Annotated in this window: 30 protein-coding genes and 1 pseudogene; 27 read left to right on the top strand and 4 right to left on the bottom strand. The window is 68.4% G+C overall.

The window, feature by feature from the left end; translation table 11 throughout:
• From RM50_RS19305 to RM50_RS19235, 16 genes and pseudogenes are all read left to right on the top strand, one after another.
• Positions 1–5,022 (top strand): Ig-like domain-containing protein (locus RM50_RS19305; RefSeq protein WP_052260397.1); only part of this gene is annotated, 5,022 nt, incomplete at its 5' end.
• 66 nt (positions 5,023–5,088) lie between these two features.
• Positions 5,089–6,060, top strand: a complete 972-nt coding sequence (locus RM50_RS19300; RefSeq protein ID WP_043456019.1) for an AAA family ATPase — start codon at positions 5,089–5,091, stop codon at positions 6,058–6,060.
• A gap of 58 nt (positions 6,061–6,118) precedes the next feature.
• Positions 6,119–7,474: a DUF58 domain-containing protein gene (locus RM50_RS19295; RefSeq protein WP_043456018.1), complete on the top strand. Its 1,356-nt coding sequence runs from the start codon at positions 6,119–6,121 to the stop codon at positions 7,472–7,474.
• The gene (locus RM50_RS19290; protein WP_052260395.1) at positions 7,471–10,080 is read left to right on the top strand and encodes a transglutaminase-like domain-containing protein; all 2,610 of its coding nucleotides are present in this window, start codon (positions 7,471–7,473) and stop codon (positions 10,078–10,080) included. The genes RM50_RS19295 and RM50_RS19290 overlap by 4 nt, the downstream gene beginning before the upstream one ends.
• Positions 10,080–10,157, top strand: a pseudogene (locus RM50_RS21300) (zinc-ribbon domain-containing protein); the annotation flags it as partial. The gene RM50_RS19290 and the pseudogene RM50_RS21300, both read left to right, overlap by 1 nt.
• 279 nt (positions 10,158–10,436) lie before the next feature.
• Positions 10,437–11,708 (top strand): RDD family protein, encoded by a 1,272-nt coding sequence (locus tag RM50_RS19285; RefSeq protein WP_043456016.1) that lies wholly within the window; start codon positions 10,437–10,439, stop codon positions 11,706–11,708.
• Positions 11,705–12,640, top strand: coding sequence for a PP2C family protein-serine/threonine phosphatase (locus tag RM50_RS19280; RefSeq protein ID WP_043456015.1), 936 nt, complete (start codon positions 11,705–11,707; stop codon positions 12,638–12,640). Before RM50_RS19285 ends, RM50_RS19280 begins: the two co-directional genes overlap by 4 nt.
• Positions 12,627–15,008: an FHA domain-containing protein gene (locus RM50_RS20990; RefSeq protein ID WP_043456013.1), complete on the top strand. Its 2,382-nt coding sequence runs from the start codon at positions 12,627–12,629 to the stop codon at positions 15,006–15,008. The genes RM50_RS19280 and RM50_RS20990 overlap by 14 nt, the downstream gene beginning before the upstream one ends.
• Complete coding sequence (locus tag RM50_RS19270) at positions 15,005–16,798, top strand: serine/threonine-protein kinase (protein ID WP_043456011.1); 1,794 nt, start codon at positions 15,005–15,007, stop codon at positions 16,796–16,798. Before RM50_RS20990 ends, RM50_RS19270 begins: the two co-directional genes overlap by 4 nt.
• Before the next feature lie 132 nt (positions 16,799–16,930).
• Positions 16,931–17,635: a hypothetical protein gene (locus RM50_RS19265; protein ID WP_043456010.1), complete on the top strand. Its 705-nt coding sequence runs from the start codon at positions 16,931–16,933 to the stop codon at positions 17,633–17,635.
• A complete protein-coding gene (locus RM50_RS19260) occupies positions 17,632–22,077 on the top strand; it encodes an FtsK/SpoIIIE domain-containing protein (RefSeq protein WP_043456008.1) in 4,446 nt (1,481 codons plus the stop codon). Before RM50_RS19265 ends, RM50_RS19260 begins: the two co-directional genes overlap by 4 nt.
• A gap of 122 nt (positions 22,078–22,199) precedes the next feature.
• Entirely contained in the window at positions 22,200–22,802 is a 603-nt protein-coding gene (locus RM50_RS20215; RefSeq protein ID WP_052260393.1) for a hypothetical protein, read from the top strand.
• A 165-nt stretch (positions 22,803–22,967) separates the two neighbouring features.
• Positions 22,968–25,205, top strand: coding sequence for an NAD-dependent DNA ligase LigA (ligA, locus tag RM50_RS19250; RefSeq protein ID WP_240472019.1), 2,238 nt, complete (start codon positions 22,968–22,970; stop codon positions 25,203–25,205).
• On the top strand, positions 25,202–26,011 hold the full coding sequence (locus RM50_RS19245; RefSeq protein WP_043456004.1) for an inositol monophosphatase family protein: 810 nt from the start codon (positions 25,202–25,204) through the stop codon (positions 26,009–26,011). Before ligA ends, RM50_RS19245 begins: the two co-directional genes overlap by 4 nt.
• Before the next feature lie 110 nt (positions 26,012–26,121).
• Positions 26,122–26,625 carry a GNAT family N-acetyltransferase gene (locus tag RM50_RS19240; RefSeq protein WP_043456002.1) on the top strand — a complete coding sequence of 168 codons (504 nt, stop codon included), beginning with the start codon at positions 26,122–26,124 and terminating at the stop codon, positions 26,623–26,625.
• Between the two features lie 46 nt (positions 26,626–26,671).
• A complete protein-coding gene (locus RM50_RS19235; RefSeq protein ID WP_043456001.1) occupies positions 26,672–27,052 on the top strand; it encodes a RidA family protein in 381 nt (126 codons plus the stop codon).
• A gap of 10 nt (positions 27,053–27,062) precedes the next feature.
• Here RM50_RS19235 and RM50_RS19230 read toward each other — a convergent pair whose 3' ends face one another.
• A complete protein-coding gene (locus RM50_RS19230) occupies positions 27,063–27,725 on the bottom strand; it encodes a response regulator (protein WP_043456000.1) in 663 nt (220 codons plus the stop codon).
• Entirely contained in the window at positions 27,718–29,472 is a 1,755-nt protein-coding gene (locus RM50_RS19225; RefSeq protein ID WP_052260391.1) for a sensor histidine kinase, read from the bottom strand. The genes RM50_RS19230 and RM50_RS19225 overlap by 8 nt, the downstream gene beginning before the upstream one ends.
• Before the next feature lie 189 nt (positions 29,473–29,661).
• On the opposite strand from RM50_RS19225, the gene RM50_RS19220 reads away from it, so the two are divergent.
• The 5 genes from RM50_RS19220 (at position 29,662) to RM50_RS19200 (ending at position 35,535) form a co-directional block, all read left to right on the top strand.
• A complete protein-coding gene (locus RM50_RS19220) occupies positions 29,662–31,134 on the top strand; it encodes a CitMHS family transporter (protein ID WP_043455999.1) in 1,473 nt (490 codons plus the stop codon).
• Positions 31,135–31,280: 146 nt separating this feature from the next.
• The gene (gene gatC / locus RM50_RS19215) at positions 31,281–31,577 is read left to right on the top strand and encodes an Asp-tRNA(Asn)/Glu-tRNA(Gln) amidotransferase subunit GatC (protein ID WP_043455998.1); all 297 of its coding nucleotides are present in this window, start codon (positions 31,281–31,283) and stop codon (positions 31,575–31,577) included.
• Positions 31,578–31,579: 2 nt separating this feature from the next.
• A complete protein-coding gene (gene gatA / locus RM50_RS19210; RefSeq protein ID WP_043455997.1) occupies positions 31,580–33,142 on the top strand; it encodes an Asp-tRNA(Asn)/Glu-tRNA(Gln) amidotransferase subunit GatA in 1,563 nt (520 codons plus the stop codon).
• Positions 33,143–34,651, top strand: coding sequence for an Asp-tRNA(Asn)/Glu-tRNA(Gln) amidotransferase subunit GatB (gene gatB, locus RM50_RS19205; protein WP_043455996.1), 1,509 nt, complete (start codon positions 33,143–33,145; stop codon positions 34,649–34,651).
• A gap of 197 nt (positions 34,652–34,848) precedes the next feature.
• Positions 34,849–35,535, top strand: coding sequence for a DUF5666 domain-containing protein (locus tag RM50_RS19200; protein ID WP_043455995.1), 687 nt, complete (start codon positions 34,849–34,851; stop codon positions 35,533–35,535).
• A gap of 34 nt (positions 35,536–35,569) precedes the next feature.
• Here RM50_RS19200 and RM50_RS19195 read toward each other — a convergent pair whose 3' ends face one another.
• Complete coding sequence (locus RM50_RS19195; protein ID WP_043455994.1) at positions 35,570–36,481, bottom strand: LysR family transcriptional regulator; 912 nt, start codon at positions 36,479–36,481, stop codon at positions 35,570–35,572.
• 129 nt (positions 36,482–36,610) lie between these two features.
• Here RM50_RS19195 and tdh point away from each other — a divergent pair, with 129 nt between their 5' ends.
• The 6 genes from tdh (at position 36,611) to RM50_RS19165 (ending at position 43,012) form a co-directional block, all read left to right on the top strand.
• A complete protein-coding gene (tdh, locus tag RM50_RS19190; RefSeq protein ID WP_043455992.1) occupies positions 36,611–37,657 on the top strand; it encodes an L-threonine 3-dehydrogenase in 1,047 nt (348 codons plus the stop codon).
• A 21-nt stretch (positions 37,658–37,678) separates the two neighbouring features.
• Complete coding sequence (locus tag RM50_RS19185) at positions 37,679–38,875, top strand: glycine C-acetyltransferase (protein WP_043455991.1); 1,197 nt, start codon at positions 37,679–37,681, stop codon at positions 38,873–38,875.
• A 40-nt stretch (positions 38,876–38,915) separates the two neighbouring features.
• Positions 38,916–40,031 (top strand): NAD(P)/FAD-dependent oxidoreductase, encoded by a 1,116-nt coding sequence (locus RM50_RS19180; RefSeq protein ID WP_043455989.1) that lies wholly within the window; start codon positions 38,916–38,918, stop codon positions 40,029–40,031.
• 11 nt (positions 40,032–40,042) lie between these two features.
• Positions 40,043–41,254, top strand: a complete 1,212-nt coding sequence (gene hutI, locus RM50_RS19175; protein ID WP_043455987.1) for an imidazolonepropionase — start codon at positions 40,043–40,045, stop codon at positions 41,252–41,254.
• Positions 41,255–41,352: 98 nt separating this feature from the next.
• The gene (locus RM50_RS19170) at positions 41,353–42,141 is read left to right on the top strand and encodes a DeoR/GlpR family DNA-binding transcription regulator (RefSeq protein ID WP_043455985.1); all 789 of its coding nucleotides are present in this window, start codon (positions 41,353–41,355) and stop codon (positions 42,139–42,141) included.
• A 91-nt stretch (positions 42,142–42,232) separates the two neighbouring features.
• Positions 42,233–43,012, top strand: a complete 780-nt coding sequence (locus tag RM50_RS19165; protein ID WP_043455984.1) for a CPBP family intramembrane glutamic endopeptidase — start codon at positions 42,233–42,235, stop codon at positions 43,010–43,012.
• 118 nt (positions 43,013–43,130) lie between these two features.
• Here the strand turns inward: RM50_RS19165 and RM50_RS19160 are convergent.
• On the bottom strand, positions 43,131–44,178 hold a 1,048-nt coding region (locus RM50_RS19160; RefSeq protein ID WP_043455982.1), incomplete at its 5' end, for an HNH endonuclease signature motif containing protein.

The raw sequence follows: 44,178 nt of genomic DNA, 5'->3' as shown, positions 1-44,178 counted from the left end.
GTCAACAACTGGGACGACGTCGTCCCGCCCAAGAACCAGTCCGATGACCAGGACCAGGAGTCCGCCGACAACAACACCATCAACGTCCTGCCGGACCGCACCAAGCCCAACCGGCCGCCTGAAACCAAGCCGGACGCCATCGGTGTCCGCCCGGGCCGGACCACCATCCTCAGCGTCCTGGACAACGATTCCGACCCCGACGGCGACGTCCTCACCGCAGCGGTGGGGGACAACGGACCCAAATCGGGGACCCTAGAAAACATCTACGGCGGCACGGCTTTCCAGATCACCGTTCCAGCCGACGCCAAGCCAGGCACGGAGACATTCAACTACAGCGCCTCCGATGGGAGGGGCCTGTCCGCGACCGGACAGGTGGCGCTCAGCGTGGTGGGGCCCGACGAAAACAAGCCGCCGAAGTTCAAGCGCGGCGAAGACACCACCATGCTGGTGGAACAGGGCAAGACCGTCAGCCAGAACATCCTGACCGACTGGATCGATCCCGACGGCGACGACCTCGTCCTGCTGGACGCCAAGGCCGACAACGACCAGGACCAGGTGAAGGTCCGGCGCGACGGCCTGCTCACCTTCCAGGACTCCGGGGCTACCGCGGGGAAGAAGAACGTCCAGGTCACCATCTGGGACGGCCGCGCCACCGTCACCGGCAAGGTGGTGGTCAACGTCCAGCCGCCCGGCGCCCTCGCGCCGGTGGTCAATGCCGACCACGTCACCGCCGTCGTGGGCCAGGACCTGGTGATCTCACCGCTGAAGAACGACGTCGACCCCAACGGAGGTGCCCTCCGGCTGGCGCAGGTGGAAGCGAACGGCCCCGCCGAACTCGGCCCCGTGACCGACGGCGGTACCTTCACGTTCCGCAGCAGCACGCCCGGCCCGGTCTACCTGACCTACATCGCCAGCAACGGCCCGCAAAGCAGCCAGGGCCTCATCCGCGTGGACGTCGAGTCCGGCAACGACGGCGGCGACCCCGTGGCGGTGCGCGACGTTGCCCTCATGCCTACCGGCGGCAGTGTGCTCCTGGACCCGCTGGCGAATGACTCCGACCCATCCGGCGGCGTCCTGGTGCTGCAGTCCGTCAAACTTCCGGACAACGCCACCGTCTCCGTCAGCGTAATCAACCACAGCGTCCTGAGGATCACGGACATCCTCGGCACCAAGGACCCCATCCTCTTCGAATACACCATGTCCAACGGCAAGAAGTCCGCCACGGGCAGCGTGTCCGTGGTGCCCGTTCCGGCCCCCGCTGTGTTGGAGGCGCCGCAACCCAAACCGGACGAGGTGAACGTCCGCGTCAACGACGTCGTCACCATCCCGGTCCTGGACAACGACACCCATCCGCAGGGCCAGGAACTGACGGTGGACCCCGTCCTGCCGCAGGCCGTCGATGCCGCCGATGGCAAGAGCTTCGTCTCCGAGAACACTCTCCGCTTCATTGCCGGCAGCCAGCCCAAGACCGTCCGCGCCATCTATAACGCGGTGGACCCACAGGGCCAGAAGAGCGCGGCCGCGGTCACCATCCATATCCTCCCGCTGGAGGACGCAGAGAACTCCCGCCCCCAGCCGCGGAACCTCACTGCCCGCGTGGTTGCCGCCGGGACGGTCCGCATTCCGGTGCCCCTCGACGGCATCGATCCGGACGGCGACTCCGTTCAGCTGACCGGCATTGACAGCACACCTGCCATGGGGACCGCCACGGTAGGCAGCAACTTCATCGACTTCACCGCCGCCGGGGACGGCGCCGGAACCGACACCTTCCGCTACAAAGTCGTGGACCGTCAGGGTGCCGTGAACACCGGGACCGTGACGGTGGGCATAGCCCCTCGCGGGGAGATCAACCAGAAGCCCACGCCGGTGGATGATGAAGTCCGGGTCCGCCCGGGCAGGCAGATCGCCGTGGACGCGACAGCCAACGATACCGATCCCGACGGTGACCGCATCCGCATCCTCACCGACGGCATCGAGGCGGATCCCGCGCTGCAGGCGACAGTGAGCAAGAACAGCGGACGCGTCATCCTGCTTGCACCGAAGGAAGCCGGGACCGTCAATGTTCGGTACACCGTGGCTGATGACAGGGACGCTGCGGCTCAGGCAACCATCCGGCTGGTGGTTGACAACGACGTGCCGTTGAAGGCCCCGATCGCCAGGGACGACAGGGTGACGTCCGCGCAGGCCATGGGCAAGACCGCCGTGGACGTTCCCGTCCTCAAGAATGACGAGGACCCGGACGGTGTGGGCGAGAACCTGAAGATCAGCACCGAGGCCGCGACTGCCCGCCCCGGCGGCAATGGCAACGTTCTGGTGGACCTCACCGAGCAGCCCCAGCTCATCCCGTACACCGTGGAAGACGTGGACGGGCAGCAGTCCACGGCAATCATTTGGGTGCCTGGGCTGGGCCAGCAGGTTCCCACCCTGGCCAAGGATGAGGTCATCGAGGTGGTCGCCGGACAGTCCGTCGACGTGGACCTCAAGGAATGGGTCAAGGTCCGGGAAGGAAGGTCGCCCCGCCTGACCCAGGCCGACCGCATCAAACTCATCGGCGCGGACGGCGGCGACCCCATCATCCGGGACGGTGTCGGCCTGAGATACTCTGCAGGAGCTGACTACGTTGGCCCCGGTTCGCTCACGTTCGAAGTAACCGACGGCTCGGGCCCGGACGATCCTGCCGGCCTGAAGTCCACCCTCAGCATCCGTACAAAGGTGCTCCCGGACCCCGATAAGAACAACCCGCCGGAACTGCTCGGCGCCAACGTGGATGTGCCCAAGGGGGACTCGGCCAGCACTGACCTTGGAAAGCTGACGTCCGATCCTGACCAGGACGACGTCGAAAAAATGAAGTACCAGCTGGTGGGCGACTCACCGGGCGGCTTCAACGCACGTATCGAAGGCCAGACGCTGAAGGTTTCGGCGGCGGATTCCACGGCCACCGGTACCAGGGCTGCCGTCCAGGTCAAGGCGACCGACCCCCGCGGGCTTGAAGCCACGGCCACGTACCAGCTTGCCGTGACCGCCTCCAACCGGCCCAAGCCGGTGGCTAACGACGACGTGCAGGACAACGCCGCCGCCGGCAAGCCGGTGACGATCAACGTCCTGGCAAACGACGCCAACCCGTTCCCCGAAACACCGCTCAAGATCATCGCCGCCAACACCGAGACCGGCAGCGGCAACGTGGGCGTCAATGGTGACTCCATCACCGTTACCCCTGCCCCGGGTTTCACCGGGACCCTTGTGGTTGCCTACACGGTGGAGGACAAAACGCAGGACAGCTCCCGGCATGCCACGGCCCGGGTCCGGCTGACTGTCAAGGACAAGCCTGCAGCTCCCACCACGCCCCAGGCCCAGAGCGTGGGGGACCAGACCGCATTGCTGAACTGGTCCGCGCCGGCGGACCGCGGCTCGCCCATCACGAAGTACACGGTGTATGGGGAAGGCGGCTTCCGGCAGGACTGCCCGGCCAACACCTGCACCCTGAATGGACTGACCAACAACACCACCTACCACTTCCAGGTGACGGCCACCAACGAGTTCGGTGAATCCGACCGGTCCCCGGCCTCGGCCGACGTCCGTCCTGACGTGAAGCCCGACACCCCGCTGGCGCCGTCGCTGAAGTTCGGCGACAAGCAGTTGACGGTCACCTGGACGGCTCCGGCCAGCAAGGGCTCGCCGGTGAAGTCCTACGACCTGGAGATATCCCCGGCTCCTGCCGGCCAGAATGCCCAGGTCCAGGGACTGACATCCGTCAACTACGTCTGGAAGGGCCTGCAGAACGGCGTCTCCTACAAAGTCCGGGTCCTGGCCCGCAACGACGCCAAGGACCCCTCCGAATGGAGCCCATATTCGGCGGCGGAAGTCCCTGCCGGTGTCCCGGCAACCCCTGCAGCGCCCAGCGTGGCACAGGCGACGCCGGTGGGCTCGCAGAGCCAGTTGCGGGTGGTTTGGTCGGCACCCAATAACAACGGTGACGCCGTTTCCGCCTACACGCTGACTACGCTTCGGGGCGGAGCCGCCATTGCCAGCCAGCAGGTGTCCGGTACGTCGCAGAACGTCACGGTGGACAACTCGGAGTCCAGTTACACCTTCACCGTTTCGGCCACGAACAAAGCCGGCACCAGCAACACCAGTGCGCCGTCGGCCGCCACGCGTGCCGTAGGCAAACCCGGAACGGTGGCGGCTCCCTCAGCTACTTTGGTGGACACCAACGGCAACGGCGGCAAGATCGATGTCCGGTTTACGCCGCTGACGGACGCCCAGCGGAACGGCTCGGCGCTCAGCGAAATTTCCTACCGCTACAGCCTGACCTCCGGAGGGGGCTCCGGCACTATCCCTGCCGGCGGAGGCGTGGTTGCCGCCGCCAACGGCACCCAGACCTCGGTGGTGGTGTGGGCTGTTTCCTCCCGGAGTACCTCCGCCGGTGATGCCAGCGCCCCGTCCAACGCCGTCAACCCGTATGGTCTGGCCTTTGCCCCGAATGTCACGGGAAGCAAGAGCGGCGGCGTGGGTGACAATACGGTCTCCTGGACCTGGAACCAGCCGGACGGCAACGGCCGGGCAGTGACCGGTTACCAGTACAGTGTCGACGGCGGAGCGTGGCAGGACACCAATCAGCGGTCATTCTCGAAAACCGTTGGTTACAGCCAGACAGTCACGCTCCGTGTCCGGGCCATCAGCGCCGGACAGGCCGGCCGCATCGGCAGCGATACATCCAGCAGCGGCGCTGCCCCGCCGCCGCCGGGACCCAAGCTGTGGAACGTCGTCGTCCGGGTCAACAGCTGCCTTGAAGAAGCCAAGGGCACCGGCGACCACTGGGGCTCCGGAAACTGCACGTCCTACATGATGCCGCAGGGGTCCAACCTTGGGCTCGAGTGCTACCGCGATGGCTGGGGCTCCAGCCGCTGGTACTACATCTACGAACGGAACGGTACCCGGTGGACCAACCAGTACCGGTTCATCAGGGCTGACACCATCACCGGGTCAACCGCCGGAATGGGATCCTGCCCCGCCAGTTACTAGGGCAGGCGCAACCTGCTCTGCCAACAAGCACTTCAACCAGCCACAACCAGAGGAAGAACAACTTTCATGACCATGACCATCGAGCAGGCCGAGTGGTTTGCAGGCACATTCGAAAAGCTGGTTGCCAACGTGGGGCAGGCGGTGCTGGGCAAGGAACACGTCATCCGGCTTACCTTCACCGCCATGCTGGCCGAGGGCCACGTCCTGTTTGAGGACGCCCCGGGGACGGGCAAGACCTCTCTTGCACGGGCGCTGGCCGCCACCGTACAGGGGTCCAACAACCGCATCCAGTTCACCCCCGACCTGCTGCCCTCCGACGTCACCGGCGTGACGATCTACGACCAGAAGACGCAGAAGTTCGAGTTCCACAAGGGCCCGATCTTCAACAACATCGTCCTGGCCGACGAAATCAACCGTGCCTCGCCCAAGACCCAGTCCGCGCTGCTGGAAGTCATGGAGGAATCCCGGGTCACCGTGGACGGCGTGACGTACTCGGCCGGGCGGCCGTTCATGGTGATGGCCACCCAGAACCCCATCGAGCAGGCAGGCACCTACCGCCTGCCCGAGGCCCAGCTGGACCGCTTCCTGATCAAGACGTCCATCGGCTACCCGGACCACGCTTCCACGGTGCGGCTCCTCGGCGGGAACAACCTGAAGGACCGCTCCAAGGAACTGTCCGCCGTCATCACCACCCAGGCGGTGGCGGACATGGCCGACCTCGCCGCCACCGCCCACGTGGACACCGCCGTACTGGAATACATCTCCCGGCTCTGCGAGGAGACCCGCAGCGCCCCCGAAACCCGGCTCGGCGTGTCCGTGCGCGGCGCCCTGGCCATGGTCCGGGCAGCAAAGGTCTGGGCAGCCTCCCAGGGACGGAACTTCGTCCTGCCCGACGACATCAAGGAACTGGCCCCCGTGGTGTGGACCCACCGGTTCGTCATGGACCCAGAGGCGGAGTTCTCCGGCGCCACCGCCGAAGCCGTGCTCACCCGGATCCTGGCCGACGTCGCCGCCCCGCAGCAGCGCACCAACGCCTGACCCGGCCAGCCCACAGCCACACCACCCTTTTCCAGCGCGACAACGAAGGCACATCCCTATGTCGGACGGCACGTCCAGCGGCACACCGTTGACCCGGTTCGTGGAGCGGTTCCAGCACCTGTTCCAGAACCTGTTCCACCGCAACGGCCGACCCTCCCGCCTGCACCCAGCAGCGGTATGGTCCGAGGCCAGCAGCACAGCCCTCCAAGCCCTGGCACCCGGCTGGCGGGCCGTCCGCGGCTACTGGTTGAAATATGCGTGGCCGGTCATTTCCGTGGTCAGCATCCTGGGCTGGTCGGTCCTCGCCGCCGCCATCCTGCTGGGGATCACCGGCCAGGCCTTCGGCTGGCAGGAAGCCACCGCTGCGGCGATCGCGGCGTTCACCATGTTCGTGATCGCGGTAGCTTTCATCCTGGGCCGGTCCTCCTACGGCGTGGTGCTGGACCTCGCCCGCACCCGGGTAGCGGTGGGGGACAGCGCCGTCGGCAGCATCGCCGTCTCCAACACGTCGGCACGCCCGCTCCTGCCGGCGGCGCTGGAACTGCCCGTGGGCGGCACCACGGCCGTCTTCCACTTGCCCAGGATGAAGCCCGGCCAGGTCCATGAGGACCTGTTCACCATCCCCACCGCCCGGCGCGCCGTCATTGTGGTGGGACCGGTTCGCTCCGTCCGCGCGGACCCCCTCCACCTGCTGCGCCGCCAGGTCCTGTGGACCGAACCGGAAGACCTCTTCGTCCACCCGCGCACCGTGGCCCTGGCGGGCTCCGCCGCCGGATTCATCCGGGACCTCGAAGGCATGCCCACCACTGACCTGTCCAGCGCCGACGTCTCCTTCCACGCCCTGCGCGACTATGTGCCGGGCGATGACCGCCGGCACATCCACTGGAAGACCACGGCCCGCACCAACAAGCTGATGGTGCGCCAGTTCGAGGAAACCCGCCGCGCCCACCTGGCCATCTCGCTGTCCATCAACACGGACGAATACTCCTCGGAAACCGAGTTCGAGATGGCCATCTCCGTGGCTGCCTCCATCGGCCGGCAAGCCATCCGGGAACAGCGCGAACTGGACGTCCTGACCCAAAAGGGACCGCTGCGCTGCGAAACCGGCCGCAACATGCTCGATGACATGACCCGGATCGTGGGCACTCCGATGCGCCGCACCGCCGTCGACCTTGCCCGGACCCTGGCCGACACCGTTCCCAACGCCTCGGTGGTCTTCTTCGTGGTGGGCAGCAACGTGACCGCCACCCAGCTCCGCTCGGCCGCCGCCTCCGTCCCGCCCGGTGTCCGCAGCCTTGCCGTCAGGGTGGAAGCCGGCGCAGCACCCACACGTTCGAACATCGCGGACCTGACCGTCCTGACGCTCGGCGACCTCGCCGACCTTGCCATCGTGCTGAGAAAGGCTGCCGCATGAGCACCGCACCGGGCCGCCCCGCACCAACGCGCTCCCCGCAAACCCGTACCCGCCGCAAGGCAGCCGCCACCGATTCGGCGTTCTCCAACGGCCAGCCGCTCTGGCACTTCCTCCTCGACGCCGGCGCCCTGGTGGTCCTGCTGGGACTGGGCCTGCTCGGCTTCGGACTCAGCTTCGGCGGCGACCCCTACTACCAGCTGTCCGGATTCGGCGGCATCGTCCTGGGCCTCGCCATTGGAGCGGCCAACGCGCACCTGCGCCTGGGACTGCTGATTACCACCGCCTTTGCCCTGGCGGCCTACCTTGTGTTCGGGACCCTGCTGGCGTTGCCGGACGCGGCCATCGCCGGGTTCGTCCCCACCCTGGAGTCGCTGCGGACCCTGCTGCTGGGCATCGTCTTCGCCTGGAAGGACATGCTGACGGTCGGGGTCCCGGTGGGAACGGCCGGCGGCGTGCTCATCGTCCCGTTCCTGAGTTCCCTGGTCACCGCACTCGTGGCCGCCCTCCTGACCTGGCGGCTCCGGAGCCCCTACCTGCCGCTCCTTCCGGTGCTGGTCCTGTTCGTCACCGGCATCGCCTTCAGCACCAACGCTGCATTCCTGACCCTGGAACGCGGCATCGGCCTGACGGTGCTGGGCATCGCCTGGGCAACGTTCCGCCGCGACGCCCTGCGCCGGAGCAATACGCGTCGGGTGGCGGTCAACAGCCCGCTGACGGACAGTGCCACGGCACGCCGCGCCAGGATCCGCCGGCTGGGCATGGCAGCGGGGGTCATTGCCGTCAGCGTGGGCATCACCGCGGTGGCTGCCCCGCTGGTCAGCGCGGGCGAGGACCGCAAAGTCCTCCGCAACGTGGTGGTGCCACCGTTCGACCCCAAGGACTACATCACGCCGTTGGCCAGCTTCCGCACCTACGTCAAGGACAAGAAGGACGACACCCTCTTCGTGGTCAAGGGGCTTCCGCGGGACGGCCGGGTCCGCCTCGGCGCCCTGGACGCCTTCAATGGCACCAACTACAACATGGATCCCAACGGCTCCGGAAACTTCAGCAAGGTGGGGGACGCCAAGTCCATCAACACGCTCGCGGACACGTCCGGGGTGGTGCCCACCAACGACTACTCGATCAGCATCAACATCGAGGACTACCAGGGCTACTTCGTTCCGGGCGGCCGGAAGACCACCGGCATCAGCTTTGACCAGGCCGGCTCGACCGCGGCCGCCGGACTCTACTTCAACCCCGGAACCGACACCGCCGTCACCACCAGCGGCCTGGCCCGCGGGGACTCCTACACGGTGCAGGTCTCGGATCCGGTCAAGCTTGAGCACGGGCAGCTGACGCAGTACGACTTCGCCAAAATCTCCCTTCCGGCCCCGCTGGAGGTGCCGCCGGTGGTGGGCTCCCAGGCCAACGACCTGTCTGCCGATGCGCCCACCGCGATCGACCGGGTGCGCCAGATCGAGGCGCACTTCCAGAAGACGGGCGCCTTCAGCAACGGCCTGGTCAGCGAGGGGCAGCTGCCCAGCGTTTCCGGCCATGGCGCGGCCCGCATCAGGAATTTGTTGACGGCCAAGCAGATGCTTGGTGACGACGAACAGTACGCGGTGGCCATGTCCCTGATGCTCCGGCACCTGGGCATCCCGTCCCGTGTGGTGATGGGGTTCTACCCGGAGCCCACCAGCCCGGAGAACGGGGCCGGCGAAGTGAAAATCACCGGCAAGGACGTCCACGCGTGGGTCGAGGTGGCCTTTGAACGGGTGGGCTGGGTCAGCTTCGATCCCACCCCGCCAAAGGACAACATCCCGATCCCGCCGGACCCGGAGAGCAAGTCCAAACCCAAGCCGCAGGTGCTGCAGCCGCCGCCCCCGCCGCAGGAGCCGGCTGACCTGCCGCCGGACTCCTCGCCGGACGCGCTGGACGCGGACCAGAAGAAGGACAACCCGTGGTTGTTCTGGGGTGCCCTCCTGGGTGCGCTGGGCGTGGTCGCGATCCCCCTGGTTATCCTGGCCCTGCCCCTGCTGCTGATCGCCCTCTTGAAGACACGACGCCGGAAGTCGCGTTTCCGCGATGGCCACCCCGCCCAGCGGGTGGGCGGAGGCTGGAATGAGGTGGTGAGCCTTGCCACCGACCTGGGGGCCGCCATCGATACCCGGTCGACGCGGCGCGAAAGCGCAGCGGTCCTGGCCGAGGCCTTCCCGGCAACCCAGGGCACCACCACCATGCTGGCGCGCCGCGCTGATGCCTCGATCTTCGGTGCGGGGGAGCCCAGTGAGGATGAGGTCCGTGAATACTGGACCATCGTTGACGGTTCGCTCAAGGAAATGACCTCCGGCATGGGCTTCTGGCGCCGGCAGCAGGCACGGTTCTCGCCGCGCTCGTTGCTCGCGGATGCCAGGACCGCCATGAACTCCGGCAAGGGACTGAGGCTGGGCAGCCGGCTTGCGCTGCCGACTGTCCCCGGAATCCTTGCCGCACGCCGGCGCCGTACCGCGGACGGGCCGGGCGCCGGGGGCCAGGCGGGAACTCCCGGCGCAGCGTCGGCCCCGCACCCCGGGACGCCACCGCAGGACCAGCAGGGGCCGGCTGAGCAAGGACCTGCAAAGCAGTGATGCCCGACGCCGAATATTGCCCCCGCTGCCGGCAGCAGATCCGGCCAGGGGCCACCTTTTGTCCTGCCTGCGGGGCGCCGCTGCCCAACCGGGCGGCGCGCCGCAGCAGCGTCGCTGAGCCCTTGCACGACCGGAGCGGCCCGGATGCGCGGGCAGCGCGTCCCGCGCATGCGCCGGGGATTCCCGGTACTATCCCGGTAGTGGAAAGGCCCCCGGCCGGTCAGCCGGCGGCCACCGCATTCATGAACCCCGCGGACGCGGGCACAACGCACATGGGTACCTTGCGGGCAGGCACGGCGCCGGGCAGTTCCGGCGGTTCGACCAGCGTGGGGGCCGCTCCAGGGGGAGGAACGGGAATGGCAGTGAACCTTCAGCTTGTTCCGGCTGCGGCGGGCAAGCGGCTCGGTGCTGCCGTCATCGACTGGCTGCCCGGCGTTGCTGTGCTGGTGGTGACCTTCGCCATTGGATTCGCCGGCATCACCCGGACCCGGAGCGGCGGCTTCATCATCTACGACACCTCTTCCCTGGTCCTGTTTGGTGGCATCGGCCTGGGGGTGACCCTCGCCTACCTGTTCGTCGTCCTGGGGCTGGAGGGCCGCACCGGCAAGACCCCCGGCAACCTGGCCATGGGCATCCGCAGCGCCGACCAGGACGGCTATGCCCCCGGCGCCGGCGCCGTCTTCCTGCGCGGACTCATTACCGGCGCAGGCATCCTCCTGGCCCTGCTGGCGGCAGTCCTGGTGGTGGTCTTCAAGTGGTTCGACGCGGCCCTGTTCATCCTTGGCCCGCTGCTCCTGCTCGGCGCGGCGTGGGCCGTGCTGGTAGTAGTCTCCAGCCGGTGGGACAAGGACGGCGGACTGCGGGCCTGGAACGACACCGCTGCCAGGACCCTGGTGTTCGACGTCAAGGCGGGCCGCGATCCTATTACCACCGGCGGGATCCAAGGGCCCTACAGCTTCGCACCGCTGGACCTTCCGCCCGTACAGCAGGTGCTGTCGCCGGTGGCGGGCGCCAAACAGCCCCTTGCCCAGGCACCGGCGGCCACACCACCTCTAGCCCCGGGTCTGGTGGCGCAGCCTGCCCAGATGCCCCCCGCCCAGGCACCTGCCCAGTCGCCAACCCAGGTTCCGCCGTCGGCCCCCATGCCCGCACAGGCGCTGCCCTCCCAGACCATGCCGTACACGTCGCCGGCGTCCTTCGCACCGCCCGCGGCCGGCCACCGGGTGGCTCCGCAGCACGTTGACGACGACGTCGAACGCACCCAGGTGCGCCCCGGAACTACCGGCCCGGCTCCCGTGGCCGTCCTCCGCATCCGGTTGGATGACGGCCGCGACTTCCAGCTGGACCGCAGCGTGCTGGTGGGACGCAATCCCGTGGGGCAGGCCGGGGAACAGCACGCCCAGCTGCTGGCCGTGGACGACCCCGGACGCTCGATTTCGAAGACGCACCTGCACCTGCTCACGGATGGCACGGGCATCTGGGTGACGGACCGGCAATCGACCAACGGAAGCGCCGTCACCACCCCGGACGGCCTGCGCACCCCCCTGGTGCCGGGCGTCCCCACGTTTGTTACCCCGGGATCCAGCGTGCATTTTGGAGACCGCACCTTTTACCTAGGACAGGCATGAACCAGCACCCCGCCAGTGTTTCCCCCACCATCCAGCCGGGACCAGGCCTCCGCCTGTCCGTCGGCTACGGGACGGACCGCGGGCTCCGCCGGGAGCTGAACGAGGATTCATACATCGCCTCCGATCCCGTCTTTGCCGTCGCGGACGGGATGGGCGGCCATGAAGCCGGCGAAATAGCCAGCGGCCTGTGCGTGCGTGCCCTGGCCGGAATGCCACAGGTCGCGTCGGGGGAGCGGAGCATCACGGCAGCGGTCCTCCAGCAATACCTGGTCCGGGCCGACAGCTCCATCCGCGACGCCACGGGAGGCCGGGCAGGCACCACGCTGACCGGCGCCGTGGTGGTGGAACAGATGGGCATGCCGTACTGGCTGGTCCTGAACATCGGTGATTCGCGCACCTACCGGCTGAGCCAGGGGCGCTTCGAACAGATCAGCGTGGACCACTCCGAGGTCCAGGAACTGGTCGACGCGGGCGAGATCACCGCGCAGGAAGCCACCGTCCACCCGCGCCGGCATGTGGTCACCCGTGCCCTGGGTACGGGGGATGAAACCGAGGCGGACTACTGGCTGCTCCCCGTCGAGGAAGGCGACCGCGTCCTGGTGTGCTCGGATGGCCTGACCGGGGAACTGCCGGATGACGAGATCCTCCAGATCCTCAGCACCACGGCTGATCCGCAGGAGGCAGTGGACGCGCTCATCCAGGCCGCCCTGCGCAGCGGCGGCAGGGACAACGTCACAGCCATCGTGGTGGATGCGTCGAACGTATCGAACGACGACGGCGCCGGCACCACGGCGCCCCGGCACACCTCCGCGGACGGCGACGAAGTGACGCTGCCGCGGCCCGCGGCAGCCGCGCCCGTGACGCAGCCGCTGCCCGAACCGGCCGCGGAGGCTCCGGGGAACGCGGGGGAGCCGGACGATGACCGGCGCTAGCTACATTCCGGGCACTTGGCTGGGTGTTGTGCGGTCCCGCACCGCGGTGCTCCTGGGCCCCGGGCTGCCGGCTGAACTGGCCGGCGCCGTGTGGGAGCTCCTGGCCGGACGGCCCGAGCCGCACGAGGTCCTTGCGGCCGTCACCAGCGGCTCAGGCGGATCGCTCACCCAGCTGCCGTCATTCGGGATCCTGGACTTCAACGGCCCGCTGCGCGTATTCCTGCGCGGCGACATCGACCTCACCGTGGAACAGCCCGGTGGAGCGGTGGACCTTGACGGCCGGGATGTCACCACCTGGAACGAGCGCAAGTTCGTCGTGCCGGGCAGGTGCAGGCTGGCAGCCGCGGCCGGCAGCACCGGCAGCGGGCAGGCGGGGGAGTACCCGGAGTTGCCGCTCGGCGAAGGTGTGGTGCTGCTGCAGTCCCTGACGCTCGGCGTTCCGTCCGGCCCCGCCGCGGTGCACGGCCCCGCCGCGGTGCACGGCCCCGCCGGCGCGGACAGTACGACGGCGCCGGGTACCTCCCCGTCCGCCGGGGGCACCTTCGCCGTGGACAGCTCCGGTGAGGTGGACAGCGCCGGTGAGGTGGACAGCGCCGGTGAGGTGGACGGTCCCGACGATAGTGCCAGCGGCGGTGCCGCCTCCCGTTCAACAGCCGGGGAAGGCCAGCCGGATGCGGGGGCGCCGTGGCGTGCAGGGGGCCGGGCACGGGACTTCCGTGGGGAGCCGGAAGAGTCCGTAACCGCTTCCGCCGGGACCGAGGTGGGGGCCATCGGGGGAGAAGCCAATCCTGAGCCCGGGGTACAGCTACAGGCCGGGCAGGCAGGGCAGGCTGGCGACAAGGGCCCGGGCCTACCAGCCGGGGAAAGCTTTGACCCGGACGCCACGATTGCCCCGGGCGCCATTATCGATATGGACGGGGAACGTGCCGTTGACGCGGCCAGCCTGGACTCCGAAGGCCCGCATCCGGCGGGAGGTGCGGCCGGCGCTGGTTTTCCCGGCGCTGACGCGGCCGGGCTTGACGCGGCTGGACTTGACGGCGCCGGGCTTGACGGGGCTGGGCTTGACGGGGCTGGGCGGGACGCAGCCTCCGCGGATGATGATGCCGCTGAGGCAGGCAGCATAGAGCCGGGAAGCAATGATTCAGGCAGCGCCGGGACAGGCAGCAATGGTTCAGTCAGCGCTGCCCGGAACCAGGCCGACGCCGCGTCCGCGGTGGAAATGACGTCGTCCTATGACCATCTGTGGGACCGCACGGTGATGCGGAATATCGAGGATGCCGCCGTCCGGGAGGAGCCGGACGCGGATTCCGGCCACGTGCTCCCGCAGCAGCAGGCCGCCCTGCAGGCGGCCGAACCACTGCCCGCGCTGGGAGCCGGAGACGCTGCGGCCCAGGCCGGCCCGGAAGGAGCATCCCCATCAGGTCCCGGCGGTTCCGCCGCATCCAGTCCGGGAGCCGACGCAGGATCCCCTGCCCACCCTGATCCTTCGCGGCCGGACTCCCCGCACCCCGGTTCCTCGCAGCCTGATCCTGCCCAGCCCCGTCCAGCCTCCCCGGGCCTGATCGATTCGGTGCCCTGGCGCACCGGCACGGGCACAGCGGAGCCCGGACCAGCCGCGGCTGCGCCAGCACCGTCGGTGGGGACACCCCCGGCTCCATCCGCACCCCCGGCACCATCCGCACCCCCGGCTCCATCCACCCCCGCAGCTCCTTCCACACCGGCGCCCTTCACACCGGTGCCCTTCACACCGGCAGGCGGCGGCAGCGGACCGGGCCAGGCCTTTGACCCCGACCACGATGGCCAGACGGTAATGAAGAGCAGCCTGCCGGGAACAGCATCCGGCTCTGCACCGACCGGGCCGGCTGCAGGCGGGCCCGCTTCAGGCGGGGACCGGCAGGACGCCGCCGGCGGCCCGCTGGTGCTGGCCCGTGTCTGCGCGCAGGGCCACCCCAATCCACCCACCCGTGCCCAGTGCAGCGTCTGTGGGAGCGCCCTGCTGCCGGACGCGGTGCAGGTGGCCCGTCCCCGGCTGGGGCGGATGCGCCTGTCCACCGGTGAACTGCTGGACCTTGACGAATCGATGGTCATCGGCCGGCAGCCGTCCGTCTCCAGGGTCCAGGGCGGCGTCATGCCGCGGCTGGTCCAGGTGGCAAGCCCCGGCGGCGACATCTCCAGGTCGCACGTCGAGGTACGGCTTGAGGGCTGGCATGTCATGCTGTGCGACCTCAAAGCCACCAACGGAACCGTCCTGGTCCGCGAAGGCCAGCCGCCGCGGCGGTTGGCCCAGAACGAGATGGCCATCCTGCTCGACGGCGATATCGCGGAGCTGGGCGACAACATCTCGATGCGTTTTGAGGAGATTCCTTGAGTTCCAAACGGCCGGTTGCGCCGCCGCCCCGCATCCCGGGGTTCACCTACATCAGCCTGCTGGGCTCCGGCGGCTTTTCCGACGTCTACCTGTACGAACAGGACAGGCCGCGCCGGAAGGTCGCCGTCAAGGTCCTGCTCTCGGACCTGAAGACCGAAGGCGCCCGGCGCCGTTTCGAGTCTGAGGCCAACCTGATGGCCCAGCTGTCCTCGCACCCGTACATCGTCACCATCTTCGAGGCGGAGGTGACCGACGACGGGCACTCCTACCTGGCCATGGAGTACTGCTCCCGTCCCAGCCTGGATGTGCGGTACCGGCGGCAGCGCTTCAGTGTCGATGAAGTCCTGGCCGTCGGCATCCAGGTGGCCTCCGCCGTCGAAACCGCGCACCGCGCCGGCATCGCCCACCGGGACATCAAGCCCGCCAACATCCTGGTCACCGACTACAACCGTCCTGCCCTCACCGACTTCGGCATCTCCGGCACCCTGGCAGGGGACGCGGAGGACGACTCCGGCATGTCCATCCCTTGGTCGCCGCCCGAGCAGTTCCGGGACGGCGCCGTGGATGGGGTCATGGTGGACGTCTGGGCACTCGGCGCCACCCTCTACACCCTGCTCGCCGGCCGGTCGCCGTTCGTCATGCCCGGCGCCGACAACTCCCAGCGCGAGCTGATCAACCGCATCAGCAACATGGCGCTGCCACGCCTGGGCCGTGCGGATGTGCCCGAATCCCTGGAGCTGGCCCTGGCAACGGCCATGGCAAAGTCGCCCGGGTCCCGGTACTCGTCGGCCCACGCCTTCGCCCTGGCTCTGCAGCGCATCCAGGCCGAGCTCAACCTCTCCGTTACGCCCTTCGAAGTCCTGGAGGAACCCCAGCAGGAGGACAGCCACCCGGACGACGGCACCGAGGAAACCCGGGTCCGGAGCATCGCCGCGATCGACCCGGAACGGACCGGCAGCGCCCCCACCTTCCCGGCCCGCACCCGCCCCGGCACCGGGGCTGACGGCACCGGAGGCGCCGGCGGTGCCGTCCCGCCGTCGAACGTTGCCCCTGCCGCCTATGCCCCTCCGGAACCAGGCCAATGGCAGTCCGCCCCGGCAGTGCCGCACATCCCTGCCCGCACTCCCGGAGCGCCGGCGCCCGAACCAGCTTTCCCCGTGACAGGCGCGGACGACGGCGGCCGGCTGGGCACCTGGGCACAGTCCACCGTGCTGCGGGGCAGCGCAGGATCGGCGCCCTACGGGTCCCCGGTCACGGGGGCCGGCGACGCCGGGGAGGACACCACCTACACCGCCGATGCGACAGTTCAGCGCGCTGTCACGACGGAGGACCCGCAGCCGGCGCCCGAAACCGATCACCGCAAGCGCAACCTGTGGCTCGCCCTCACCGGTGGAACCCTCCTGGCGCTGGCCGCCGCCGTCGGCATCGTGGTGGCCAATACGGCAACCGGAACACCCAAGACCGTGGCTACCCAACAGGTGAGCAAGCCCCCCGCGGACGCCCTGGACAACGGCACGGTGCCCGACGTCGAAGGCCTCAAGGGCACCGTGGGCGGTGACGGGGAAGCCAGCTTCACGTGGACCAACCCGCAACCCAAGCAGGGGGACACCTACAAGTGGAAGGTCTACACCATCGGCGGCAACAGCGCCGAGTTCCACTCCGTCACCGAACCGCAGGCAAAGGTGCGGGCCAACCCCACCGGGCAGACCTGCATCCAGGTCATGATCGTCCGGGCGGACGGCGCGTTCTCGCCAATGGAGGAAGGCTCCATAGCCTGCACCGCCTCATGACAGCCAGGGCAACGACACCAGGACAGGTGATGTTCCGCCGCGGCCACGTGGCTGCCGCCCGGAACGCGGACCGCTCCGCACCAACGGCATTGACGTTTACACGAACAGTTCTGACTTGAGGAGGCACAGATCATGGGGGATCTAGCAATAGATTTCTGTGGCGAATGGTACGAACCATCGGACGAGGACATCTTCAACATCGGCCGCGAGGGCGACCTGGAAGTGGATGACAACCCGTACCTCCACCGGCAGTTCCTGCAGGTGGCCCGCTACGACGGCATCTGGTGGCTCAGCAACGTGGGCAGCATGCTTTCCGCCACCGTTGCGGACGCCTCCGGCGGCATGCAGGCCTGGCTGTCACCCGGCGCCCGGATTCCGCTGGTCTTCAGCCACACCAACGTCATCTTCACGGCCGGGCCCACCACCTACGAGTTCGCCGTGCACTTGAGGACGCCCTCCTTCCGGCAGGAAGCCAGGGAAGGCGCGTCCAGCGGGGACACCACCATCGGCCCGGTGGTCTTCACGGATGCCCAGAAGGCTTTGATTGTGGCGCTCGCCGAACCCGTGCTGCGGCGCGAAGGCACCGGGTTCAGCACCATCCCGTCGTCGGCGGCCGCCGCCAAGACCCTGGGCTGGGCCCTGACGCGGTTCAACCGGAAACTGGACAACGTCTGCGACAAGCTTGACCGGGTGGGCGTGGTGGGACTGCGGGGCGGCGGCGGCAAGCTCGCCACCAACCGCCGGGCGCGTCTGGTGGAGCACGCTGTCACCACCCACCTGGTGACCCCCGATGACCTGTACCTGCTCGAAAAGATGAGGGGCGTGGACGAAGGATGAGGATCCGCCTGACACTCCGCCGGGAACCCGCCGACGCCAAGGACCTGGCCGTCACGGTGGACGGCCTGGCCACGGTGGCCGATATCGCCACCGTGCTCTGGGCGGCGGACCCCGACCGCAAGGGCGTGCCTGCCCCGGACAACCTTTCCCTGCGCATCGACGAAGCCTTCGTGGGTGCCGGCATCAGCGGAAACGTCCTGGCCCGCGGGGACAACCTCCTCGAATCGGGCCTGCGGCCCGGCTCGGTGGTATCCCTGGCCCAGGTCAGCGAGCAGTTCCATGAGCCCGGAGCCAACCGCGGACCGGCCGCCGCCACCCTGCGCGTGCTGTCCGGGCCCGACGTCGGCCGCGAATTTTCGCTGCCCACCGGCACCAGCTACATCGGCCGGGACCGCAACGTGGACATCCGGCTGACGGACCCGCTCACCTCCAAACGGCACGCCCGGATCACGGTGGGCGAAAGCATCGAGATCGTCGACACGAACTCCGCCAACGGCCTCCTGATGGACGGCCTGCCGGTCACCCGCGCCACCCTGAACTCCTCCGACACCGTGACCCTGGGCGACACCACCGTGACCGTGGTGCCACTGGGGCACAACCACGCGGCAGCACCGACGTCGCCCCTGCTGAACTTCAACCGCTCACCGCGCGTGGTGCCCCGGTTCGACGTACCCAAGCGCGTGCTGCCCGCCGGACCCAAGCGGCCCGAGGACCAGCCCTTCCCCTACATCATGCTGGTGGCGCCACTGATGATGGGTGCGGTGATTTTCGCGGTCACGCAGAACGTTCTCTCCATGGTCTTCATGCTGATGATGCCCCTGTTCATCGTCGGCCACTACGTGGACCAGAAGATGCGCAGCCGCAAGCAGCAAAAGGAACAGCTCAAGCAGTTCCGCGCCTCCATGGCCGCTTTCCGGCAGGACCTTACGGAGCTGCAGCAGGTGGAACGCGCGGTCAGGCTGCAGGAAGCACCATCCGTCAGCGACACCGTGGACGCCATCTACAAACTGGGACCGCTGCTGTGGACGCACCGGCCCGAGCATCCCTCCTTCCTGGGCCTGCGGTTCGGGCTGGGGACCGCGCCGTCCCGCATCCCCCTCGAGGAACCGTCCAACAACGACACCGAGGTGCAGTACAGCCGCGAAATCCAGGACTGCATCAAGCAGTTCAGCGAGATCGAAGGCGTCCCCGTGATCTCCCAGCTGCGGACCTCCGGGGCGCTGGGCATCGCCGGAGCCCGCGGACTGGTGGACGATGTTGCCCGCGGCATGGTGCTCCAACTGGTGGGGCTCCACTCACCGGCCGAGGTGGTCCTTACCGCCATCACCTCCGCCCAGTCCAGGGAACGCTGGAACTGGCTGCAGTGGCTGCCCCACGTCGGCTCGGGCCACAGTCCGCTGGCGGGGGACCACCTCGCCGCCGGCTCCGCGGGCGGGTCCTCCCTGCTGGCCAGGCTTGAGGACCTGGTGGATGCCCGCGAGGCCGCGGCCAGGCGGACCGCCCCGGAGCTGCGCCCCGGCATCGACCCGGTGAAGCACGAACTTGAAGAACCGGTCCTCCCGTCGGTGCTGGTCATTGTGGAGGACGACGCCCCCGTGGACCGCGGCCGCCTCACCCGGCTGGCCGAACGCGGCCCCGACTCCGGCGTGCACGTCCTGTGGGTGGCCACGGACATCCAGGCCCTGCCTGCTGCTTGCCGCGACTTCATGGTGGTGGACGGCGACCACGGCACCACCACCGGCCAGGTGCGCCTGGGCCGCCACACCTACCCCGTCAGCTGCGAGAGCGTGGACGCCGAACTCGCGGCCCAGCTCGCCCGGATGCTCGCGCCGGTGGTCGATGTCGGAAAGCCGGTCAACGACGACTCCGACCTGCCGCGCGCCGTCTCCTACGCCACGCTGATCGGCAAGGACTTCCTGGACAACCCGCAGGCCGTCGCCGAGCGCTGGACGGAAAACAACTCCGTCCGTGCCACGGCTGTGGCCAACCGCAAGGACAACGGCACCCTCCGCGCCCTGGTGGGGTCAAAGGGCATCGAACCGCTGTATCTGGACCTGAAGAACGAAGGGCCGCACGCGCTGGTGGGCGGCACCACCGGCGCCGGCAAATCCGAGTTCCTGCAGTCCTGGGTGATGGGCATGGCTGCCGCCTACAGCCCGGACCGGGTCAGCTTCCTGTTCGTGGACTACAAGGGCGGCGCCGCGTTCTCCGACTGCATCAACCTCCCGCACACGGTAGGGCTGGTGACCGACTTGTCCCCGCACCTGGTGCGCCGGGCGCTGACGTCGCTGCGGGCCGAACTGCACTACCGCGAGCAGCTGCTGAACCGGAAGAAGGCCAAGGACCTGCTGGCCCTGCAGCGGGAGGCTGACCCCGATGCCCCGCCGTACCTGATCATCATCGTGGACGAGTTCGCGGCCCTCGCCAACGACGTCCCGGAATTCGTGGACGGCGTCGTGGACATTGCCGCGCGCGGCCGATCCCTGGGCCTGCACCTCATCCTCGCCACCCAGCGCCCGGCCGGCGTCATCAAGGACAACCTCCGCGCCAACACAAACCTCCGCGTGGCACTGCGCATGGCCGACGAGGACGACGCCACCGACATCCTGGGCGTCCCGGACGCCGCCTACTTCGACCCCGCGATTCCCGGCCGCGGCGCCGCCAAGACCGGTCCTGGCCGCATCCAGGGATTCCAGACGGGCTACGCCGGCGGCTGGACCACGGACAAGCCGCAGCGGCCGCAGATCGACATCGTGGAAATGGCCTTCGGCTCCGGGCCCAGCTGGGAACCGCCGGCCCCTGACAAGCCGGTCGCCGCCGAGCCCGCCGGGCCGAACGACATCGCCAGGATGACCTCCACGATCGTGCATGCCGCGGATGCCCTGGCGATTCAGCCGCCGCGCAAGCCGTGGCTGGACGAGCTGGCCAAGACCTACGACTTCTCCAAGCTGCCCAACCCCCGCACGGACGAGCAGCTGCTGCTGGGCGTTGCCGACGACCCCGTCCACCAGGACCAGCCCACGGTGTTCTACGAACCCGACCGCGACGGCAACATGGCCATCTACGGAACAGGCGGTTCCGGCAAGTCGGCCGCACTGCGCGGCATCGCGATAGCCGCCGCCGTCACCCCGCGGGGCGGCCCCGTCCACGTGTACGGCGTCGACTGCGGATCGGCCGGGCTGCGCATGCTTGAGGAGCTTCCGCACGTGGGTGAAATCATCAACGGCGACGACGTGGAACGCGTCGGCAGGCTCCTGCGCCTCCTGCGGGACATCGCGGAGCTCCGGGCGGCGCAGTTCGCCGAGGTGCGGGCATCCACCATCGTGGAGTACCGGAAGCTGGCCAACAGGCCGGACGAGAAACGGATCTTCGTGCTGGTGGATGGGATGTCCGCGTTCCGTGAGGCCTACGAACACAGCAAGCTGTCCGGGCTCTGGGACATCTTCCTGCAGCTTGCCACCGACGGCCGGACCCTGGGCATCCACCTGGTGGTGACGGGGGACAGGCCCAACGCCGTCCCGGCATCACTGCTGGCCTCGATCCAGCGCCGCCTGGTCCTGCGGCTCTCCAACGAGGACGACTACATCTCCATGGACGTCCCCAGGGACGTCCTCACCGCCAATTCCCCTCCGGGCCGCGGACTCCTCGACGGCCTTGAAGTGCAGCTGGCCGTCCTTGGCGGGAACTCGAACCTGGCCCTGCAGGCCCGTGAAGTCCACAAGCTGAGCGAGGCAATGCTGCGCCAGGGCCTCGACACCGCCCCCGGCATCGAGCGGCTACCGGAGCAGGTGGACCTCGATGTCCTGCCCGCCGGCAACCCGGACCTGCCGGTCATTGGCGTGGATGACGAGTCCCTGCAGCCCGCGGAGATCATGGCCCGCGGCCCTCTGCTGCTGGCCGGCCCGCCCGGGGCAGGGCGGACGGTGGCCCTGGTCACCCTCGCCTATGCCCTGCGGCGGTCCAACCCCGCCACGGAGCTGATCTACGTGGGATCCCGGCGCTCCGCCGTCGCGTCCCTGCCCCTGTGGAACCGGGCCGTCGTAGGGCCTGATGACCTTGCCGGCGTCGTGGAGGACCTGGTGGAGCATTCCACCGGCAACCCTGGCATGGTGGCAATCTTCATCGAAGGCCTCACGGAGTTCACCGACACCATCGCCGAATCAGGAATGGCGCAGCTTGTCACGGCTTCGCTGAAGGCAGACCAATGGGTGGTGGGGGAGTCGGAATCCTCCACCTGGTCCTCCGCCTGGCAGCTTGCCCAGCCCTTCAAGTCCGGGCGCCGTGGCCTGCTGCTCAACCCGGGCGACATCGAGGGCGACAGCCTGCTCAACACCTCCCTGGGCAGGGTCAGCCCCGACTTCATCCCGGGCCGCGGGTACGTGGTGGGGCGCGGCAAGGCGCGGAAAATCCAGGTGGCGCTGCCGCCCGAAAACCGGGACTGAACCGACCGGCACCCGGACGGCCGTCATGCGGGTGGATTTGCGGCCGTCCGGCAGAGTGTAGAAGACTGCTTCGGAACCCAGAAGGCCGCGGACGGGGGATCCGTGGGCGTCGAAAGGTAACCGTGAGCCCATCCTCCCCTCCATTCCGTGCTGTCCCCGCTGCCTTTTCCGCGGCAGTCCTCGCCCTCGCCATTGGCCTCCCCGCCTCCGCGCCGGCCCTGGCCGATTCCCCGGACCCGTCGCCTGCTGCCACCACTGCGGCACCCACAGACGACCCCGCACCGGACAAGACGGCGAACGGGCGGCCCGGCAAGCCCGCGGCACCCACCGATCCGCCGGGCGATGGCGGTTCGCCCGCCCAGCCAGCCCCCAGCGAAACCGCGGCCCCGCACATGTCCGCGCCCGCCGCACCTCCGCGCGTGCCGGCGCCGGCACCCACGGCGCCTGTTCCCGGGACTGCCGAGGCCATCCAGCCTGACGAAACACTGCCGGCCGACACCCCCACGTCCGCCTCCCCGTCCTCCACCGCGGCCGCACCGTCGTCGGAATCCACCTGGAACAAGCCGGTTCCACGATCCACCGGCCCAACCCAGGCCGCGGCGGCACGCACCGGAGCCCCGGGCAGCGGCGGCCTGAACCTGTCCATTCCCGCCGGCGTCCTGCTGGTGGGAATGTCTGCCGGCGCCTTCGCGCTGTGGGGCCGGAACCGGCTCCGGTCGCACTGACCCCAGGCCGCTGACCCATGGCATGCCCCGGCCCGTTTGGAGCCGCCCCGGCCCGTGCGCCCGTCCAGTGTCCGGGGTGTAAGGCAAGATAGGTCTGTGAGCACAGGACCAGGACCCGCAGAACAGACCGCAACCCGGACCACGGCACCCACCGAGCCCCAAACCATCCCCACCGAAGCCATCCGCGAGGAGTACGAAAACCTCGCCGACCTGGTGCGGAAGTACCGGTTCGCGTATTACCAGGAGGACGCGCCCCTGGTCTCGGACGCCGAGTTCGACACGCTCTTCCGCCGGCTCGAGGAGATCGAGGCGCTGCACCCGGAGTTGGTGGCCAACGATTCGCCAACGCAGGAAGTGGGCGGCGAGGTATCGGCCGCGTTCGCACCCGTGCAGCACCTTCAGCGGATGTACAGCCTGGAGGACGTCTTCTCCCTGGAGGAGCTGGATGCGTGGCTCAACCGGGCGGAGGCAAGCATCGAAAAAATCGGTGACGGCAGCACCAGGGCGGCCTGGCTGACGGAACTCAAGATCGACGGCCTGGCGGTCAACCTCCTCTACCGTGACGGCAAGCTGGTGCGGGCTGCCACCCGCGGCGACGGCACCACCGGCGAGGACATCACGCACAACCTGCTCACCATCAAGGAAATCCCGCAGGAACTGCGCGGCAGCGGCTTCCCCGCCGAAATGGAGGTGCGTGGCGAGGTCTTCATCCCGTCCAAGGATTTCGCGGAGTTCAACGAGGCGTTGATCGAGGCCGGCAAGGCTCCGCTGGCCAACCCGCGCAACGCCGCCGCCGGTTCGCTGCGGCAGAAGGACCCGGCCGAGACGGCCAAGCGGCCCCTGAAGATGTTCGTGCACGGCATCGGCGCCCGCGAAGGACTGGCCGCCGGCAGCCAGTCCGAAACGTACGGTTTGCTCAAGGAGTGGGGCCTGCCGGTCAGCCCGTACTTCGAGGTGCTGGCCAGCCGGGACGACGTCCTGGCCTTCATCAAGCGCTACGGGGACCAGCGGCACAAGCTGCTCCACGAAATCGACGGCATCGTCATCAAGGTGGACGATTTCGCCACCCAGCGGGCACTGGGCAACACCACCCGCGTTCCCCGCTGGGCCGTGGCGTACAAATATCCTCCGGAGGAAGTGCACACCAAGCTGCTGGACATCCAGGTCAACGTGGGCCGCACCGGCCGGGTGACCCCGTTCGGCGTCATGGAGCCGGTCAAGGTGGCCGGATCCACGGTGGAGATGGCCACCTTGCACAACCAGGACGTGGTCAAGGCCAAGGGCGTCAAGATCGGCGACATCGTGATCCTGCGGAAAGCAGGCGACGTCATTCCCGAGATCGTGGGCCCGGTCCTGTCCCTCCGCGACCAGCAGGACCCGCCGGTGCGGGACTTCGTCATGCCCACCGAGTGCCCCTCCTGCGGCACTCCGCTGGCACCGGCGAAGGAGGGCGACGTGGACGTCCGCTGCCCCAACGCCAGGTCCTGCCCGTCCCAGCTTCGCGAGCGCGTGTTCCATGTGGCCGGCCGCGGCGCCTTCGATATCGAAGCCCTGGGCTGGGAGGCGGCCATCGCGCTGACCCAGCCCGCAGAACCTGAGGTGCCGCCGCTGACCTCCGAAGCCGGGCTCTTCGACCTCACCCCGGAGGACCTGGCCGAGGTGCGGATCCGCCGGGAAAAGAAGGCCAAGGGCGTGCCCACCGGCGAGTACGAACTGGTGCCCTACTTCTTCAGCAAGGGCACGGCCAAGTCGCCGTCCAAGCCCACCGCCAACACCCAAAAGCTCTTCAAGGAACTGGACAAGGCCAAAACCCAGCCCCTGTGGCGGGTGCTGGTGGCCCTGTCCATCCGCCACGTAGGGCCCCGCGCCTCCCGGGCGCTCGCCCAGGCCTTCGGCACGATGGACCGGATCCGGGCAGCCTCGGAAGAGGAGCTGGCCCACGTGGACGGGGTGGGCCCCACCATCGCGGCGGCGCTCAAGGAGTGGTTTGCCGAGGACTGGCACCTGGAAATCATCGACCGCTGGGCCGCCGCCGGGGTCCGCATGGAGGACGAACGCGACGAGTCCATGCCCCGGACCCTCGAAGGGCTCACCGTGGTGGTCACCGGTTCCCTTCCCAACTTCAGCCGCGACGAAGCCAAGGAAGCCATCCTGATCCGTGGTGGCAAGGCCTCCGGGTCCGTCTCGAAGAACACCAGCTACCTGGTGGCAGGCGAAAGCGCCGGCAGCAAGCTGGACAAGGCGGAGCAGCTGGGCGTGCCCGTCCTGGACGAGGACGGATTCCGCAGGCTGCTCGACGGCGGCCCGGCAGCATTAGGTGACGGCGGCAATGAAGAGGCGGCCATGCCGGCGCCTGCAGCGGAGAACACTGCCGGAGATAACAAGGTGGAGGAGAACGCATGACGTCCGCTTCGGAGCTGCTGGAGGTGGCGATGCAGGCCGCCGCGGCCGGTGCCAAAGTCCTGGCCGGCCGGGACGGCGACGCGCTGGACGCGAGCAACAAGGGTGCCGCCGGTGACTGGGTCACCGCCTTCGACGTTGCGGCGGAGACCGCCGTGCGCGGTGTCATTGCCGCGGCCCGGCCCGGCGACAGCATCACCGGCGAGGAACAGGGAACTTCCCGCCCGGCCAATCCCACCGGTTTCCGCTGGTCCATCGATCCTCTGGACGGCACCACCAACTTCATCCGCAACATCGTCTACTACGCCACGTCCGTGGCTGTGGCCGATGCCGACGGCGCCTGGCTGGCCGGCGTCGTCAACGCCCCTGCCCTGGGCCGGGTTTACTACGCCGCCCGCGGCCAGGGTGCGTGGCTGGAGGAACGCGGGAAAACCACCCGGCTCGAAGGGCCCGTCCCGGGCCGCGCCGGGCAGATCCTGGCCACCGGGTTCAGCTACGAGCCCCACATCCGGTCGCAGCAGGCGGCCGCCTTCGGCACCCTCATGGACGGGTTTGCCGACGTCCGCCGGCTTGGCTCCGCCGCCCTGGACCTCTGCATGGTGGCCGACGGAACGCACGACGCCTACGGGGAGCGGGGCCTGAACGAACACGACTTCTCGGCCGGGGCGCTGATCGCGGAGGAAGCCGGCTGCTGGGTCCGCCGGCCCCGCCTGACCAGCCCGCTCGACGGCGGCCCCAGCGACGACGAGCGGCTCGACGCCTGGACCTGCGCCGCCAGCCTGGAGCTGTCAGGCAAGTTTCCGCTCTAGGAGCCGTCTTCCCCGGCTGGAGGAAAACCGTCCCAGCACAATGTGATAGTTCGGTCACGGAAAGCGCGTTTCCACCGAACCCTGAGCCCGTCCGCCACTACCATTGATGGGTGCAGCCGCAGTTAACCATCCGTCCCGCCGTCGAAGCCGACTTTGCCGACGTCGCCCGCATCACCGGCGACTCCTACCTTGCCGCCGGGTACTTCGACGACGCCGACCACCCCTACATGGTCAAGGTCATGGACGTGGCGGCGCGCGCAGAGCAGGCCACCATCTGGGTGGCCGAACGGGAAGGGACCATCGTCGGCTCGGTCACGCTGGCTCTCGCCGGCGAACCCTACGCTGACATTGCCCTGCCTGACGAACTGGAATTCCGCATGCTGGTGGTGGACCCGGCCGTCCAGCGCAGTGGCGCCGGCAAGGCCATGGTCAACGCCATCATCAGCTACGCCCGAACCCTGCCCGGCATCCGCGCGGTGGCGCTGACCACGGGGAAAGACTGGGAAAGCGCGCACGGCCTGTACCGCAGGACCGGCTTCCAGCGCGTGCCCGAACGGGACTGGTTCGTCCCCGGCACCGACACAAAACTGCTGGTTTACCGGCTCGACCTGTAGCAGCCCTACAGTGGTGGCGACCCATTCCAGCGTTGAAAGGCCACCCATGCGCAAAACCTTCGGCAGCGGATCCGTCTGGGAACAGACCCTAGGCTACTCCCGCGCCGTCCAGGTGGACAACACCCTCTACATTTCCGCGACCGCGGCCAGCGGTGACGACGGCATTGTCGGGGACGATTTCTACACCCAGACGCAGTACATCCTGCAGAAACTCGGCAAGGTCCTGGCCGACGCCGGCTTCGCCTACGAAGACGTGGTGCAGTCCAAGCTGTACCTGACGGACATCACCAAGTGGGAAGAGGCAGGCCGCGCCCACGGCGAGGTCTTCGGTGACATCCGCCCCACGCTCTCCCTGGTCCACGTGCTGCCGTTCCTGGACCCGAAGATGCTCGTCGAGATCGAACTCGTCGCCCAGAAGAGCGCGTAGTTTCCCTGCCCTAGCGTGCCGGCAGGCCGTAACGGTGTTCCGGCCTGCCGGTGGTGCCGTAGCGGAGCTGGATGTCCACGGCGCCATCGTCGGCCAGTGACGACAGGTACCGCTGGGCGGTGGCCCGGGACACGCCCACCCGGGAAGCCACCTCCGCCGCCGAATATTGCTCGCCCGGGATCAGCGATTCCAGGACCGCGGCCTCGGTGGCGGAGCGGGGTTTCGACGACGGCGTGACGTCGCCGGGGACCAGCGCACGTTTGGCCCGCTCCACCGCCTCCTGGTCCAGCGCCCCGGGCTGGCCCAGGAGCCGCCGGTACCGGGCATAGGAACGCAGCTGCTGGGACAGCGACTCGGCCGTGAACGGCTTGAGCAGGTACCCCAGGGCGCCGCGGCGGAACGCCACCCGGACGGACGCCGCATCGGACGCGGCACTGAGGATGATGGTGTCCACATCCAGCTGCTGCAGCAGGTCCAGGCCGGACGCGTCCGGCAGGTACACGTCCAGAAGCACCAGGTCGGGGCGCAGGCTGTGGATGGCCTGCAGCGCCAACGACGCCGTACCAACGGGTGCCAGCGCCAGGAACCCCGCCACCGAGTCGACATAGGCGGCGTGCAGCTTTGCCACATGGAAGTCGTCGTCCACGATCAGGACCCGAAAATCGTCAGCCATCTCCATCCTTTCCGGCTGCCCCCGGGATGTTGGCGGCGGGGTTTCCCGCCGTCGTCTGCGGCAGGGTGGCCATGAACACGGCCCCCGGGCCGCCCCTGGTTCCCCGCTCCAGCACTTTTACGTCACCGCCGCGGCGGCGGGCCAGCTGGCGCGCCAGGGCCAGTCCAAAGCCCTGCCCGCCGCCTGCCCGGACGGGCCCCGACGCGGTGGTGAAACCCTCGGCGAAGACGCCCTCGGTATCTGCGCCGTCTGCCAGCCCGTCACCCGAGTCCGCCACCACGATGTGGAGCGTGCCGCCGTCGTCGGCCGGCTCGTCCAGCACCTCAAGCTCAACCCAGCGGTCCGTGGATGAGCCCGCCACGGCGGCGTTGACCGCATTGTCGATCAGGTTGCCCAGCACCGTGGTCACGTCCTGGGCTTCGGTGACCCGCCCCCGGACCAGGGTCTCCGGCCCGATGCGCAGGGCCACGCCGCGCTCGTCCGCCTCCACGCCCTTGGCGCCCACGAACGCCTGCAGGTACGGGTCCTGCAACAGCTCGGCCTGGTCCACGGGGAACTTCAACGGACCGGTGGCGGCCAGCCCGGCCAGGTAGTCGCGAGCCTCCTGGTGCTGGCCGATGCCGAGGAAGCCCGCCAGGGTGTGCAGCTGGTTGGCGAATTCGTGCCGCTGGGCCCGCAGCGCCGTGGACATGGTGCCCACGGCGTCCAGTTGGCGGGTGAGCTGCTGCAGCTCGGTGCGGTCCCGCAGCATCACGACCCAGCCGAGGTCTTCCCGGCGGTGCAGGGCCTTGCGGGCGTTCACCACCAGGACCCGGCCGCCGGCTACCAGCTCCAGGGCGTCCTGGTTCAATCCGCCGGCCGCCACGGCTGGACCGGCGGTACCGGCTCCGGGGCGCGTCAGGGATTTCAGTTGTTCCGGAACAGGGGCATCCTCCCACCGTGTGCCGGACAGGTCCGGCAGCCCCAGCAGGCGCTGGGCGGCGGCGTTGAAGACGCTCACCCGGCCGTCGGCGCTGACGCCGATGACGCCGTCGTCCACGCCCTGCAGCACCGCCACCTGGTCGTGGACCAGCGTACTGATTTCCTCCGGCTCCAGGCCCAGGGTGAGGCGCTGCAGGCGTCGGCGGAGCAGGAAGGAACCCAGGATCCCGGCCAGGAGCGCGCCGGCGGCGGTCAGCGCCACGGGCCCAATGTCGCGGGCCACGCTCTGGGCCACCGTGTCCATCGAGTAACCGACGCTGACCTCGCCCACCACCGTGGAAGTGCCCGGGGCATACACGGGAACTTTCGCGCCGGCGGAGGGACCCAGGGTTCCCGTGTTCCGGGTGGTGACTTCCTGCCCGGACAACGCCTCGGACGGGTCGGTGCTGACCTTCTCGCCGAGCCGCTGCGGGTCGGGGTGGGCAAGCCGGATGCCTGTCTCATCGGTGATCACCACGAACAGGGCGCCCGTCCTGGTCCGGGCCGCCTCCGCGGAGGCCTGAAGCGGACCTGCCAGCAGTTCGGCGGCCGGCGGAGTGCCCGGCTGTTCGCTGATCGCCAGGACATCGGACCGCACTTCGGGGTCCGAGGCGACGGTGCGGGCGAGCGTCAGCGCCTGGTCTTCGGCGTTGCTGCCCACCCGGTCGTAGGTCAGCCAGGCATGCACGGCGGCGCTGAGCAGCACCACGAGCAGGACGACGGCGAGTTGGAGGAGGAGCGTCTGGGTGGAGAACCGCAGCTGCTGCCGGGGCGCGGAACGCTGCATGTCATCCTCCTCGACGGGTATCAGGGGCTGCCGCGCCGACCTCTGGCGGCGTGAGCACAATGAGCAAAATGCTCCCAATAAGCAGTATGCCAATCAATTGAGCCAAAGGCACTGCCGTGACGGCCGCCACCCTACAGTCTGTAGCACGCATCACAACGCTGTGGTGCCGTTCACAAGAAGGAGCCGGCTGTGCTGGTAATACTTGGATTCGCCATGATCGCGGTTTTCATGGTGCTGATCATGACGAAGAAGTTGACGCCAGTGCTGGCGTTGATCATTGTCCCTACTGTTTTTGGCCTCTTCGCCGGCGCCGGACTGGGCATTGGCGACATGGTCATGGACTCGATGAAGTCCATGACCTCCACCGCGGCCCTGCTGATGTTCGCCATCATCTACTTCGGCCTGATGATCGACGTCGGCCTCTTTGACCCGCTGGTGAAGTTCATCCTCCGTAAGCTGGGCAACGACCCCGCCAAGGTTGTCCTGGGCACCGCCATCCTCGCCGCTGCCGTGTCGCTGGACGGTGACGGGTCCACCACCTTCATCCTCACCACCGCCGCGCTGCTGCCGGTGTACCTGCGCCTGAAGATGAGCCCCGTGGTCCTCACCTGCGTGGCCGGCCTGGCCAACGGCACCATGAACATCCTGCCGTGGGGCGGACCCACCGCCCGCGCCGCCACCGCCCTGAAGATCGACGTCAACGACGTGTTCGTCCCGATGATCCCCTCGCTGGTGGCCGGCCTGGTCGTCGTGCTCGCCTTCTCCTGGCTGCTGGGCCTGCAGGAACGCAACCGCCTCCGTGCCACCGCTCCCGAGATCTGGGCCGTGCCGGACACTGCGGAAGACTTCGACGGCGGCACCACCGCCGGCGGGCCCGGCACCGGCCGCGGACGCAAGGGTGGCAACCCCGGCGGAGCAGCCCCCGCCGTCGGCGGCTCCCTGGCAGGATCCTCCGTAGCCGTGCTGGAGCGCACCGACACCCTCCTTGAGGACAGCGGCGCCGGACTCACCGACACCGCCCTTGACCCCAACCGCAGCACCCTGCGCCCCAAGCTGTTCTGGTTCAACCTTGCGCTGACCGTCGCCGTCATGGTGGTCCTGGTGGCCAACATCATCCCGTTGCCGTTCGTCTTCATGGTGGGCGCCGCCATCGCCCTGCTGGTCAACTTCCCCAAGGTCAAGGACCAGGGCGCCCAGCTGATCGCACACGCACCCTCCATCGTGGCCGTCGTCAGCATGGTCATGGCCGCCGCCGTCCTCACCGGCGTCCTCAAGGGCACCGGCATGGTGGAAGCAATGTCCGCCTGGCTGGTCCAGATCATCCCCACCTCCATGGGCCCGTTCATGGCCGTCATCACCGGCATCCTGAGCATCCCCATGACGTTCTTCATGAGCAACGATGCGTTCTACTTTGGCGTGCTGCCGGTCCTGAGCGAGACCGCCGCGCACTACGGGGTTGGCGCCGCCGATATGGCCCGGGCCTCCATCACGGGCCAGCCGTTCCACCTGCAGAGCCCGCTGGTGCCGGCCATCCTCCTGCTGGTCTCACTGGCCAAGGTGGACCTCGGCGACCACCACAAGAAGGTCCTGTGGCGCACCGCCGTGATTTCCCTGGTAATGCTTGGCGTCGGCATGCTGACCGGAGCCATTGGTATCGGCTAGTCTGTAGCTGCCCGCGCTCCTGTCCCCGAGGCAGGGCCGGGTACCGAAGGTGCCCGTCTGACGCCCGCTGGGGGCCGTCAGACGGGCATCTGCGTTTCCCCACTAGACTGGATCGGAAAACAATTCGAACTTTGCAGGGGAGATCCATGGCTGCGATCAACCGTGACGACGTCGCGCATCTCGCGCGGCTCGCTCACATCGAGATGAGTGCCGAAGAGCTGGACAGGATGGCCGGCGAGCTTGCCGTCATCGTCGATTCGGTCAAGTCCGTCAGCGAGGCCGCGGGGGACGACGTTCCGGCCACCTCGCACCCGATTCCGCTCACCAACGTGTTCCGCGAGGACGTCGTGGGGCACACCTTCACAGCGGAACAGGCACTCTCCGGCGCCCCGGATTCCGATGACAACCGTTTCAAGGTCCCGGCCATCCTGGATGAGGCATAACCATGACTGAACAGAACATCAGTGCCGACGCCCTGATCCGGCTCTCCGCCGCGCAGCTGGCCGAAAAACTCGCCGCAGGCGAGGTCACCTCCGTGCAGGCCACCCAGGCGCACCTGGACCGGATCGCCGCCGTCGACGGCAAGGTCAACGCCTTCCTGCACGTCAACGCCGGGGAAGCCCTCGCCGTCGCTGCCGAAGTCGATGCCATCCGCGCCGCCGGCGGCGCCGACGCCGAGGCCCTGCACGTCCTTGCCGGCGTCCCCATCGCGGTCAAGGACCTCATCGTCACCATCGGCCAGCCCACCACCGCCGGTTCCAAGATCCTCGAAGGCTGGCACAGCCCCTACGACGCCACCGTCGTGGAACGCCTGCGCGCCGCGAAGATGCCCATCCTGGGCAAGACCAACCTGGACGAATTCGCCATGGGCTCCTCCACGGAGCACTCCGCCTACGGCCCCACCCGCAACCCGTGGGACCTGGACCGGATCCCCGGCGGCTCCGGTGGCGGTTCGGCTGCCGCCGTGGCAGCCTTCGAAGCCCCCCTTGCCCTGGGCACGGACACCGGCGGCTCCATCCGCCAGCCCGGCGCCGTCACCGGCACCGTTGGCGTGAAGCCCACCTACGGCAGCGTCTCCCGCTACGGGGCCATCGCCATGGCCTCGTCCCTTGACCAGATCGGCCCGGTCACCCGGACCGTCCTGGACTCGGCACTCCTGCACCAGGTCATCGGCGGCCACGATCCCCGCGACTCCACGTCGCTGCCGGAGCCCCTGGCCGACCTCGTTGCCGCCGCGAAGACCGGCAACGTCGAGGGCCTGCGGATCGGCATCATCAAGGAACTGCACGGCGAGGGCTACCAGGCCGGCGTCGAAAACCGCTTCAACGACGCCCTGGAACTGCTCAAGGACGCCGGCGCCGAGATCGTGGAGGTCTCCTGCCCCAACTTCCAGTACGCCCTGGGTGCCTACTACCTGATCATGCCGTCCGAGGCCTCCTCCAACCTGGCCAAGTTCGACGGCGTCCGGTACGGCCTGCGCGTCCTCCCCGAGGACGGCCCGATGACCATCGAACGCGTCATGGGGGCCACCCGTGCCGCCGGCTTCGGCGACGAAGTCAAGCGCCGCATCATCCTGGGCACCTACGCCCTGTCCGCCGGCTACTACGACGCCTACTACGGCTCCGCGCAGAAGGTCCGCACCCTGGTCCAGCGGGACTTCGAGGCCGCCTTCGCGCAGGCCGACGTCCTGATCTCGCCCACCGCCCCCACCACGGCGTTCCCGCTCGGCGAAAAACTGGACGACCCCCTGGCCATGTACCTCAACGACGTTGCCACCATCCCGGCCAACCTGGCCGGCGTCCCCGGCCTGTCGCTGCCCGGCGGCCTGGCGGACGAGGACGGACTGCCCGTGGGCATCCAGCTGCTGGCCCCGGCCCGCGAGGACGCCCGCCTGTACCGGGTGGGCGCGGTCCTGGAATCGCTGCTCGAAGCCAAGTGGGGCGGCCCGCTGCTGGCCCAGGCGCCCGACCTTGCCGCTGCATCCCTCGAAACCCAGGAGGCAAAATAAATGAGCACCGACGACATCCTGAGCTTCGACGAGGCCATGGAGAAGTACGATCCCGTCCTGGGGTTCGAGGTCCACGTGGAGCTCAACACCAAGACCAAGATGTTCTCCTCCGCCCCGAACGTCTTCGGCGACGAACCCAACACCAACGTCAACGAGGTGGACCTCGGCATGCCCGGCGTCCTGCCGGTGGTGAACAAGACGGCGGTGGAGTCCTCCATCAAGATCGGCCTTGCCCTGAACTGCAAGATCGCCGAGTCCTGCCGTTTCGCCCGGAAGAACTACTTCTACCCGGACACCCCCAAGAACTTCCAGACCTCCCAGTACGACGAGCCCATCGCGTACGACGGCTACCTGGACATCGAACTTGAAGACGGCACCGTGTTCCGCGTGGAGATCGAGCGCGCACACATGGAGGAGGACGCCGGCAAGCTGACCCACATGGGTGGTGCCACCGGCCGCATCCACGGCGCAGACTTCTCCCTGGTGGACTACAACCGTGCCGGCGTCCCGCTGGTCGAAATCGTCACCAAGCCCATCGAGGGCGCCGGTTCCCGCGCACCGGAACTCGCCAAGGCGTACGTGGCCGCCATCCGGGAAATCGTGAAGAACCTTGGCGTGTCCGATGCCCGCATGGAACGAGGCAACGTCCGCTGCGACGCCAACGTCTCGCTCCGCCCGCACGGCCGCGAACGCTTCGGCATCCGCTCCGAGACCAAGAACGTGAACTCGCTGCGCGCCGTAGAGCACGCCGTGCGCTACGAGATCCAGCGCCACGCCGCCGTCCTGGACTCCGGCAACCCGGTGATCCAGGAGACCCGGCACTGGCACGAGGACACCCGCACCACCACCTCGGGCCGGCCCAAGTCCGACGCCGATGACTACCGCTACTTCCCGGAACCGGACCTGGTACCCGTGGTTGCATCCCGCGAATGGGTGGAGGAACTGCGCGCCACCCTCCCCGAGCCGCCGGCAGAGCGCCGCAAGCGCCTCAAGGCCGACTGGGGATACTCCGACCTGGAGTTCCGCGACGTGGTGAACGCCGGCGTCCTGGACGAGATCGAGGAAACCATTGCCGCCGGCGCCTCCGCGTCCGTGGCCCGCAAGTGGTGGATGGGCGAGATCGTGGGCCGTGCCAAGGCCGCGGACGTTGACCCCGGCCAGCTGGGCGTCCAGCCTGCCACCGTGGTGGAGCTGAGCCGCATGGTGGAGGCCGGCAAGATCAACAACAAGATGGCCTCCCAGGTCCTGGACGGCGTGCTCGCCGGCGAGGGCACCCCGGAAGAGATCGTCGAAAAGCGCGGCCTGGCGGTCGTGTCCGACGACGGGCCCCTCCTGGAAGCCATCGACGCCGCACTTGCCGCCCAGCCCGACGTCGCCGAGAAGATCCGCGGCGGCAAGGTCCAGGCCATCGGCGCGATCGTGGGCGGGGTCATGAAGGCCACCCGCGGCCAGGCCGACGCAGCCCGCGTCCGCGAACTGATCCTGGAGAAACTGGGCGTCTCCGCCTAGGAAGCCCTGCCTGACCCGACCGGGTAGCGCCGGGTGTCGTTGTGAAGCCTCACATCAACACCCGGGCGCTACCCGGTTTTTCGCGTTAAGTACTCAGATGCCGTGGGCGGAAAGTACCCGTGGCTGCCGGTCGCCGACAGACCTACACTGGAGCCCACGGGGCGCTGGCGCCCCCGCAGCATGCAGGAGGAACAGCGATGGCGGTCCGGGAACCCTTGGGAATGCGCAAGACGATGCTGGCCGGGGCGGTGGCCCTGGCGCTGACGGGCACCGGCGTTGCCCTCGCATGGGCCGCCGATCCGCCGTCGCCCACCCCTTCGCAGCCGGCGCCGTCGCAGTCGGCGCCGGGCAATTCAGGCACGGCTCCAGGACACAACAAGGCGGACAAGGCCCAGCGCGCGCAGCCGCTCCACGGCGAGGGCGTGGTCAAGAATCCTGACGGCACCTTCCAGACCATCCTGGAACAGCGCGGCACCGTTGAATCCGTCAGCAGCACGGCCATTACGGTCAAGAGCGAGGACGGCTTCTCCCAGACCTACGCCGTCAACGGCGACACCAGGATCACCAGGATTCCGGCTGCGGCCGGTTCAGGCCAAGGGGCCAGCCCGGAGGCCAGCCCTGGAGCAACGGGCGACGACGGCAAGCGGCTTAGGCCGACGGACGGAACCATCGCGGACATCGCCACCGGACAGACTGTGCGCATCTCCGGCGTCAAGGACGGGGAGACGGTGACCGCGAAGCGGATCGTGGAGGGTGCCGGTGACGGACCCGGAATGGGCCTGGGACGCGGCCACGGACCTGGCCATGGCCTTGGTCACGGTCCCGGCAAGAAAATGGGCAACGGCAACGGCAACCCGGAAGACCAGGACGACCAGGATTCCTGACGTCCGTCCCCAGGCACGCTTTGGCCTGGCAGCATCAGCCCTGCTGCACCAGCCTGGCCATGATGTCCTCAAGGGCTTCGCAGACCATCACCACTGAACGCCGCTTCAGGTTTTCCGGCCTGGCCAGCAGGTCGATCCTTCGCCTCGTGCTGATCCCCTCCAGCGGCCGCAGCACGATGTCCGGGTTCAGGACCGGCCCTGCCGTGTACCTCGGCAGCAACCCAATGACGCCGCCGGCCGCGACCAGCGCCGCCACCGTGGAGTAGTCGTTGATGCGGTGGACGATGTTCGGCTCCCGGCTGGACACGGCCGCGACCGCGGACAGGACATCGGCGGGGGAGTAGCCGGGGTGGCTGGTCACCCAGGCCTCGGCGCCGACGTCGTCCGCCGTCACCGTTTCCTGCCGGGCCAGCGGGTGGGTGGCGGGCAGCGCCACGTCCAGGGGTTCGTGCGCCAGCGGGATCACGGCAACCCTTTCGGCGGGCCACCGCGGACTGTGGTCCATGCGGTGCGCCAGGACCAGGTCGTACCGGGCGGTGAGGGCAGGAAAGTCCTGCTGGGCCACGTCCTCATCGGACAGTTCGATCCGGGGGTGCTCCGGCCGGTCCAGCATCCGGGCCAGCGGCGCGAAGAGGGCCTGCCCCGCACTGTGGAAACCGCAGAGCGTCACCCTGCCGGCCGGCGAACCGTGATACGTCACCAGGGCACCCCGGGCCTCCGCCATGGCGCTGACGACGGCGGCTCCGGCGTCGGCGAGTACCTGGCCGGCCTCGGTGAGCACCAGGTTCCTGCCCTCCTTGCGGGTCAAAGGCACGTCCACGGTGCGCTGCAGGTGGGCCAGTTGCTGCGAGACGGCTGAGGGAGTCACCATGAGGGTGTCAGCCACGGCCTTGACACTGCCCAGTGCGCCGAGTTCGCGCAGGATTTCGAGTTGATGAACCTCCACGGCACCAGTCTAATCCTTAGCATTCGCTACATCGTCGATTGAGAAAATTCCTGTTGTGCTAAAGCATGGACGGGGCTTCAATGGGGAGGACAACCCCCCGAAACGTGAGCGCAAGAAGTAAGGACGCCAATGAAGGCCCTGTACAAGTCCGGCCCGCACGCCGGTTTCGAACTCGTCGACCGGCCCGAACCGACTGCCGGTCCTGCTGATGTGAAGATCCGGGTCATGACCACCGGGATCTGCGGCACGGACCTGCACATCCAGTCCTGGGACTCCTGGGCGCAGGGGATCATCGAAGCCCCCCTGATCGCCGGCCACGAGTTCTACGGCGAAGTGGTGGAAGTGGGCGGGGACGTCCGCGAGGTCAAGGTGGGGGACCGCGTCTCCGGCGAGGGGCACGTGGTGTGCGGCATTTGCCGGAACTGCCGCGCGGGCCGCCGCCAGATGTGCATCCACACGGTCAGCGTGGGCGTCCAGCGCGACGGTGCGTTTGCCGAGTACGTGGTGATCCCCGAGACCAACGTGTGGGTCCACCACGACCCCTCCGTCACGCCGGAACTCGGTGCCATCTTCGACCCCTTCGGCAACGCGGTGCACACCGCGCTGAGCTTCCCGCTGGTGGGCGAAGACGTCCTCATCACCGGCGCAGGCCCCATCGGACTGATGGCCATCGCCGTCGCCCGCCACGCCGGTGCCCGCAAGATCGTCATCACGGACGTTTCCAAACCGCGGCTGGAACTGGCACGGCAGCTCGGCGCCGACCTCGCCATCGACGTCTCCACCACCCGGGTGCGCGACGCCCAGCGGGAGCTTGGCATGCGCGAAGGCTTCGACGTCGGAATGGAAATGTCCGGGCACCCGTCGGCCCTGCCTGAGATGATCGACAACATGAACCACGGCGGCAGGATCGCCATGCTGGGCCTGCCCAGCCAGGAGATCACCATCGACTGGGGCAAGGTGGTCACCCACATGCTCACGCTCAAGGGCATCTACGGCCGGGAAATGTTTGAAACCTGGTACGCCATGAGCGCCATGCTCTCCTCCAACCCGGTCCTGCACGCCGGAATCTCCGCCGTCGTCACGGACACGCTGCCCGCCACGGACTGGGAAAAGGGCTTCGAGATCGCCCGCAGCGGCGTGGGCGGCAAAGTTGTCCTCGACTGGACCAGGCTCTAAGACCCGACTGTAAGGAAACCCATGTACACCTCCATCAAGGACCAGCTCCACGACGAGCTGGAAGAAATCCGCTCCGCCGGGCTCTACAAGACCGAACGCAGCATCAGCTCCCCGCAGTCCAGCCACATCACCGCCGGCCGGATCGGCGGCCCCGGCGCTGATGTGCTGAACTTCTGCGCCAACAACTACCTGGGCCTGGCGGACCACCCGGACATCATCAACGCAGCCAAGTCCGCCATGGACGAGCGCGGCTTCGGCATGGCCAGCGTCCGCTTCATCTGCGGCACCCAGGACCTGCACCTGGAGCTCGAAGCCCGGGTCTCGACATTCCTCGGCACCGAGGACACCATCCTGTTCTCCAGCTGCTTCGACGCCAACGGCGGCGTCTTCGAGTCCCTGCTGGGCCCGGACGACGCCGTGATCTCCGACGCGCTCAACCACGCCTCCATCATCGACGGCATCCGCCTCTGCAAGGCCCGCCGCTACCGCTACGCCAATCAGGACATGGCCGAACTCGAGGCCCGCCTGCAGGAGGCACAGGACGCCCGCCGGACACTGATCGTCACCGACGGCGTGTTCTCCATGGACGGCTACCTGGCCCCGCTTGAGGCCATCTGCGACCTCGCCGAAAAGTACGGCGCCATGGTCATGGTGGACGATTCCCACGCAGTGGGCTTCATGGGCGCCACCGGGGCCGGGACTCCCGAGCACGCCGGTGTCTCCGACCGGGTGGACATCTACACCGGCACCTTCGGCAAGGCCTTGGGCGGAGCGTCCGGCGGGTACGTCTCCGGACGCGGGGAGATCGTGGCCATGCTGCGCCAGAAGGCGCGGCCCTACCTGTTCTCCAATTCCCTGGCTCCCGCCATTGTTGCCGCGACCCTCAAGGCGCTGGACCTGGTGCAGAACTCGGCCGACCTTCGCCGCCGCCTGTTCGAAAACGCCGGGCTGTTCCGCCGCCGGATGACCGAAGAGGGATTTGATCTGCTTCCCGGCGAGCACGCGATCGTCCCGGTCATGTTCGGCGACGCCGTGGTGGCCGCGAAGGTGGCCGACCGGATGCTGCAGCACGGCGTTTTTGTCACCGCCTTCAGCTTCCCCGTGGTCCCGCGGGGTGCCGCACGGATCAGGGTGCAGCTGTCCGCCGCCCACTCAGCGGACGACGTCGAAGCATGCGTGGGTGCCTTCGTCGCCAGCCGCGCCGAGGCAGCAGCCTGACGGCAGCGCCCGAGGGCACGAACTCTGCGAGGATGGACCGATGGCAGCACATTACGATGTCCTGATCGTGGGCGGCGGCATTGCCGGCCTGTCCCTGGCCGCCGCGCTGGCCGGCCGGTGCAGCGTGGCGCTGGTGGAAGCGGAGCAGGAACTGGCGTACCACACGTCCTCCCGCTCCGCCCGCCAGCTGATCCCCAGCTACGGGCCTCCCGTGGTGCAGGAGCTCACGGTCCGGACCCTCGAGTTGATAGCAGCCCAGGACCGGGACCTGCCGGAACCGGTCCTGACGCCGCGCAGCTTCATGCTCATCGGCTCGGCAGCGGATGTTGCCGCGGAAGCCAGCGGCCACATGCAGTCCATCACCGTGGAACGTGCGCTTGAACTGTGCCCGGCACTGCTCCCGGGGACCTTTGCAGCGGCGGGGCTGGATACCGGCTCATTTGGCTGTAACGCGCCCCTGCTGCTGGAAGGGCACCGGAAACGGGCGCTTGCCGCCGGCGCCGACATCATCACGGGCGCACGGGTCCACTCCGCGCAGCGGCTCGGCTCCGGATGGCAGGTGGGCGCCGGCGCGGAAGGATTCCAAACGGCTGTCCTGGTCAACGCGGCCGGAGCGTGGGCCGACGAGCTGGCGGTGATCAGCGGCGTCGAAAAACTGGGGCTGCAGCCGTACCGGCGCACTGCGGCGATTGCCGCCGTCGACCATCCCTTGCCTGCCGGAACCCCCATGGTGGCCGCAGCGGACAACTCGTTCTACTTCCGGCCCGACGGGCAGGACGTGCTGATCTCCCCGTCGGAAACTGTGCCCAGCGGGCCCGAGGACGCACGCCCCCGGCCCGGCGACGTGGAACGACTGGTGGTGAAGCTCAACTCGATCACCGGCCTGGGCATCACGGGGATCCGCCGGGCCTGGACGGGGCTGCGCACGGAAGCCGCGGACGGGGTTCCGGTGGCGGGTTTCGACGCCGAGGCCGCGGGCTTTTACTGGCTCGCCGGCCAGGGCGGCTACGGGTTCCAGACCTCTGCTGCCATGGCTGAACTGGCAGCGGAGCAGATCCTCGCCGGGCAGCAGGAAACCGGCGCGGCTGGCAGCGAAGGTCCGGAATCCCGGACAGCGCGCGCCCTGGCGGCGACCCGCTGGTCCATCCGGCGCTGAAGAATGGTCCCATGAGCACCCTCATTACCAACATTGCCGAACTGATGACCCAGGACCTCGAACACCGGGTCCTCAAGGATGCGGCCGTAGTACTTGAGGGGGAGCGGATCTCGTGGATCGGCGCCGCCGCCGACGCTCCCGCAGCTGACGACGCCATCGACGCCGGCGGCCGGGCCATGCTTCCCGGATGGGTGGATTCGCACACGCACCTGTTGTTCGCCGGGGACCGCACCGCAGAATTCGAAGCCCGGATGGCGGGGGAGGCTTACGCCGCCGGGGGCATCGCCGTCACCATGAACGCCACCCGTGCGACGGCCGACTATGACCTGACCCGGCTGGCCATGGGCAGGGTTGCTGAAGCGGTGTCACAGGGCACCACCTACCTTGAAACGAAGACCGGGTACGGCCTGGACGTCGACAACGAGGCACGAAGCGCCCGCATTGCTTCCACCGTGGCCGATCAGGTCACTTACCTCGGCGCCCACCTGGTTCCGGCCGGCCAGGACCCGGAGGCCTACACCGATATGGTCTGCGGTCCGATGCTGGCCGCCGTCCGGCCCTACGTCCAGTGGGCCGATGTGTTCTGCGAGGAGGGTGCCTTCAACGCCGAGCAGTCCCGCCGGGTGCTGCTGGCGTGCCGCGAGGCCGGCCTGGGCCTGCGCGTGCACGGCAACCAGTTGGGGGAGGGCCCCGGCGTGCAGCTGGCCGTGGAAGTGGGGGCCGCAAGCGTGGACCACGTCAATTACCTGGCCGGCCAGGACGTGAAGGCGCTGGCTGCCTCCTGGTCCGGCTGGGACCCCGCCACCGGGGCCGGCCCGCGCGGCACCGTGGCCACCTGCCTTCCCGCCTGCGACCTCTCCACCCGCCAGCCGTTGGCCCCCGCCCGCGCGCTGCTGGACGCGGGAGTACAGGTGGCCCTGGCCTCCAACTGCAACCCGGGCACGTCCTACACCAGTTCGATGGCGTTCTGCGTCACCACTGCCGTCCTCCAGATGCACCTCAGCGTGCACGAGGCAGTCAGGGCCGCCACCTACGGCGGTGCCTTGGCCCTGCACCGTGAGACCGGCCGGGACGCCGATGGCGAACGCGCGGTGGGCTCGATCGCCGTCGGGCACCGGGCCGACCTGCACCTGCTGAATGCGCCCTCCGCGACGCACCTCGCTTACCGCCCGGGCATGCCCCTGACGTACGCTGTGTGGCGGGCCGGCGTTCGCCAGCGGTAGATGGTTCCATCTTTTTGATTGTTCCTGATTGTTTAGCATGGGATACAATCAGGAAACGTCACTGCAGGTGGTGGCTGGTGTAGTGGAAGGCCTTCTGGATGACGCGTACTGACCGGTTAACCGCAATTCTTGACCTGCTGGCCAAGACCGGCCAGGTGGAAGTCGACGAAATCGTCAGCACCCTCAACGTTTCGCCCGCCACGGCCCGGCGCGACCTGGACAGCCTTGCCAAGCGCCGCCTGCTAACGCGCACCCGCGGTGGTGCCACCACCGGCGCCCTGGCATACGACCTGCCCGGCCGCTACAACCGTGATGACCACGCCGAAGCCAAGGAGCAGATTGCACAGTGCGCCTCCGCGCTGATCCGGCCGGGAGCGGTCATCGGTCTCTGCGGTGGGACCACCAGCACCGCGCTGGCGCAGATCCTGGCCACACGCGAAGACCTGAACGCCCCGTCCAACCAGCCCACCCTTACCGTCGTCACCAATGCGATTAATATCGCCGGCCAGTTGGCGGTCCGGCCCAACATCAAGGTGATGGTCACCGGCGGGATCCTCAACCCGCGCTCGTATGAACTCGTGGGGCCCTATACGGACATCATCATGCAGAAGGTGGTGCTGGACATTGCGTTCATCGGCGTGAACGGCATCGATCCCGACGTCGGGCCCACCAATACCGGGGAGGGGGAGGCTTCCGTCAATGCCCTGCTGGCCAGCCGGGCCCGGGTGTCCTACGTCCTGGCCGATTCCTCGAAGGTGGGGGTGCGGGCCTTCGCCACGATGGACGGCTACAACTTCACCCGGCTGATTACCGACTCCGGCATTTCTGCGCGCGACAAGGCTGCCTTCGAGGCCAACGGCACGGAAGTGATTGTCGCCCCCGCCTGATCCAGGTTTCGCGGGGCAGCTTCGGTGCCGCTCTGGCTGACACCTTCTGCTCCATCAGCCCGGATCCAGAAACTGAAGGCAAGATGGGAACATGCTGGTTCCCTCCCGCCGCCGCCTGCGGCTCGAAGTATGGATCGTCCTGGGCCTGTCCCTGGGTCAGTCGGCTGTCTATTCCGTGGTGCAGCTTCTCGACAAGATGACCCGCGCGCCCCTGGCCCAAGGCACGTCCACCCTGAACCGTTCCCAGAGCACCCGCGAGTATTTCGACCTGACGTACCAGCTACTGGACATCATCTTTGCCCTGGTGCCGGTGCTGCTGGTCTTCTACTTCCTGACCGACCAGCGCCACGCGGGGCCCGGTGAGGACCGCAACTCCGGATCAGCTTTCCAGAAACTCGGATTCAACTTTGCCCGGCCCGGCCGGGACCTCCTGCAGGGCGTCGGGCTCGCCGCGCTGATCGGCATACCGTCCTTGGGGCTTTATGCGGCCGGCCGGGCGCTCGGCATCACCACCGCCATCATTCCCAGTGCCCTCGACGCGTATTGGTGGACTGTTCCGGTCCTTATCCTGTCGGCGGTGCGCCACGCTGTGCTCGAGGAAGTCATTGTGGTGGGCTATCTGCTGGACCGCTTCGGCAAGTTCGGTTGGAGCATGCCGCTTGCTATCGGTGTGAGTTCGGTGCTTCGCGGGAGCTACCACCTGTACCAGGGCTTCGGTCCCTTCATTGGAAACGCTGTGATGGGGATTGTCTTCGCCTGGCTCTACACCCGGACCAAACGCGTCATGCCGCTGGTCATTGCCCACGCGCTGTTGGACATTGTGGCATTCGTCGGCTTTAGTCTCTTTGGCAAGGCGGTGGGGCTGGGGTAAGGGCGCGGCCGCGTAAGGCTGCAAGGCACGGCGGCGAGTGTAGGCCTCGCCGTTAGGCCGTGATCCTTGAGCGCAGGTATGTGGCGTTTCGGCCGGCAGCGGCCTGGTTTCGGCCGCTCTAGGTTTGTGACTCCAGAAGTTCCCAGTCATTGAACGGGTCGGGTGGCAGAAAGAACGGCCGCGCGTAAAAGTCTTCCCACAGCGGATCTGACGCCGGCAGCCCGCGCGGATCGAGCAGGTTCTCGCCGTCTGGTTCTTCAAGTGGCGGATCGGGCCACGCGGGCATATCTGCCAGCAGCTGCTCCCACTGTTCATCCTCCTCTGATTCCACGTCCTCCAAGCGGGCCGTGGCACCATCCGAACCGGCTGCGTTTGTTGGGACGCAGGTACCAGGGCCAGTGGGACCCCGTGAAGCCGCCACCGCATTGGCTTCCGCAACGGCATCCACCGGCTGAATGCCCGGTGGCCAGTGGGTTGGTTCGGGGGTGGGGTGTTCGGGGTTGTAGTGGCGGCCGGTGGGTGAGGTCCAGCCCGGGGGCTCGTCCGGGGTTGCCGGATCCGGGGTCCAGTGGCTGTGGTGTTTGAGCCGATGGTGTTTGGGGCAGAGCTGTGCCAGGTTGCTGACATCCGTTGCGCCGCCGTGGTGCCAGGCGGTGAGGTGGTCGGTATCGTTGTCCGGGGTGTGGTTGCTGCAGCCGGGGAAGCTGCATTTGCGGTCGCGGATCCTGAGCCATCGTTTGATGGCCGGGGTGAGCCGGTAGCGGGTGCGGCCGATCTCCAAAGGTGCCCCGTCGCGGGGGTCGACCAGCACCCGGTGGAACGAGTCCGCGCCGTCCGCGACGAGTTTCCGGGCCATGAATGCGGGGATGGGGCCGTAGCCGTCCAGTTCGGCGGGTTCGTCGGTGAGGCCGAGCAGGGCGAACACCGGCACGGTGATTAGGACGTCCGCGCGCGGGGTGGGGACCTTCCCGATCCCACCCGTGCTTCCGGCAGCTTCACCTGCAGGGTTTCCGTGGCCTGCGTCGGCATGGGTGGTGTCCGCGCCACCCGCGCCACCCGCAAAGCTCCCGGCGCCCAGGAGGAGGCTGGCGGCGATGTCGGGGCGGAGTTGGGTGAGGGTGCGGTGCTCGTTGGGGTTTTGGAGGCCGCGGGCGGTGGCGGTGGTG

The organism is Pseudarthrobacter phenanthrenivorans, from assembly GCF_000813845.1.
GTDB lineage: Bacteria > Actinomycetota > Actinomycetes > Actinomycetales > Micrococcaceae > Arthrobacter > Arthrobacter phenanthrenivorans_B.
This window is presented reverse-complemented; position numbering and strand designations above follow the sequence as displayed.

What these genes read in the sequence shown, in the direction of transcription:
- hutI (WP_043455987.1), top strand. Translation starts at nt 40,043, where the DNA reads ATGAGCACCCTCATTACCAACATTGCCGAACTGATGACCCAGGACCTC.
- RM50_RS19180 (WP_043455989.1), top strand. Translation starts at nt 38,916, where the DNA reads ATGGCAGCACATTACGATGTCCTGATCGTGGGCGGCGGCATTGCCGGC.
- gatA (WP_043455997.1), top strand. Translation starts at nt 31,580, where the DNA reads ATGACTGAACAGAACATCAGTGCCGACGCCCTGATCCGGCTCTCCGCC.
- RM50_RS19295 (WP_043456018.1), top strand. Translation starts at nt 6,119, where the DNA reads ATGTCGGACGGCACGTCCAGCGGCACACCGTTGACCCGGTTCGTGGAG.
- RM50_RS19280 (WP_043456015.1), top strand. Translation starts at nt 11,705, where the DNA reads ATGAACCAGCACCCCGCCAGTGTTTCCCCCACCATCCAGCCGGGACCA.
- RM50_RS19290 (WP_052260395.1), top strand. Translation starts at nt 7,471, where the DNA reads ATGAGCACCGCACCGGGCCGCCCCGCACCAACGCGCTCCCCGCAAACC.
- RM50_RS19260 (WP_043456008.1), top strand. Translation starts at nt 17,632, where the DNA reads ATGAGGATCCGCCTGACACTCCGCCGGGAACCCGCCGACGCCAAGGAC.
- RM50_RS19185 (WP_043455991.1), top strand. Translation starts at nt 37,679, where the DNA reads ATGTACACCTCCATCAAGGACCAGCTCCACGACGAGCTGGAAGAAATC.
- RM50_RS19285 (WP_043456016.1), top strand. Translation starts at nt 10,437, where the DNA reads ATGGCAGTGAACCTTCAGCTTGTTCCGGCTGCGGCGGGCAAGCGGCTC.
- gatC (WP_043455998.1), top strand. Translation starts at nt 31,281, where the DNA reads ATGGCTGCGATCAACCGTGACGACGTCGCGCATCTCGCGCGGCTCGCT.
- RM50_RS19230 (WP_043456000.1), bottom strand. Translation starts at nt 27,725, where the DNA reads ATGGCTGACGATTTTCGGGTCCTGATCGTGGACGACGACTTCCATGTG.
- RM50_RS19265 (WP_043456010.1), top strand. Translation starts at nt 16,931, where the DNA reads ATGGGGGATCTAGCAATAGATTTCTGTGGCGAATGGTACGAACCATCG.
- RM50_RS19235 (WP_043456001.1), top strand. Translation starts at nt 26,672, where the DNA reads ATGCGCAAAACCTTCGGCAGCGGATCCGTCTGGGAACAGACCCTAGGC.
- tdh (WP_043455992.1), top strand. Translation starts at nt 36,611, where the DNA reads ATGAAGGCCCTGTACAAGTCCGGCCCGCACGCCGGTTTCGAACTCGTC.
- RM50_RS20990 (WP_043456013.1), top strand. Translation starts at nt 12,627, where the DNA reads ATGACCGGCGCTAGCTACATTCCGGGCACTTGGCTGGGTGTTGTGCGG.
- RM50_RS19245 (WP_043456004.1), top strand. Translation starts at nt 25,202, where the DNA reads ATGACGTCCGCTTCGGAGCTGCTGGAGGTGGCGATGCAGGCCGCCGCG.
- RM50_RS19170 (WP_043455985.1), top strand. Translation starts at nt 41,353, where the DNA reads ATGACGCGTACTGACCGGTTAACCGCAATTCTTGACCTGCTGGCCAAG.
- RM50_RS19200 (WP_043455995.1), top strand. Translation starts at nt 34,849, where the DNA reads ATGGCGGTCCGGGAACCCTTGGGAATGCGCAAGACGATGCTGGCCGGG.
- RM50_RS19225 (WP_052260391.1), bottom strand. Translation starts at nt 29,472, where the DNA reads ATGCAGCGTTCCGCGCCCCGGCAGCAGCTGCGGTTCTCCACCCAGACG.
- RM50_RS19165 (WP_043455984.1), top strand. Translation starts at nt 42,233, where the DNA reads ATGCTGGTTCCCTCCCGCCGCCGCCTGCGGCTCGAAGTATGGATCGTC.
- RM50_RS19300 (WP_043456019.1), top strand. Translation starts at nt 5,089, where the DNA reads ATGACCATGACCATCGAGCAGGCCGAGTGGTTTGCAGGCACATTCGAA.
- gatB (WP_043455996.1), top strand. Translation starts at nt 33,143, where the DNA reads ATGAGCACCGACGACATCCTGAGCTTCGACGAGGCCATGGAGAAGTAC.